Here is a 56281-nt window from a genome sequence, read left to right on the forward strand (position 1 = left end):
ACTCAGGTGGTGGCGCTGAAACAGGCCAACAACCTGCGCGGCAATACCATTCGCATTGGTCAGACCCTGCTGGTGCCGTCTGCCACCACGGCCCCGGCCCGGGACGAGAGCGCAGGCGGCACCTATCGCGTGCAGGCCGGAGACTCGCTGTCGGCCATCGCCAGCCGTTTCAGCGTAACCATCTCGGATCTGTTGCGCTGGAACCAGCTGACCGACAAGCACATGCTGCGCACCGGCCAGCAGCTGATCGTGGCCGCCAACGCCGGCTGATGCTTTGCCCGTTCAATGCAAAAGGGAGCCAGAAAGGCTCCCTTTTTTGTGTTATCCCGCCATTTATTGCCCCGGCACGCTAAACACCGCCTTCAGCGGGCTGTGATCCGAGGCGTCAGACGCCATGCTTTCCGCCCGCTCCAGGTTCAGGCCACGGTAATAAATGCCATCGAGGGGATAGCCCCAGAACCGGGTACGCAGATCCGGCTCGGGCTGCGCCTCCTGCAGGCCATGACGGCTGGCCCAGGCGCTCAGCAGGCGCTGACGGCGGGCATTCCAGCGGTTGAAGTCTCCCGCCACTATCACCGGGCCGCCATGGCCGGCCATGGCCTCGCTTATCATGTCGAGCTGAGCCTGGTAGGTGCGGCCGCGCAGGGAAAAGTTGACCGCATGCAGGTTGATCACCAACAACTGCTCGGCCGCCCCCTGCAGCGAATAGCGACTGGCCAGCAACGACTTGGGAATGCGGGTGGCGGGCTCGGTGATACGCTGGCCACAGGCCTGGGCCGCCTGCCCGGTACTGGCGGTAAGCACACCGGTGGGCAGCCGTTGCCAGTTAAAGGCGGCCACCTGAAACCAGTGCAGTTGCTGCTCATTGAGCCAGCGGTACAGCCCTTCCCGGCCACTGGCCTCCTGCAACAGCAGCAGATCGGCCTGCGCACTCCAGCGGGTCAGCTCCGGACGCCAGTCACCCTGCTGCTTGTAAATGTTCCAGCTCAGCAGCGAAAAGGTGGCGGGCAGCGGCGAGCTGCCGGCCAGTGAGGGATGAAGGCAATCGCTGCCGGGGGCAAACTGGTCGCTGAGCAGCAACCGCTCGGGCACCTCCAGGCAGCCCGCCAGGGCCAGGGTGGTGCCCAGCAACAGTGCCCTAGTCGCGCCCTTTAACTTCACGGGGACGTCCGTTCTCGTCAATGGCCACATACACGAACTCGGCCCCGGCCACCGGATAACGGGGACCACTCTCCGGCGTCAGCACCGGCTTGACCCAGACTTCCACCTTGATGGTGATGGAGGTGCGGCCCACTTTCACCAGCTCGCCATAGCAGCAGATAACGTCACCCACCTGAACCGGACGGGCAAACACCATTTTGTCCACGGCCACGGTACACACTCGGCCAAAGGCGATCTCATTGGCCAGCAGGCTGCCGCCCAGATCCATCTGCGACATGATCCAACCGCCGAAAATATCGCCGTTGGCATTGGTGTCGGCCGGCATGGCCATGGTGCGCAGCAGCAGATCGCCCCGTGGGTCTTGTGGTTCGCTCATGATAGAAGTACTCATCGTTCAGACTGAAACCGGCATCATAATCCCCCGAACAGCCCCCCGCAATTTTCATGGCGTGGACGCGGCTCAGTCTACCCGCGGCGCGCCGCCAGCCACTGAAACCAGTCGGTCACCGAATAGTCCATGTTCAGCCAGCGGCACAGGCCGCTGCCGTCTATGGTCTTGCCTTCGCCGCCACCGCCAAACTCCGGGGGCGGCAAGCCCTGCAGCCGGGCCGCTTCTCCGTAGAAATCACGGCGCGCAGGGTGATGGGGAGCGCTGACGTTGACCACCGCAGGCCAGTCGCTGCGCGCCAGCAGGGCGGGAATAAAGCGCAGCAGATCCTCCAGTGCCACCAGGTTGACCGGCTCGTCTCCGCCGTCAAAGCGCTTGCCCGACAAAAACCGCCCCGGCTCCCGGCTACCGCCCACCAGCCCGGACAGCCGCAACACCAGCACCTGGGCGGCGGAATAGGCCTGCACCGCCCGCTCGGCGGCCAGCATACGCTCGCCCCGAGGACCATCGGGGGCGGCGTCGGCCTCGGTTTTAATGCCGGTGCCGCCATACACCGAGGTGGCGCTGGTGAAGATCACGCGCTGCACGCCGCCGGCCACCGCCAGCCGGGCCAGGGCGCCCAGGGTATGCGGGTAGTCATCTACCTTGCCCGGTGGCACGCACAGCACCAGGGTGTGGGCCCTTAGCCGCTCGGGCCAGCGAGCCGGCATGGCGGCGCTGAAGTCCCAGCACAAGGTGACAATGCCGGCATCGTTCAGCCGCGCCGCCTTTTCCTCGTCGCGGGTGGTGCCGGCCACCTGCCAGCCCTGTGTCAGCAGGGTGCGGGCCAGGGGCTCGCCCAGCCAGCCCAGCCCAAGAATGGCCACACTCTGTTCAGTAGACATAATTCAGCTCCAGCGGGGTCAGAAAGCGTTTTTGCTGACCCAGTTTATCCTGATAAATCACCGAATAAGCCAGCACGTTCTGCACATAGCCCCGAGTTTCCCGGTAGGGTATGTTTTCCACCCATACATCCAGCGGACGGCTGCCGCTGTTGGCCAGCCAGCGATTGATGCGGCCAGGGCCGGCGTTGTAGGCGGCAATGGCGGCCACCCGGTTGCCCTGATAACGCTGCAGCAACTCCTTGAAGTAATGGGCACCCAATTGCACGTTGACCTCGGGCCGATACACATCGGCGGCCCCTTGATAATCACGGATGCCATACTTGCGCGCGGTTTCCCGGGCGGTTGCCGGCATCAGTTGCATCAGGCCGCCGGCGCCCACCGGGGAGCGGGCCTGCTCATAGAAGGCGCTTTCCTGGCGGGCAATGGCAAAGAGGGTCGACTCTTCCACGGCCAGACGACGGGCCTGGCTGCGAAAGATGTCGCGATAGACCACTGGAAAGCGCAGATCCAGCTGATCCCAGGCCTTGGCACTGATGCTGGCCAGCACCGACTTGTCATGCCAGCCTCGCCGCAATGCCAGGGCGCCCAGAGCCAGCTGGTCGTCCTTGCCGAGCTTGCCCATCAGGTGATACCACTCGCTGCGGGCCGAGGCCTTGTTGCCCAAGGCCAGCCACTCTTCCACCCGGGCCAGCGCCGGCCAACGGCCAACGGCCAGGCGCCATTCCGGGGCTGGTGGCGGCGCCTGAAAGTTCAGGGCATAGGGGCGCTGGCTACGCTGGGCGGCGAGAAAGCCATAATAGTCCCGCTCGCCGGCCGCCTTTGCCCAGGCGGCATCGGCCGCACCGGCCTTGCCTGCTTCGGCCAGGGCCCTGCCCCGCCAGTATTGCCAGCGGCTGTTGCCCTGCTCATCGGCGGGCAGACGGTCCAGCCAGTCGTTCAGGTGGTCCCAGTCCTGCTCCCAGATGGCAAGCCGGGCTCGCAGCTCAAACAGGGCATCGGAGCCCACTTCCGGCAGGCGCCGGTCCAGCCAGCTGCGGTATTCATGAGTGCGGTTATACATCAGCCGGCGGGCCAGGCTGCGCTCCACCTCGGCCACTTGCAACGAGCTCAGCCCGGGTTGACGCTGGTAACGGGGGTAGAGTTCCATGGCCAGTTGCGGGTTGCTGTCCGCCAGCCGCGCCAGCGCCACCGCCATGGCCGCGCGATGGCGCTTATCGGCGTGTTCAAAACGGGCGGTGTCGGCAAGCAGACCCGGATCCTTGTCCAGCGCCAACAGCAGCTCGCCGGCGGCACGAGATGACGGCGCCAGCATATCCGACAGGTATTTGATCAGGCCGCTCTGGCCGGTTTCATAGGCCAGCAGCATGCGCTGCCACACGTGCTCGTTGCTGCGTCCGCCCACGGTCTGCCAGGCATCAAACAGGGGGTCGCAGGCATTGGGCCGGGAATGACCCGACAGCCACAGCTGCTCGGCGCCCTTGATCGCCACCGCCCGGTCACCCAAGGCCCACTTGGCCCGGTAATGGGCGCACTTCAGTTCGGTGCTGTTGGGCAGCTCGGGATAGAGGGACAGAAATTCGCGCCAGCGCTGCTCCCGGGCCAGCCGGAACAGGTACAGCCGTTCCAGCCGATCGGCCAGCTGGGAGTCGGGATAGCGGCTCATAAAGCCACGCACGTCCTGAGTACCGATGTGGTTGAGGCGGTCGGCCAGGTAACGATAATCCAGGTAGGGCACCAGCGGGTAGGCATCCAGCCCCGAGCGCAGCTGCCGGTATTCATTCACCTTGCCCTGCTCCAGAGCCTGCTCCGCCTGCCGGTATTGATCCCGCAGCGGTGACGCCTGGGCACACCATCCCAGGCCCAGCAATAACACTCCCAATCCAAGCCGTCTGAACACCTTTGCTTCTCCCACGCCAAGTTAATGCAGCTATCCTAAGAAATGGCGGCTGGGCTGCCAATGGGGCGCCGCAAATTCTTTGTGCCGGCAAGACAAACAAAGTCGCCAGACGTCATTTTTACGCCTCGCTCACATTTCCTATTGGCACCCATGGTCATGCCGTCATTAATTGACCTGGCTCACAAAACGAATTTGCAAAGGGCGTAATCTGAAACCGTACAGTCACACAGAGCAACCAGGGGGTTCCTTATGTCCATTGCGATTACCAGCCATGTTATCGACATCACTCCCGCCATTCGTGAACGGATTGAAAGTCGTTTCGAGAAGCTCAACCGGCGCCAGATCGCGCTGATTACCCCCCATGTCGTCATTCAGAAGGAAGGCCTCAATTACCTGGTGGAAGCCAGTGCCGGGGTACCCGGTGAAACCCTGTTCGCCCAGGCGGAAGACGAAAACCTCTATGCCGCCATCAAGGATCTGGGCCTGAAGCTTGAGCGTCAGCTGAGCCGCTATGCCGACAAGCCCCTGGCCCAGCGCGCCCACGGCACACAACCCGAAGTCCAGGAAGGCTAAACCCGATTCCGTTCATTCCCATTTTCAAGCGGCGGTTTCGCCGCTTTTTTTGCGCCAAAGGATAAAAAGCCGGGAAAAGGCTTGCCAGCGCCGCCGCTTTTCAGTATTCCTATGGGTTCTAATGTTCAAGAGTTTGTAATGTGATGTCCGTTCAGCCGTTTTTCTTTCGCTTCTTTTTTGCATCCTGACTTCGGGAGGCAGCGGTCTGGCGAGAAACAAGCGAAAGACGAACAGCCAAGCCTCCCACCGGGAGGCTTTTTTTATTCTTTAACTCAAGCGCAGTCTGGCGAGGAAGGAAGCCCTATTCATGAACCTGGACGAGATAAGAAGCAATATCAGTCGCCTGGACAGCGAGCTGCTCAGCCTGCTGGCCCAACGCAAGGCCCTGAGTCTGGACGTGGCTCGCTCCAAACTGGAAAACCCCCGCCCCATTCGGGATCAGGAGCGGGAACAGGCGCTGCTGGTGGAGCTGGTCAGCCAGGGACGCAAACTGGGTCTGGACGCCCATTATGTTACCCGTATTTTTCAGACCATTATTGAGGACTCGGTACTGTCCCAGCAGGCGTTGCTGCAGGATCTGCTTAATCCTCAGGACAGCGTGCCCGCCATCAGCGTGGCCTTTCTCGGGCTCAAGGGCTCCTACTCCAACATGGCGGCGCGCAAGTATCTCGCGCGTTTTCAGGCGCCGCTGGTGGAGCACAACTGCGAAAGCTTTCAGCAAATCCTTGAGACCGTGGAGTCCGGGCAGGCTCAGTACGGCATTCTGCCCATCGAGAACACCAGCTCCGGCTCCATCAACGAGGTGTTTGACCTGATGCAGCACACCAGCCTGTCCATTGTCGGTGAGCTGACCCAGCCCATTGAGCACTGCCTGCTGGTGGCCACCGATACCCAGGTTGAGCAGATCAAGACCCTCTACACCCACTCCCAGCCCTACCAGCAGTGCTCCCAGTATCTGAGCCGGCTGGGCGAGCTGGACGTAAAGTTCTGCGCCGCTTCCTCCAATGCCATGGAGCAGGTGGCCAGGCTGAAGCGTCACGACGTGGCGGCACTGGGCAGTGCCGATGGTGGCGAACTGCATGGCCTGACACCCCTGGTGGAAGGCCTGGCCAACCAGAAGCAGAACATGACCCGCTTTATCGTGGTGGCCCGCAAGCCCATCGAAGTGGCGGAGCAGATCCCGGCCAAGACCAGCTTTATCATGTCTACCGGCCAACAGAGCGGTGCCCTGGTGGAAGCCCTGCTGGTGCTGCGCGGCCACGGCATCACCATGACCCGACTGGAATCCCGCCCCATTATCGGCAACCCCTGGGAAGAGATGTTTTATGTGGACGTGGCCGGCAACCTCAACAGTGAAGCCATGCAGGTGGCACTGAAGGAGCTGGGCCGAATTACCCGCTTTATCAAGGTAATGGGCTGCTACCCCAGCGCCGAGGTGGCTCCCACCCGCATTCCACCCCGGCTGCTGAGCAAGCCAAACACCGGTGAGCGGGCCGAGCCGGTGCGCCCCAGCCGCCATTATCAGGCCGACAATACTCAGGTACAGGTGGGCCCCTATGTGCTTGGCGGTGATGATCCCTTGCTGATTGCCGAGCTGAACGGCTTTCCCGACGAGGCCCGGCTGCAGGAAACCGCCCGCCGGGTCAAGGAGCAGGGCGCCCAGGTGCTGGCGGCGGACTGCTTTGACGGCGTCGATACCGAGCGGGGCATGGCCCGGCTTCGGCAACTGCGCGCCACCGCCGCCCGCTTTGATCTCGCTGCCATGACGCGAGTGACCAGTGCCGAGCAGGTACAACGGGCCGCCGAGTCGGTGGAGCTGCTGTTGCTGGAGGCGTCCGCGGTACGCAACGACGAGCTGATCGGCGCCGCAGGCCGCTGCACCCGTCCGCTGCTGCTGGAGCTGGCCGACGAGCCCGAGCAAAGCCTGAGCCTGGCCCAGCACATTTTGCAGCAGGGCAACCAGCAGCTGGCATTGCTGGACACCCAGGCGCTGCCCCTGGCCCGATTGCTCGATCTAAACAGCCAGACCCACCTGCCCCTGGTGAGCCGGCTGAGCGGCGATGCCGCCGCCCTGCCCCGCCTGGGTGAGGCTCTTAACGCCGCCGGCGTCAGCGGCTTCTGCCTCGCCGTTAACGGCGACGACGGCGCCCTTGAGCAGCTGGCCCACAGCCTGTATCGCGATTAAGTCACGCCTGACCAAGACATAAAAAGCCCGGCCTATTGGCCGGGCTTTTTTGTAATCACGTTAATGCGCCGCTCAAGCGGGGCCAGTGCGCCCCATTAATCCGTGTGATGGCGGCTGTCGTTGGCCTGGGCCAGCAGTAAGCGGCTTTCCTTGAGGAAGGTATCGGCATAATCGCCGAAAAACTCGCTGACGCTCTCAAACTGGCGAACAAAAGCCGCACGCTCACCGCTTTCCAGCTGATCCAGCAGTTCGCCAAAACGGCGATGATAGCGACGGATCATTGCCAGGTTGCGCGGGGACGACAGTATGATGTCGGCATAGAGCGCCGGATCCTGGGCAAACAGCCGCCCTACCATGGCCAGCTCCAGCCGGTAGATGGGCGAACTCAGCCGCAGCAACTTGGCCAGGTCGGCGCCCTCGGCACAGAGGTGGGCACCGTAGGCGAAGCTGGTAAAGTGGCGCAGGGCCTGCACCAGGCTCATGGCCTCGTCGTGCTCTTCCGCCGGCACCGGCTGCAGCCGGGCACCCCAGATGCGGATTTGTGCCAGCAGCCATTCATACTGCTCGGCGCCACGGCCGTCGCAATGAATGATCACCTGCTTGGCCAGGCTCGACACATCGGGGCCGAACATGGGGTGCAGCCCCAGCACCGGGCCGGTGTGCGCCTTGAGCATGGCCGCCACCGGCTCACTCTTGACGCTGGTCAGATCCACCAGCAGGCAGTCTGCGGGCAGGGTCGGCAACCGCTCGATCACCGCCACCGTCTGATCGATGGGCACGGCGATCATCACCAGGCCGGCATCGGCCAGCAGGGTGTCGGCACGGCTCCAGTCATCCTTTTCCAGCACAACGACCTGATAGCCGGACAGGGTCAGCAGGTGGGCAAACAGGCCGCCGAGCTGACCGCCGCCGCCGATCACCACCGCCTTGCCGAGCGTTGGGTTCACGCACTTGAAGCCGGTGTCCTTTTCACTGGCGTACGACTCCCGCATAAAGCGGCGCAGCACGTCTTCAATCAGATCCGGCGGCACCCCCTGCGCTTGTGCCTCGGCCCGCCGCCGCGCCAGCATGGCGGCTTCCCGGTCGGGGGCGTAAATAGGCAGCCCATGGCGGCTTTTGACTTCGCCCACGCCGGCCACCAGCTTCAGCCGTTTGGCAAACAGCTCCACCAGCTGCTGATCGACTTCATCGATTTGATCCCGCAGGACCTTGAGTTCATCTACCATTGATTCCATCCCAGAATTAAGGCGCCGGACCACTGAAGGTCCGGCGCCTTTGCATTATGCCTGTTCAAGGCCCGGCGTGACAATTGCGGGTCAGGCCACCCGTTCCTTCAGGGCCGTCGCCAGCTGCTGATGACAGCGCTTGAGCAGCTCGACCGTGGTGTCCCAGCCAATGCAGGCGTCGGTGATGGACACACCGTACTGCATGTCACACACCGGCTGTTCGCTGGACTGGTTGCCCGCAAACAGGTGGGACTCAAGCATAATGCCCAGAATGGAGCGGTTGCCTTCCTGAATCTGGTGCACCACGTTCTCGGTAACCAGGGGCTGCAGGCTGTAGTCCTTGTTGGAGTTGCCATGGCTGCAGTCCACCACCAGTCTCGGATCCAGGCCGGCGGCGTTCATGGCCTTTTCCGCCAGGGCAATGTTGACCGAGTCGTAGTTGGGCTGCTTGCCGCCCCGCAGGATCACATGGCCATCGGGGTTACCCTGAGTGACCAGTAGCGCCACCTGGCCTTCCTGGTTGATACCCATAAAGGCATGGGGCTCGGCCGCCGCCTTCATGGCATTGATGGCGGTGCCCAGGTTACCGTCGGTGCCATTCTTGAAGCCGACCGGCATCGACAGGCCAGACGCCATTTCCCGGTGAGTCTGGGACTCGGTGGTGCGGGCACCGATGGCCGACCAGGAGAACAGCTCAGCCAAGTATTGCGGGCTGATGGGATCCAGCGCTTCGGTGGCCAGGGGCAGCTCCAGCTCGGCCAGCCAGCACAGCAGCTCGCGGGCCTTGTGCAGGCCGAGTTCAATGTCAAAGCTGCCATCCAGGTGAGGATCGTTGATAAAGCCTTTCCATCCCACCGTGGTGCGCGGCTTCTCAAAATAGACGCGCATCACGATATAAAGGCTGTCACTATATTCATCATGCAGTTTCTTGAGGCGGGTTGCGTATTCCTTGGCTGCATCGATGTCGTGAATGGAACAGGGTCCGCAGATCACCAGCAGACGGTGATCCTTGCGGTGAACAATATCGGAGATGGTCTGGCGGGCCTGGCCGATGTAATCCAGCGCCTGTTGGGAAATCGGCAGCTTGGCCTTGAGTTCCGCCGGGGTGATCATCACCTTTTCGGATTGAATATGAATATTGTTCAGTGTGTCTTTCTGCATGATGACATCCTCACCTGTAAACTTATAATGACAACCAAGTAAAAAGAAAAGACAGCCTTTGGTTTGACTTATCATTATTTCTCTTTTACGCAACCACCTTCACCTTACCAAGGCTGACCGGCCTTGCAAAGCTCAAGATGAAGCAAAACCCCGGTTATTTTGAGTTGAGCCGGTCAACTGTGCAGAAAAGAGCCGCAGGCGGGTCAATCTATACTGAACAGAACCAAGGAGCCTGGATGCAAATGAACGAGCATGAATACCGGGAGCTGGTTATCGCCCTGGGGCGCATACTGGATCATTATGGCGTGGATTACCGGCAAAGCACGCCGTCCTATGACTACAACACCCTGTACGATCACCAGTGCCGCATTATTCTGCAGGAGGTGGCGCTGACCTGGCAGCAGCACTACGGCTACCGGCCCAGCGCCCTGCCCCTGCACAAGGCCCTGTTCGCCGCCGAGCATCAGCGCAGGTTCAGCCCGCCCTGGTATCGGCGCTGGTGGCACTGGCTGTGTCGAAGAAGACACGACCGGAGCTGACCACGACACACCAAATGCCGCTGTGCTTTACGGCAGAATCTGCCATGATGTGGCTCCTTGTTTCGGAGCCGCAATGATGCAACGACTGATCCGCTTTTTCTTTCAAGGCCTGCTGATCCTGCTGCCGGTGGTGCTCACCGTGTATCTGGTCTACCTTATTTTCACCCTGCTCAACCAGACCCTGTTTTCCGCGCTGGGCGGCCTGCTGGGCATGGTGTTTCCGGCCCTGGAAGCGGGCTGGCTGGCGGATCTGGCCGGCGGCCTGATCACCCTGGTGCTGATCATTCTGACCGGCATGTTTGCCTCCTTCTACCTGGGCCAGGCCCTGCTGTCGCTGTTTCACCGGCTGCTGACCCGCATTCCCCTGGTCAAATTGCTGTATAACTCACTGCAGGATCTGTTCAACGCCCTGCTGGGCGACAACCGTCGGTTCGATCAGCCGGTGACGGTCAGCCTGATGGGAGGCGAGGTCATGGTGATGGGATTTGTCACGCGCCAGGACATGGCGGCCTTTGGCCTGCCGGGCAAGGTGGCGGTATACCTGCCCCAGTCCTACAACTTCGCCGGCAACCTGTTGCTGGTGGAACGGGAACAGGTTAGGGCACTGGATGCGCCCGCCGGTACCGTCACCACCTTTATCGTCAGCGGCGGCGTCAGCGGTAAACCGCCCAAAAAGGAGCAGGGGCAAGCGTAATGAGGGAGTCGACTTGCTCTCCCCTCCCCGCCTTATCGCGCCTGACTGGATCAGCCGTCGATCTCTTCCATAAAGGCTTCCAGCTCCTCTTCCGAAGCGGGCTCGAATTCCTTGCCGATCTTGGTGTCCTGATACTGCAGGTAGAGATCCTTGGTCAGACCATAAGGATCGAGGGAATTGTCGATAATGGCTTCCCGCTCAATCAGCTCGCTGCGCTGGTAGAGGCCATCCATTACCCACTTGCCGGTGCGCATGGCAAAGGTCATGACATCATAGGGAAAATACAGGCTGTCGACCATATCGCCGGACAGCTGACGCAGCGTGGTAGGACCATAGAACGGCACCATCAGGAAGGGGCCGTCACCCACGCCAATCTGACCCAACACCTGACTGAAATCCTTGGGTTGAGGCTCAAATGACAGCTTTTGCGCCACATCGAAATAGCCAAGCACGCCCACGGTGCTGTTAACACCGAAGCGGACCAGGTTATTGCCGGCACCGGGCAGATCGCCGGTTACCAGATGGTTGACGAAGCTGGCCGGCTCTTCCAGGTTAAGCACCACGTTCTGAATGCCAACCCGCACCGGACGCGACACATAGTCGGCGTAGGCGTGGGCCGCCGGACGCACTACAAAGGGATCAACCACATCGTAGTTGATCACCCAGCTGGCCCGGTTTACCGGTTCAAAGGGGTCGCGGGGATCGGCCGCGGTGGATTTGGCGTAGTCCGCCGGAACGGCCGGCGAGAAGGGGTCATTGACCCGCTCCTGCTCCACGCCCTGGTGTGCCGCGCAGCCGGTCAACACAATACCGGCGGCGGGCATCAGCACTCGATGCCACATGATGAGTCGCTCATTTCTTGTTGTTATGAAAGATTAAAGTCTACCGGCGGCCGGCCGTCACGGCCAGCCGCAATTTACAGCGGTGTGTCGATCAGTACGCTGAGCTGGCTGTCCTCGTCGGTGTCCAGCACACCACTGCGGCCTTCCCAGGCGTCGGTGGCATCGGTGACATTGCCACTGGGGGCGATGCGGGCCTTGATAACCACCGCCTCACGGCTGCTCAGGTTATTGTCGGGCACCATGGCATCGGCATTGCTCAGGGTAATGGTCATGGGAAAGGACGGCCGTTCAATGCGCCGGGCCACCAACGGCATTTCTCCTCCAGCCGCATCCACCGCAAACACGAACAGCACCGCTCCCGGATGATAGGGCACCGAGCTTGCGGTATTGACCTCCACCTGGTAGCGCGGCCCGGTGACCGGCGATTGCTCACTGCCCGCTTGCTGCTCGGCAAAGGCAATGGAGCGCTGCACCATGGCATAGCGTGGATGATCGGCGGGCATGATCTCAAGCATTTGCTGCCAGCGGGCAATGGCCTGGCCGAAGTCATTCTGCTGCAACGCCATAAAGGCAAATACCGACCATGCCTCCAGGTTGCCGGGCTGACGCGTGAGCACGCCGCGCACCAGCTGCTCGGCCCGCAGGGTTTCGCCTGTCATGGCCAGGGCTTCGGCATAGGGCACACGCACCGCGTCGGGCTCATCGGTCAGCTTGAGGGCTTTATCCAGCGCATCCCGTGCGGTTTCTCCGTCCCGCAGCTCCAGCGCCAGCCGGCCCAGCAGCAGCCAGCCCCGGTAGTCATCGCCATCCTGATGCAGCCGAGTGCGCAGCGCCAGCATAAGTTCGCGCACGTCCTGGTCGGTCACCGTTTCATCGGGCTGGATCAGCACATGACGGGACAGCGCGGGCAGTTCGGCGGACACCCGCTGCCATTCCGCCACCTGACGATGGGCGCCAAGTTGCCAGTACACCCCGTAGCTCACCAGCACCACCAGTACCAGGGCAGAGATCAGCACCAGCGGGCTGCGGCCACGACGCGCGGCGGGCTCATCACCGACCACATCGTCCAGCAGGCTCTTCTGCAGCTCCTGCTGCAGGGCGGCGTCATCTTCCAGCAGGCCCTGCTCGCTCTCCTGTTTCAGCTCCTGCAGGCGCTGGCGATAAAGGCGGGTATTGAGCTCGTTGCGGCTTTCGCTCGACTCGGCGCGGCCCCGCATCAGGGGCAGAATAATCACCAGTGCCAGCAGCACCGTCAGCGCGGCACTGAGGATCCAGAATACGGTCATGTCAGCTCTCTTTGTTCTTGTTCAGCAGGCGGTCGAGGCGTTGTTTTTCCTCGGCGCTGAGGGCCTCGTCGTTGGCGGTGGCCGATTTTTTGCGGGTCCGTACCAGCACCACCAGGGCACCGATCACCAGCACCAGTACCGGGCCGGCCCAGAGGATAAGGGTGGATGCCATAAAGGGCGGCTTGTAGAGAATGAAGTTGCCGTAGCGGGCCACCATGTAATCGATGACTTCCTGCTTGCTGCTCCCCTGCTGCAGCATCTGATAGGTCTTGTCCCGCAGATCCTTGGCCAGTTCGGCATTGGAGTCGGCAATGTCCTGATTCTGACACTTGGGACAGCGCAACTCCCGCAGCAACTCGCGAAATACCTCTTCGCGGGCAGAATCCTCAAATTCGTACACGTCGATGGCCCCTTGGGCCAGGGGCAGCCACAACAGGGCGGCCAGGGTCAGCACGCGCATCCACATTTTCATCCACATGGGGGTTTACTCCATTCGTTCAAAAATGGGCTTGAGGGTCTGTTGCCATACCCTGTCGTTCACGTCACCCACATGGCGGTAGCGAATGACCCCATTGCTGTCGATAAGAAAGGTCTCGGGAGCGCCGTAGACGCCCAGATCCAGTCCCAGCATGCCGCGCGGATCATACAGGTCGATGGCATAAGGATTGCCCAGGTTGTCCAGCCAGCGCAGGGCTTTTTCCCGTTCGTCCTTGTAATTCATGCCGATGATGTAAATGCCCTCTTTCGCCTTCAACTCATTGAGGTATTCATGCTCGGCATAACAGGTCGGGCACCAGGTGGCCCACACATTGAGCAACATGGGCTGACCGGTAAAGATGCCCTTGTCGTGCTGCTTGTCGAGATCATGCAGGTCCTGCAGGGTGAACTCGGGAATCGGCTGATCGATCAGCACCGACTCCAGCTCGGTGGGATCGGAAAACAACCCCTTGTACAGGAACACACTGGCCCCGAGAAACAGCAGCAGCGGAATGGACAGGATCAGAATGCGCCGGTTCATGAAGCCTCCAGGGTCTGTTTGCGGCCAAAACGATAACGCTTGTCGAGCATGGCGATCACGCCACCAATGCCCATCAACACGGCGCCAAACCAGATCCAGCGCACAAAGGGCTTGTAGTAAAGCCGCACCGCCCAGGCGCCGTCGTCCAGCTCCTCACCCAGGGCGGCATAGAGATCCCGAGTAAAGCCGGCATCAATGGCGGCCTCGGTCATCGACATGCGCTGCACCAGGTACATGCGCTTTTCCGCCTTGAGCTCGGTCAGCGGCCGGCCGTTCTTGGCCACGCTGATCACGCCCTTGTAGCCGTCGTAGTTGGGGCCATCGGCCTCACGAATGCCCTCAAAGGTAAAGGTGTAATCGGCAAAGGTGACGGTATCGCCCTCGGTCATGCGCACGTCCCGCTCAATGCTGTAAAGCTGGGTGCAGCTGATGCCGACTATGGTCACCGCCAGACCGATGTGGCCCAGGATCATGGCCCAGTGGCTGTTACCCAGCTTGCGCACCCCGGTCATAAAGGTATGGCGATGGGTAGCCCGGGTCCAGGTTTCCTGCAGGCTGGTAATGGTGATAAACACCCCAAGGCCAATGCCCAGGGCAGCCCAGGGCTCAAAATGGTCGGAGAACCACCAGGGCAGGCTGACGCCCAGCACCACGCTCAGTACCAGCGCCAGCAGCAGCTTGCCGTTCACTTCCTGCATCGGCTGACGGCGCCAGCGGAACAGGGGGCCGGCCCCCAGCAGCAGGGCAAAGGGAATGATCAGCCAGGCATACAGGCTGTTGAAGAAGGGCGCCCCTATGCTGATGCTGCCCATGCCCAGTTCTTTGTGTACCAGGGGCAACAGGGTACCAATCAGCACCACCACCAGGCCGGCCATCAGAATGATGTTGTTACCCAGCAGCAGGCTTTCTCGGCTGGCCAGCTCATGTTTGCCGTGGCTGCGCACCTCGGCGCCGCGAATGGCATACAGCAGCAGGGACGAGCCCACCACCAGCAGCAGGAACACCAGAATAAACAGGCCCCGAGTGGGATCGGACGCAAAGGCGTGCACCGACACCAGTACCCCGGAGCGCACCAGGAAGGTACCCAGCAGGCTTAAGGAAAACGCCATTATTGCCAGCAGCACGGTCCAGGCCTTGAAGGTAGCGCGCTTCTCGGTCACCGCCAGGGAGTGGATCAACGCCGTGCCCGCCAGCCAGGGCATAAAGGAGGCATTTTCAACTGGGTCCCAGAACCACCAGCCACCCCAGCCCAGCTCGTAATACGCCCACCAGGAGCCCAGCGCAATACCAAGGGTCAGGAAGATCCAGGCGGCCATGGTCCAGGGCCGGGACCAGCGGGCCCAGGCTGCATCCAGCTTGCCGCTCATCAGTGAGGCAATGGCAAAGGCAAAGGCCACCGAAAAGCCCACATAGCCCATATAGAGCATGGGCGGGTGGAAAATCAGCCCCGGATCCTGCAACAGCGGGTTCAGGTCCCGACCATCCACCGGAAAATACGGCAGCGTACGTTCAAAGGGGTTGGAGGTGAACAGCACAAACAGCAAAAAGCCGATGGCGATCATGCCCATCACACTCAGTACCCGGGCCACCGCACCCAGCGGCAGCGCCCGGCTGAAGCGGGCCACGGCGGCGGTCCAGCCAGCCAGGATCAGCACCCACAGCAGCAGCGAGCCTTCGTGGGCGCCCCATACTGCCGAAATACGGTAGGCCAGCGGCAGCAGGCTGTTGGAATTGGACGCCACGTAAAGCACGGTAAAGTCGTGCTCCACAAAGGCCCAGGTCAGGCACAGAAAGGAAATCAGCAGAAAGCCAAACTGGGCATAGGCCAAGGGCCGGGCCAACAGCATCATGCCGGTGTTGCCACGGGTTGCTCCCAGCAGCGGATAAATACTCAGCACCAGGGCACTGGCCAGGGCCAGCACCAGGGTGAATTGACCTAACTCAGGAATCATAGGGAGCTACCCTTCAGCTGCGCCTCCGTGTACTCGGGTTTCAAGTGCTCCATTCCCTTGAGCGCTTCCGCCACCTCGGGTGGCATGTATTCTTCATCGTGCTTGGCCAGCACCTCAAAGGCATCCACGGTGCGGGCGTCGGCCAGGGTCCCCTGTGCCACTATGCCCTGTCCTTCACGAAACAGATCGGGCAATATGCCGTCAAACCGCACGGTCACCTGCTCTCCACCGGCGTCCACCAGTCCAAAGCTGACCTTGAGGCTCTGCTGATCCCGCACTACTGTGCCCGGTACCACCAGACCACCGATACGTAGGCGTTGACCCACTTCCGGCTTGATTTGCTCCTTGCCCTTACCCTGCACCAGCTCGGTGGGGGTATAAAACAGGTCGATGTTCTGCTGCAGGGCATAGAGCACCAGGCCGGTCATTACCGACAGCCCGGCCACCACGGCCAACAGCAGGGTCATTCGCTTTTTACGTCTGGGGTTCATAGGGTGTTCTCCAACTTGCGGGCGGCCTCGCGTCGGGCGGCCCGGGCCTGTTTTTGGCTGACCTGGCGCAGCAAGCGTTTTCTCGTTGTTATGGTGGCCACCACCAGCCCCAGCAGGGCCAGCAGGGTGACGGCAAAAGACAACCACACGAAGAAGCCGTAGCCGCCCATGGCAAGAAAGGCTGACCAGCTATCAAATTTCATGGTGTTCCTCCGCCAGTTTCAGCACCCAGGGACGGTGGGATTCGCGACGAATCAGCTCGTTGCGTAACCGCATCAGGGTCAGCGCCCCCAGAAAACAGATAAAGGCAAATATCATGATAAGCAGCGGCCAGAGCATGTCATTGGAGATGGATGGCCGGTCAAACTTGGTGATGGTGGCGCCCTGGTGCAGGGTGTTCCACCATTCCACCGAGTAGTGAATGATGGGCAGGTTGATCACCCCCACCAGCGCCAGGATGCCGGCGGCGCGACCGGCCAGCACCTTGTCGGAAATGGCATTGTACAGGGCGATAACGCCAAGATAGAGGAACAGCAGAATCAGCTCGGAGGTGAGGCGAGCGTCCCACACCCACCAGGTGCCCCACATGGGCTTGCCCCAGGCGGCACCGGTAAACAAGGCGATAAAGGTGAACACGGCGCCCACCGGGGCGATGGCCGACACCGCCATGTCGGCAGTTTTTATCTGCCACACCAGGCCGATAAAGGCGGCCACCGCCATGGAAGAATAGGCCCCCATCGACATGATGGCCGCAGGCACGTGAATGTAGATGATGCGAAAGGCGTCACCCTGCTGATAATCGGCGGGCGCAAACGCCAGTCCCCAGACCAGCCCCACAATAAAGGAGACCAGGCTGAACACGGCGAACCAGGGCAGCCACAGGCCGGCAATTCGGTAGGCCTCTTCCGGCTTGGCGTAAGGGTGTAACCATTTCCACATCTTGCTCACAGACCTTTTTTGTACTAATCATTTTTTGGGCGGGCTTAAGATACCCCAAATTTGCTCGCTTTAGAAATCTTTGCCCGCCAAACCGCTTGAAATAAAACTAATTTACACTTACCCGCAGCGCCGCCGCGATGGCAAAGGGCGCCAGGGTCACACTGCCCGCCAGCATGGCGCCGAGAATGGCCAGCTGGCCACTGTAGGGCAGCCCCAGGCCGGCGGTCTCAATGGCCGAGGTGGCAAAAATCAGCACCGGAATATACAGCGGCAGGGTCAGCAGGCTGAGCAGCACCCCGCCCTTGCCGATGCCCACGGTCAGCGCCACACCAATGGCCCCCAGCAGGCTGAGGATGGGCGTGCCCAGCAACAACGTCCAGAACATCCCCTGAAAGCCGGCCATGTCCATGCTCAGCAACACCGCCACCAGCGGTGACAGCAGCAGCAACGGCAGCCCGGTAAGCAACCAGTGCGACAATACCTTGGCCAGCACCACCACCCCTAAAGGACAGGGCATCAGCATCATTTGTTCCAGGGTGCCGTCAATATAGTCGTCCCGAAACAGCCGCTCCAGCGCCAGCAGCGACGACAACAGTGCCGCCACCCAGACGATGCCCGGGGCAATGCGCGCCAGCAATGCCGGCTCCGGCCCCACTCCCAGCGGAAACAGGGTAATGACGATCACAAAAAACCACAGCGGATTAAGAATGTCGGCGCGCCGGCGCAGGGCGCCGACCAGCTCCCGGCGCACCACGCCGGTAAAGGTGTGCATCATGCGTCGTCCTCCCGGGACGGAGCCAGGTGAAGAATACGCGCCCGATCGGCGCAGAGGTGAAGATCCTGGTGGGTGGTGATCAGCACCATGCCGCCGGCGTCGGTATGATCGATAAGCAGCCGCTCCAGTACCTTGACGCCGTGCTTGTCGATGGCGGTAAAGGGCTCATCGAGGATCCACAGGCGAGGGCCGCCCAGCCACAGCCGGGCCAGTGCCACGCGACGTTTCTGGCCGGCGGACAACTGGCCTGCGTACTGCTCTTCCAGACCGGCCAGGCCCACCCGCGCCAGCACCTCCCACAGATTGGCCCGGCTGCCCTGGTGATGCATGCGGCGAAAGAAGGCCAGGTTTTCATAGGCGGTGAGCTCGTGTTTGATGCCGGCTTGATGGCCCAGGTAAAACAGCTCCTGGTGATAACCGTCGCGGCAGTGCTCGATGTTTTCTCCCTGCCAGCACACTTCCCCCTCATAAGGGCGGGACAGGCCGGCCAGCAACCGCAGCAGGCTGGTCTTGCCGGCACCGTTGGGGCCGGCGATCTGCACCAGCTCACCGGGAGACACCGACAGCGACAATTCGCTGAACAGGGTGCGTTCCTCACGAACACAGGTCAGGGCGTGGGCTTCAAGCATAGGTAAGCATTCAGAACGTTCAAAAAGGAGCGCCAGTTTAACACAAGGTGGCAGCACAGACCTGCCCATCGGCTCATTGGGCCGTATGACCGGGCGTTTATTACGGAACAAACTTCGGTGGCAGGAGAAGAAGTAGGTTGGCGATGAGCGCAGCGAATCCCAACATTTTGCAGCCGCCTGCGTGTTGGAATTCGCTGCGCTCATTCGCAACCTACGCCTAATGCAGGCTGGCAGCCTGCGCTCCTGTCACTTAGCGCTGGCGGTGCAGTGACAGCAGCAGTTCGGCCTCGGCGCGGGGCATTTCACATTCGGCCATGATCTCTTCCACGTCTGCCCCCAACTGCACCATGCGGGCGGCCCGGCTGTAGAGCTTGCTCTGGGGATCCTTGAGCGCCAGCTCCTGTTGCTGCTCCTGCAAACCGCCGAGCTGGCGGCCCAGATCGGCCAGTTTCTTGCCCATGCCGATATTGGCCGTCTGCAGCTCTTCGAGCTGTTTGCGATAGCTGTCGCGACTGCGTGACAATTCCCGCATCAACGTGCTCATGGCGTCCAGCTTGCGCTGGCTGCGGCGCCACATCTGCCAGGCAATCATGATGGCAGCCAGCGCCAACAACAGCGCCAGGGCCGCCAGGATAAGTGCGGTTTCGCCTATCATCAAAGCTGACTCAACTCATCCCATTCGTCGTCGGAAAGCAGCTTGTCGAGATCCACCAGGATCAGCAGCTCATTCTCCCGGTTGCACACCCCCTGAATAAAGCGCGCGCTTTCGCTGGTGCCAACATTGGGCGCGCTTTCAATCTCCGAGGACTTGAGATAAACCACCTCGGCCACGCTGTCCACCAATATGCCGATAACCTGCTTTTCCGCCTCGATAATGACGATGCGGGTACTGTCGCTGATTTCCGCCGGTGGCAGGCCAAAGCGCAGCCGGGTGTCGAGCACAGTCACCACATTGCCGCGCAGGTTGATGATGCCCAGCACGTAGTCGGGGGCGCCCGGTACCGGTGCGATGTCACTGTAACGCAACACCTCCTGTACCTGCATCACGTTGATGCCATAGGTTTCGTTGTCCAGGCGAAAGGTCACCCACTGCAACACTTCGTCTTCGGCCAGATTTTCCGCTAAATTGCGATGATTGCTCATACCTTTAACTCCCGAGTCACTCAAACCCGCTTTCCGTCAATATTCTTGCCCTGCTCCAGCAATGCAATCAATGCATCCACGTGCAGCAGGGCACACATTTTTTCCTTTACCATGCCCGCCAGCCAGGGCCGGGAGCCGGGCACGGCGCGCCACTTGACCTGCTCCCGCGTGAGCAGGGCGGTGCCTTTCAGCTGGTGACAGGCCAGCCCCCAGTTGCTTTCACCCAGGGTCACCAGATACTGGTATTCCTCCTCCTGACGGTGGCCGGGCATGGCCCAGCGGGCCGTGTCCACCACGCTGAGCTGACGTTCCCGCTCGGTCATGATGCCGGCAAACCAGGCCGGCTTGCCAAACAGGCTGGTCAGTTTGGACACCTGATAGATGCCCCCCAGATGCGTCAGGGGCACAGCAAAGGTCATGCCCGCCACCTCAAAAAACAGTGCCTGAAAGCGAGGCTCGGTGTCCATGTTGCGCCAGGCCGGCGCGTCCGGCTCGCGTTGCATCGCCGGTTCCGGCGCCGGGGCGGGTGTCGGCGGTTCGGGCACCACCACCGGCTCGACTTTCGAGGGAACCCCGGGCTCGACCTCGATGGCCGGCGCCTCAACAGACGCTTCTGGCAGGACGATGCCCGCCTCTTCTTCCTTCAGCTCGGCGACCCGGGCAAGCAACGACTCCAGCGAACGGCGTCGCGCTTCTTCCTGCGGATCCGCGGCGGCAACTGGCCTTGATTCAGGCTCGGCTTCGACCGCCACTTTGGGTTGCGGCTCGGGGCCCTCTTCCAGCAGGGCATCGAAATAGTCGTCGAGGGCGGAAAACTGACGTTGATTCATAATGGCTCATCCCCTCCGTCGAGACGCCACAAATGGCGCAGCAGGGTCTGGTAGGCATATACGCCCCGGCTGCCCTTGGCGAAATAGGATGGCGGCTCATGACGCAGGCTGGCGTCACGAAACTTGGTGTCGACCGGAATCACCGCCGGCCACACCCGGTCGCCGTATTGCTCTTTCAGGCTTTCCAGGCTCTGCACCGAGGCACGAGTGCGCTGATCATACATGGTCGGCACCACGGTGTAATTAAATCCGTCCCGGCGCGCCTTGTGCATCAACCGAAAGGTGCTGACCATGCGCTCCAGCCCCTTGAGTGCCAGAAATTCGGTCTGCACCGGCACCAGAATACGATCACAGGCAGCCAGGGCGTTCACCATCATTACGCCGAGCACGGGGGGGCAGTCGATCAGGACCACATCATAGTCCTGCTGCACCTCGGCCAGCAGCCGCTTGAGCACCAGTCCCATGCCTTCCCGACCGCTGGAGTTGCGTTCCAGGGTCGCCAGGGAAATGGACGCAGGCAGCAGGCTGATGCCGTCAAAACGGGTTTGCAACGCCACCCGCTGCAAATCCTCCCGCCCCGCTCCCGGGGTCAGAAACAGATCAAACAAGGTGTGGCTCAGGCCGTCCTGATTGTAATCCAGGTAGGTCGTGAGCGAGCCATGGGGATCGGTGTCGATCAGCAACACCCGCTTGTTGCGCTGGGCCAGCAGGCCCGCCAGCGCCACCACTGAGGTGGTTTTGCCCACGCCGCCCTTCTGATTTGCTACTGTCCAGACTATCACGGGCTCACCCTGTCGTTGGTAATGCGAATGCCGCCTCCCGGCAGCTCATAAACCTGAATGCCGCCCTGCTCCTCGGGGCTCAGCGGACGCGCCGGTGGCGGTGGCTCAGGGGGCGCCCAGCGCCGGCTGGAGACCGCGATTTCCACCCGTCGGTTGGGTGCCCGGCCGGCCTCGCCCCGCCCCTCGGCCCGAGGCCGGTTGCGGCCATAGGCTTCCAGCACCAGCCTCGCCGGCGCCACTCCGTCCTGCTCCAAGCGCTCCAGCACTGCCCGCGCCCGCTCCGCCGACAACTGCCAGTTGGAGGCATAGAGCTCATTGCTGACCGCCACATTGTCGGTAAAACCACGCACGCGCAGGTAGTTCAAATGCTGATTGAGCAGTGGGCTCAGGGCCGAAAACAACGCCTCGCTGTTGGGCCCGAGCAGGGCGCTGCCCTGGGAAAACAACAGGCTGCCGTCCAGGGTAAGCACCAGCTCCTGCTCACCCAACTCAACGCTGGCCAGCTCCTTGTCGAGCAAAGGGGCCAGCCGCTCGCCCAAGCCCACACTAAGCCGATGCAGGCTGTTGGCGGAAGACGTGGCCGCCGGCAGCTCGCTCACCGGCAGGGCCGGCTGTCCCTGCAGCGTCATGGCCCCTTCCCGAGTGGGATGAGCGCCCAGTTGTCCCAGTGCCTGCTGCACCCCTTCCACCACCGGCTGGCGCAGCTCGCTGCGGCTGGCATGCACCGCATACAGCATCACAAACAGGGCAAAGGCCAGGGTCATGTAGTCGGCGTAGGACACCAGCCAGCGTTCGGTATGCTGATCCTGGTGCGCCGGCAACAACGAACGGCGTTTCATTGACGGCCGCCCTGATACTGACTGAGCTGACGACTCACCGACAGGCTGCCTTCGCCCCGGGCAATGGCCAGCAGGCCGATGGCGGTCAGCTCCCGATAACGCAGCTCCAGCCGGTAGATGGCCCGGAGCCGGTTGGCCAGCGGCAACAGCAGCAGGTTGGCCAGCCCCACCCCGTAGAGGGTGGCGACAAAGGCCACGGCAATGCCGCTGCCCAGCCGGGCCGGATCGTCCAGGTGCGACATGGCCTGGATCAGCCCCAGCACGGCGCCGATAATGCCGATGGTCGGGCTGTAGCCACCCATGGCCTCAAACACGCGGGCTTCCAGCTCCTTTTGCTCCTCGATACGGGTCAGCTCGTTGTCGAGCAGTTGCTCCATCATGGCCGGCTCGGTGCCGTCCACCAGCCACTGCAGGCCCTGGCGGGTAAAGTCGTCTAAGCGGTCGGAATGCAGCCGGTTTTCCAGCACCAGAAAGCCCGACTGGCGCGCCTCGTGAGACCAACGCAGCAGCCGGGCGCTCTGATCGCCAAAGGGCCAGACCGGCCTAACAAAGACCGCGCCCAACGCTACCAGGGCGGAACGCAGCTGAAACCAGGGGGTCTGCAGCCAGACCGCCCCCAGGCTGCCGCCCAGCACGATCAGCAGGGCCGGGCCGTCGAGTAGCACCGACAGATCCCCCCCATGAGACCACTGGGCCAGAGCGATGCAGGCAAGGGCGAGTAACAGGCCGGCGAGCGCCATGGGTCAGCCCGCCATCTCGTTGACAATGGCCTCACCAATGATCGGCAGCGGCAGCGACTCGGTGGCGATGCCGGCCCGGGCCACCGCCTGGGGCATGCCATATACCACGCAGGTATCCTCGTCCTGAGCCCAGATACTGGCGCCCTGGTCCTTGAGCAGGCGGGCACCGTCGCGGCCGTCGGCGCCCATGCCGGTCAGCACCACCGCCAGCACCCGGCCGCCATAGGTCTTGGCGGCAGAGGCAAAGGTAATGTCGACACTGGGCTTGTAATTGACCTTGTCGTTACCGTCCATGATGCGCAGTCGCGCAGAGCCCGGCCGGCCTTCAAACAGCATCTGCCGGCCGCCGGGGGCCAGGTAGGCATGGCCAGGGCGCAGGGCATCGCCATCTTCCGCTTCCTTGACCCGAATCTGGCACAGGCCGTCGAGCCGGGCGGCAAAGGCACTGGTAAAGGTGCCAGGCATGTGCTGCACCAGCACGATGGGATGGGGAAAGTTCGCCGGCAGTCGGGTCAGCACCGTCTGCAGCGCCACCGGGCCACCGGTGGAGGTGCCGATGGCCAACAGTTGGTAACTCTTGCCGCTGCGCCGGGGCAGGCTGCGCCGCTCGGTGGCCGCCGCCGGGGCCTCGGTGCGACCGGGGCGGAGCGGAGCCGGTGAGACCGGACGGGGTGGCGGGGCCGAAGCCGGTCGCGAAGCAAGCCGCGGACGGCGACGGGCAATGGCCTTCACCCGTTGCTGCAACTGTAAAATGGCTTCTTCCTTGCTGCGGGCGATGTCTTCAAAGCGCTTGGGCAGAAAGTCCATAGCGCCGGCCTCCAGCGCTTCCAGGGTGGCCCGGGCGCCTTCGTGGGTGAGGGAAGAAAACATCAGCACCGGCGTGGGCGTATCCTTCATGATTTCACGCACCGCACTGATGCCGTCCATCACCGGCATTTCTATGTCCATGGTGATCACATCCGGCCGCAGCATTTTGGCCTTGTTAATGGCTTCTCTGCCATCGGCGGCGGTGTCGATCACCTCAATCAGCGGATCCTGTGCCAGGATCTCGCTTACCCGTCGGCGAAAGAAACCGGAGTCATCCACCACCAGAACCCGAATAGTCATTATCGTTGTCGTGCTCCCTGTTATGGCGTCAGGCGTAGCGACGCGCGTAGGCCTTGATCAGGCCGGCAATGTCCAGGATCAGGGCGATGCCACCGTCACTGGTAATGGTGGCGCCGGCCATGCCGGGGGTACCGTGCAGCAGCTGATCCAGTGGTTTGATCACCACCTCTTCCTGGCCGATAAGGCCGTCCACCACAAAACCCACCTGCTGGTTGCCGATCATCACGATCACCACGTGTCCCTTTTGCTTGCGCTCGCGCCGAGCGCCCCGCAGCAGCCAGTCCTGCAGATAAAACAGTGGAATGGCCTTGTTGCGCACCACCACGGTGAGCTGGCCGTCCACCATGCTGGTTTTGGTCAGATCCAGGTGGAAGATTTCATTGACGTTGGTCAGCGGCAGGGCAAAGGTCTGACTGCCCACCACCACCATCAGGGTCGGCAGAATCGCCAGGGTCAGCGGCACCTTAATCTGCAGCCGGGTACCCTTGCCTTTTTCCGAGTCGATAAAGATGGAGCCGTTGACCGAGGTAATGCCGGTCTTGACCACGTCCATGCCCACGCCCCGGCCGGACACATCGGTGATTTCACTCTTGGTGGAAAAACCCGGGGCAAAAATCAGGTTGTAGGCCTCGTTGTCGCTCATGCGGGCGGCGCCGTCGGCGTCGAGAATGCCCCGCTGCATGGCGATGCCTTTGAGCTTTTCCGGATCCATGCCGGCACCGTCGTCTTCAATGCCGAGCAGAATATGATCGCCTTCCTGGGATGCGGTCAGGCGAATGATGCCCTTGCGCGGCTTGCCGGCGGCTTCTCGTTGTTCGGGCGCTTCAATGCCGTGATCGCAGGAATTGCGCACCAAATGCACCAGGGGATCGGCCAGGGCCTCGACCAGGTTCTTGTCGAGATCGGTCTCTTCGCCGGACATTTCCAGCTCGATCTCCTTGTTCAGGCTGCGGGCCAGATCCCGTACCACTCGCGGAAAACGGCCAAACACCTTCTTGATGGGCTGCATGCGGGTCTTCATCACCGCCCCCTGCAGATCTCCGGTGACCGCATCCAGATTGGTAACCGCCTTGGTGATATCCTCGTTTTCGTGACCCGACTGCAGGCTGAGCAGACGGTTACGCACCAGCACCAGCTCACCCACCATGTTCATGATGCTGTCCAGGGTTCTGGTATCGACCCGCACCGTGGTGTCGGCGGGAGGCGGTTGATGGGCCGCGGCCTTGGGAGCCGGCTCCGGCCGCGCCGCCGGGGCGGCTGGGGCGACGGCAGGTTCGCCCCCGGCCGCCCCGGTCGGGCCCTTGCCGGCCCCGTGCAGTTGATCGAGCAGGGCCTCGAATTCGCCGTCGTCGATCAGATCGTCGTCCTGTCCAAGGGGTCCGGCCGCCTCGGTATGAGCCGGTTCGTCCTCGGCCGCCGGCGGCGTTTGAGGCAGGCCACCGTGTTTGCCGGCCCCATGCAGTTGATCGAGCAGGGCTTCAAACTCGTCATCGGTAATGTCGTCATGGTCGGCCTCGCTCTGGGGCTGGCTCAGCTCGTCCAGCATGCGCTGATATTCCTGCTCACCGAGGCCGTCGATGCCTTTCGCCACCGGTGCCGGCTCGGCTGTGTTGGACTGAGGTGGGGTTTCGCCCGGCTGTTCGGGCCCGCAATAAAACTCCAGCTCCTCAAGCAGGACCGGATTCGCCGGGGTCGGCTCCTGGCGGCTCTGAATTTCGCTGAACATGCCGTTGACCGTATCCAGCGCCCGCAGAATCACATCCATCAGCTCCGAGGTAACACGGCGCTGGCCGGTTCGCAGAATGTCGAACACGTTTTCGGCCTTGTGGCAGGTATCCACCAGGGCGGTCAGCGACAGAAAACCGGCGCCTCCCTTGACGGTGTGAAAGCCGCGAAAAATGGCGTTGAGCAGATCCTTGTCGTCGGGCCGACGCTCCAGAGTCACCAGCTGCTCCGACAACTGCTCAAGGATCTCCGATGCTTCCACCAGAAAGTCCTGCAGAATATCCTCGTCTACCTCAAAGCCCATGCTTGCTCCTTAAAATCCCAGGCTGGACAGCAGATCATCCACTTCGTCCTGATCCGAGACCACGTCATTGCGCTGCTCTTTATTGATGATGGGGCCTTCCGCCTCAATGGCCGAGGCGCTGCCGGTGACGGTGGCGGGCTCGACACCGGGCAGGCGACCAAACACCGACAAAATTTCCACCAGCTTGGCTTCCACTTCCTGCACCAGCTTGATCACTCGGCGAATCACCTGACCGGTGAGATCCTGGTAATCCTGGGCCATCAGGATCTCGGTAAGCAACTGGCGCAGCCTGTCGGCATCCTGCTCGGAATCCTGGAGAAAGTCGTCCAGTTGATGGCAAAGTTCCTTGAACTTGTTGAGTTCCAACTGCCGTTGCATCAGCCCGCGCCAGCCCGGCATCACCTGCTGAATACGATCGTTAAGCCGGTCTGCAATGGGCAGACTGGCCTCAACCGCATCCATGGTACGATTGGCCGCCTTGTCGGTCATGTCGATGACATAGTTGAGCCGTTCCCGAGCATCGGGAATATCGGTCTGCGCCAGCTCCGGCAACCGAGGATCGGTACGAAACTCCTTCAGGGCGTCGTGCAGCTGACGGGTCAGCTGGCCCACCTGGTCCAGCAGCGCATCTGCGTGCGGCATGCAGACATCGGTCATCAGCCGGTCGGCGCCGGCCTGATCGCCCCGCTCCAGCAGCGCCACCAGCTCTCTGGCCTGCTCCAGACTGATGAGTCCTTGTTGTTGTGTCATGGCAATGCCCTTATCCGATGCGCTCAAAAACCTTCTCGAGTTTTTCCTTGAGAGTGGCGGCGGTAAAGGGCTTGACTACGTAACCGTTCACGCCGGCCTGCGCGGCGGTGATGATTTGCTCGCGCTTGGCTTCGGCGGTCACCATCAGCACCGGCAGGTGTCTGAGCTTGTCGTCGGCGCGAATGGCCCTGAGCAGATCAATGCCCTGCATGCCGGGCATGTTCCAGTCGGTCACCACAAAGTCAAAATCCCCACTCTTGAGCATGGGCAAGGCCGTGGTGCCGTCGTCCGCCTCGTGGGTATTGTTAAAGCCCAGATCCCTGAGCAAATTTTTTATAATCCTGCGCATGGTGGAAAAATCATCCACGATGAGGATTTTCATGTTTTTGTCCAACCGATTCCTCCTGTCCGCTGAGCCAATCAGCGCTGACCATGAAAACGTGCCACCGGGTTAAATCGGCAGCCGCGCCGGCTTCTTGAGCCGAATATCAGGTTTTTACGCCGAAAGCCGCGAAAAATGTCATTGTTGCCAATCTTTTAAACGGGAACGAAGCCGCAGCATGGCCTGACTGTGGATCTGGCTCACCCTCGACTCGGAAACCGACAGGATCTCCCCGATTTCCCGCAAGTTCAGTTCTTCATCGTAATAAAGCGACAGCACCAGGGCTTCCCGCTCCGGCAGTGTTTTAATGCCGTCGGCGAGGGCCCGCTGAAACCGGTCTCTGGCCATACCGGCAAAGGGGCTGCCGGTATGTACGGCCGGATCGGCCTGGTATTCCACTCCCTGCTCAAATTCATCCATTTCCAGCAGCTTGCCGTGATTAACGTCGGCCAGCATGGTGTGATACTGGGTCAGCGACACCCCCAGCTCGTCGGCGACTTCCCGATCCTGGGCCGGGCGGCCCTCACGGCGCTGAATGGCATGCATGGCCTCGGCAATCTGGCGACCGTTGCGGTGCACCGAACGCGGCACCCAGTCGCCCCGGCGAATTTCATCCAGCATGGCGCCACGAATGCGAATGCCGGCAAAGGTCTCAAAACTGGCGCCCTTGGACGCATCAAAGCTTTTCGCCGCCTCCAGCAGCCCCACCATACCCGACTGCACCAGATCGTCGAGCTGAACGCTGTCGGGCAGGCGCGCCAGCAAATGCTGGGCAATGCGCCGCACCAAGGCAGCGTGCCGCTCCACCAGGCCCTGGCTGTTGTGCCGGGCGTAGGCCTGCGCCTTAATCACCACGGGCATCCTGCTCAGCCACCGGATTGGCGAGCAGTCTCTCTACAAAAAATTGCAGGTGTCCCTGGGCCCGGTGCGGTGTGGGCCAGGTCAGGGCCTTGGTGGCCAGGGCACGAATGGCAATGGACGACGGCGCCTTGGGGTACTGATTCACCACCAGGGTCTGGCGCCGCACCGCCATGCGCAGGTTACCGTCAAAGGGAATGCAGGACACCAGTTCCAGGGAGGCGTCGAGAAACTTGTCGGTAACCCGGGTCAGCTTGGCGAACAGCTCCATGCCTTCTCGCTGGCTGCGCACCATGTTGGCCACAATCTTGAAACGGAAGACACCGTGCTCCCGGGACAGCAGCTTGATCAGCGCATAGGCGTCGGTGATCGAGGTGGGCTCGTCGCACACCACCACCAGCACTTCCTGGGACGCCCGGGAAAAACTGAGCACCATGTCGGAAATGCCGGCGGCGGTGTCCACCAGCAGCACATCCACCGGGGTGCGCATCTCGCTGAAGGCCCGAATCAGGCTGACATGCTCCAGGGGTGACAGCTCGGTCATCGACTGGTTGCCGGAGGTGGCGGGAATAATGCGAATGCCCTGTGGGCCTTCCACCATGATGTCGTCGAGGCTGCACTCTCCCCGCAACACATGGGACAGGTTGCGCCGCACGCGAATGCCCAGCAGCACATCCACGTTGGCCAGCCCCAGATCCGCATCCAGCACCATTACCCGCTTGCCCTGTGCCGCCATGGCCGAGGCCAGATTGAGGGTGATATTGGTCTTGCCCACCCCGCCCTTGCCCCCGGTGACGGCGATCACCTGCACTCTGTTCATTTTGCTCATAAGCCGCAGTCCGCTTGCCTGGTCCTGAAACCAATTAGTCATAGAAACGCGCATCCTCATCGTCTGCGTCGGAAGCGGCCCAGTAGTAGGGCTCTTCCTGCTGCTGTTCCACTCGGCCCAGGGCCTGGCGAACCAGCTCCTCGGCCTTGGCCAGACGCAGGTCTTCCGGCACCCGCTGACCGTCGGTGACATAACTGATGGGCAGGCTGTTCTGAATGCTGATGTCGAGCACGTCGCCCAGCGACAGGCTTTCGTCCAGCTTGGTCATAATGCAGCCGGCCAGGGGAATGCGGCGAAAATGCTCCACCGCCTCCTGCAGCACCCGGCGCTGGGCGGTGGCCGGCAGCACCAGGTAATTACGAATACGAATCTGGCGATCCCCCACCAGGGTGTCGAGTTGCTCGTTGAGGCGCATGTCCCGCTGGCCCATGCCGGCGGTGTCAATCAGCACTAGACGGCGATGACGCAGCTGATACAGGGCCTGAGCCAACTCTTCGTAGGTGCGCGCCTGCTTGACCGCCACACCCATGATTCGGCCATAGGTCTGCAGCTGCTCATGGGCGCCGATGCGATAGTGATCCGTGGTGATCAACGCCAGCTGATCGGCACCGTGACGGGCGGCAAACCGCGCCGCCAGTTTGGCGATGGTGGTGGTTTTGCCCACCCCGGTGGGACCGAGCAGGGCCACGGCACCGCCCTGGCGCATGATTTCGTCTTCGCCGGTCACCAGCAGCTCGTTAAGCGCCGCTTCAATCTGGGTCCAGGCCTCGTGGGGGGCGGCACTTTCGTGTACCCGCATGGCCAGCATGTCGGCAAAGCCGTCGCTGAAGCCCAGCTGCCTGAGCTGCTTGATCACCATGGCCCGCACCGGCTCGCGCCGCTCCACTTCCTGCCACATCAGCCCCGACACCTGGTGCTCCAGCAGCCGGCGAATGCTGGCAATTTCCTGGCGCATGGCGTTCAGTTCCTTGTCTTTGGAACTTTCCTTTTGCCGGCTGTCACGGCTGCCCTTGCCGCCGCCGGCAAACAGTGACGACGGCTGGTTGAGCACCGGCTCCCGGCGCTTCTCGGGCTGGCCCCAGTCCACCTGCTCGGCCAGGGTTTTGGGGGAAGGGTCGCGTTTGCCCCGGCTGAGCAGGGCCTGCAGGGAGTCGGCCTGCTGCTGACCACTGAGCGGCGGTACAAACTGACGGGCCTGCGACGAAATTCTGACATTGTCGTCGGACAAGGCGCGGGGGGAGCTGTCCACCGGCGCTCCGTCGTCGTCATCCACGGCGGCGACGATTTCAATGCCGCCCGAGACCTTCTTGTTGGACATGATCACCGCATCGGGCCCGAGCACTTCCTTGACTTCGGCCAGGGCGGCCCGCATGTCCTTGGCAAAAAACCGTTTAATCTTCATTCAGTCTCCCCCCGCTACTGCTGTCCGACCGAGGCTACGATGCGGATCTGACGATCGTCCGGCACTTCCTGATAAGACAGCACCCGCAGACTGGGAATGGTATGTTTCACAAAGCGCGCCAGGGTGGTACGCAACATGCCCGAGGTCAGCAATATCGCCGGCTGACCTTCCAGCTCCTGATTGGTGGCGGCCTGGGACAGGGACTGCTGCATGCGCTCCGCCAGTCCCGGCTCTATGCCGCTCCCTTGCGCGCCACCGGCCTGCAAAGAGTTCTGCAAAATTTGTTCCAACTCTGGCGCCAGGGTGATGACCGGCAGCTCCCGCTCGGTGCCGGCAATCTCCTGCACCAGGAACCGCCGCAGGGCGATTCGGCAGGCGGCGGTCAGCACTTCCGGATCCTGACTCTTGGGGGCGTACTCGGTCAGGGTCTGCAGTATGGTGCGCATGTCACGAATGGACACGCCTTCGTTCAGCAGGCTCTGCAGCACCTTGGTGACCAGGGCCAGGCTCAGGGTATTGGGCACCAGGCCTTCCACCAGCTTGGGCTGACTGCGGCCTATCTGATCGATCAGGTTCTGCACTTCTTCATGACCCAGCAGCACGGCGGCGCTGTTGGTGAGTAGCTGGCTGAGATGGGTCGCCACCACGGTCGCGGCATCCACCACGGTGTAACCCAGGCTCTGGGCGTGCTCTATCTGATCCCGGGCAATCCAGGTGGCTTCCAGGCCAAAGGCCGGATCCCGAGTATCAATGCCCTGTAGAGGGCCGAACACCTGGCCCGGGTTGATGGCCAGCTCCCGCTCGGGATAGATGTCGGCGAGCCCCGAGCTGACCCCCATCAGGGTGATCTGATACTGGTTGGGGCCCAGCTCCAGGTTGTCGCGAATGTGCACGGCGGGAATGAGAAAGCCCAACTCCTGGGACAACTTCTTGCGTACCCCCTTGATACGACTGAGCAGCTCGCCGCCCTGGGACACATCCACCAGGCTGATCAGCCGGTAGCCCACTTCCAGGCCGATGGTATCCACCTGCACCACGTCGTCCCAGCTCAACTCGCGGCTTTCGCTGCCGCCGGCCACCGCCGGCGGCTGGGCCGCGGCTTCCTGCTGTTGCTGTGCACGCTCGCCCTGGCGCTTGTGCATCCACCAGGCACCAAAGGCAGACAACCCACCCAGCAATAAGAAGGCAAAATGGGGCATGCCCGGCACCAGCCCCATGGCGATCAGAATGCCGGCGGCGATGGCAAGGGAGCGCGGGTTGTCAAAAAGCTGACCCAGCATGGCCTGGCCCATGTCTTCCCGCGTGTTTTGCCGCGTCACGATAATGGCGGCGGCAATGGACAACAGCAACGAGGGGATCTGCGCCACCAGGCCATCACCTATGGTGAGCAGGGTATAAACCCGGGCGGCATCGCCAAAGGACAGCTGGTGCTGGGCCATGCCGATAATGAAACCGCCGATGATATTGATAAAGAGGATCATGATGCCGGCAATGGCATCCCCCTTAACGAATTTTGACGCACCGTCCATGGAGCCGTAGAAGTCCGCTTCTCGCGTGACCTCTTCCCGGCGGGTACGGGCTTCATCCTGATTGATCAGGCCGGCGTTGAGATCGGCATCGATGGCCATCTGTTTGCCGGGCATGGCATCCAGGGTAAAACGGGCACTCACTTCGGAAATACGTCCGGCGCCCTTGGTCACCACCGCGAAGTTGATGATCATCAGGATCAGAAAGACGATAAGGCCGACCGCATAGTTGCCGCCGATCACCACGGAGCCAAAGGCCTCGATCACGTTACCGGCGGCATTGCCGCCCTGGTGACCTTCCAGCAGCACCACGCGAGTGGACGCCACGTTCAGTGCCAGCCTGAGCAGGGTGGCCACCAGCAGCACGGTGGGAAAGGCGGCAAAGTCGAGGGGACGCTGGGTGTAAACCGCCACCAGCAGTACCACCAGGGCCAGGGAGATATTGAAGGAAAACAGCACATCCAGCATCAGGGCCGGAATGGGCAACACCACCATGGCGAGCGCCGCCAGCACCAGCAGCGGCGTACCCATGCCCTTGTTGACCCACTTGGACCACTGTTTTGCCTGTGAAAGCCTCGCCCTTAACTCCATGACACTCGCTGACGTTCAAAAATCATGGTGGTTGACATGCAAAAAACAAACCAACTTAAATCAACAGCCAGAGGGGGAGATGTCATGGACTGAAGCCACAGGTGGCTTGCTCCTTTATAGCTTCAGCCTTGCGGTGCTTTATACCCGGTACTCATCGGGGATGGGCAAATCGTCCTTGAGCGGTACCGGCTTGTTGCCCTGCCCCTTGCGCCAAGCGTTAAGCTGGAACACATAGGCCAGGATCTGGGCCACGGCCACAAACAGGCCATCGGGAATTTCCCGGTCAAGCTTGGTGGAGAAGTACACCGCTCGGGCCAGGGCCGGCGACGAAATCACCGGCACCTGATACTCCCGGGCCACTTCCCGAATCTTGAGGGCGACTTCATCCAGCCCCTTGGCCACCACCACGGGGGCCGCACCGGGCTTGTCCTTGTCATAACGCAGGGCCACCGAGAAATGGGTCGGGTTGACCACCACCACGTCGGCGGTGGGCACTTCGGCCATCATGCGGCGATTGGCCATTTCCTGCTGCAGCCGGCGAATACGGCTTTTCACCTCGGGTTTGCCCTCGGTGTTCTTGTATTCGTCCTTGACCTCCTGCAGCGTCATTTTCAGCTGACGAGTGTGGTTCCACACCTGAAAGGGCACATCGATGGCGACGATGGGCAACAACGCCAGGCACAGTGCCAGTCCCATCCACAGCAACAGCTCCAGGGCGTCCTTCATGGCCAGGTTCAGGGTTTCACCGCTGAGGCGCAGAATATGGTCGAACTGGCTCCACAGCAGCCAGATCGCGATGGTGGCAATAAACACCACCTTGGCAATGGACTTCAGCAGCTCGACCAGCGCCTGCACGCCAAACATGCGCTTGAGGCCGTTCACCGGGCTGAGACGACTGAATTTTGGCATCATTGCCTGGGTGCTGAAGTTAAAGCCCCCCAGCAGGCTGTTGCCCACCAGGGCCGCCACCAGCACCACGGCAAACATGCCCAGTAACGGCCACATCAGCCCGCCAATGGCCTCGGCCAGCGCCGGCATCATGGTAGCCGGATCGAAAATGGCCGCTCGTTCCAGCCGAAAACTCTGCTCAAACACCATGGACAACGCCTCCCCGAGCGCATCCCCCAGCATCAGCAGGGCAGCGGCGGCACTGAGCAGCACCGCCGCCGTGCCCAGCTCCTTGGAACGGGGAATCTGGCCTTTTTCCCGCGCCTGCCGAAGGCGCTGCTCCGTGGGCTGTTCCGTTCTTTCCTGGCCGTCCGACTCTGCCATGTCAGCCTCCCTCGCAGGTCAGTCTCAGGGTGTCACACATCACCTGCTGCATGCGCAGCCATTGATTTTCGAAATGATCCATAAAACCGCCCAGGGTCAGCCACATGATAAACAGGCCGCATACCATGCTGATGGCAAAGCCCACGCTGAAGATATTGAGCTGGGGGGCGGCCCGGGTCATGACCCCGAAACTGAAGTTGATCAGCAGCATGGCCACGATGGCCGACAGCGACATGGCCACCGCCGCCTGAAACAACAGTGTCAGCAAACCGGCGAGGTTCTGCCAGTCGCCGACCGTCAGCCCACTGACGGCCACCGGCACTGAGGTAAAGCTGAGCACAATGGCCTCGATCATCACCAGGTGGCCATCAAGGCCGAGAAACAGCAGGGTGCCCAGCATCAGGTAAAGCTGACCCACCACCGGCGCCGACTGACCATTCAGGGGATCGACCATAGAGGCAAACCCCAGGCTGGTCTGCATGGCAATAATCTGGCCGGCGGTGACGAAGGTCTGCAGCAAGAACTGGGACAGCAGGCCAATAACGGCGCCGATCAGCACCTGCTGAACGGTGATCAGAAAGCCTGCCATCGAAAACAGCTCCACCGCCGGCATCGGCGGCAGCACCGGCGCCACCGCCAGGGTCATGGCCACCGCCAGCAGCAGCCGGGTATAAACCGGCGTAAGGTTGGCACCAAACATCACCATGGTCATCATCAACCCGGCAATGCGGCACAAGGGCCAGAGGTAGGAGGCCAACCATTGCATCAGCTCGGCGGTGGTATAACTCAAACATTCACTCCTGCAAAACAAGCTGTAAGCAGCCCGAGCGAGTGGGTGGCAAGACTTCAGTTACAACCTTATTTGTGAGGCAAACTCGGTTCCCGCAAACAATTGGGGTTGTCTTCTAGCTTTCGTCTTAAAGCTTCCAGTGATGTCTTACCCGATAACCTGAGGGATCTGGCCGACCAGCTCGTGAAAATAATCAATCAGCATGCCAAACCCCCAATGGGCGCCCACGGCCAGGGCGCCCAGGGTCACCAGCAGGCGGGGCAGAAAACTCAGGGTCTGCTCGTTGATGGAGGTGGCGGCCTGAAAGATGGACACCAGCAGCCCCACCGCCAAGCTCGGAAAAATGACCGCCGACACCAGTACCGTGACCAGCCAGAGGGCGCTGCGGAACAGATCGACGAAGGTTTCCGGGCTCATTACGGGGCTCCCAGTCCAAAGCTGGTGGCGAGGGTGCCCATGATCAGGTTCCAGCCGTCCACCAGCACAAACAGCATCAGCTTGAACGGCAGCGAGATCAGCATGGGCGACAGCATCATCATGCCCATCGCCATCAGTATGCTGGCCACCACCAAATCAATCACCAGAAACGGCAAAAACAACATGAAGCCTATCTGAAAGGCGGTTTTCAGCTCGCTGGTAACAAAGGCCGGAATCAGCACGCGCAGCGGCACCTCGGCCTCGCTGTCCACCTGCACATCGGCAATATTGAGAAAGGTGTCCAGATCCTTGACCCGGGTCTGGGCCAGCATAAAGTCGCGCATGGGCTGCTCGGCCCGGGCCAGGGCTTCTTTCGAGCCGATCTCTTCCGCCAGATAGGGCTGCAGGGCCTCGTTGTTGACCCTATCCAGCACCGGCGACATGATGAAAAACGACAAAAACAGGCTGATGCCGATCAGCACCTGATTGGACGGACTCTGCTGCAGCCCCAGGGCCTGACGCAAAATCGACAGCACCACAATAATGCGGGTAAAGGACGTCATCATGATGACCACCGCCGGCAGAAACGACAGCGCCGTCATCAGCGCCAGCACCTGCAGGGTCAGGCTGTATTCCTGGCTGCCGTCCGGGTTGGTGGTCACCGTTACCGCCGACATGCCCTGCTGGGCCAGGGCGGGGGTGGCACACAGCAACAACAGCGGCAGCCAGCGGTTAATGCGGCTCATGCTGCCCACCCGTCAATTTCCTGCCGGCCTGGGGCTCCGCCAGTGGGTGCTCCAGCTTGCCCAACCGGTTGATGTTCTGGGGGGTGATGCCCAGCAGCCACTGCTCCTCGCCCACCTGCACCACCACCAGTTTCTCCTTGTGGCCCAGGGCCAGGCTGGTTACCACCCTGAGCTGGCGATTGCCGCCCAGCGCCGGTAATTTAAGCCGCCGCACCGCCCAGCCCAAAACCAGCAGCAGGCCAATGACCAGCGCCGACGACAGCGCCCATGAAGTCCACTGAATGTCGGGGCCGCCCTGAGCGTAAAGAGGGGCACTGGTGGCCAGCAGCAGGTAAACCGGTAACTGCCTCATTTGAGCTTTTTGATCCTTTCGGTCTGGCTGATCACGTCGGTCAGGCGAATGCCAAACTTGTCGTTCACCACCACCACCTCGCCGTGGGCGATCAAGGTGCCGTTGACCATGACGTCAAGGGGTTCCCCCGCCAACCGGTCCAGCTCCACCACTGAGCCCTGATTGAGCTGCAGCAGGTTGCGAATGCTGATCTGGCTGCGACCCACTTCCATGGAAATGGTCACCGGAATATCCAGTATGGTGTCTAACTTGCGCCGCTCCTCCTGAGTGATGGGGGCCTGGCCATCATTGCTGAAGTCGTCCAGCTCGGCCTTTTTCACCTCCCCGTCCTGCTCCGCCATGGCGTCGCCCCAGATATCATCCAGCTCATTTTGATCGTTCTGCTCGTCGCTCATTATGCGTCCTCAATGGTTCTTTCCAGTTCTTCCAGCTCGGCCTCGCCGTCAATGCGCACCCCACGGCGGGTGACTTCATGCAGTTCGGTCTTGACGGTTTCGGGGCGTTTTATCTTTTCGGTAATGCGAATCGCCATTTTTTCCTGAGAACGGCCCAGCTGGGCGCGAAAGGTGGGCAGGTCTTCCACCGACACCAGCAGGTGTTCGGGCATGTTGATGGGAATAATATCGCCGGCCTTCCAGTCCATGATGTCGCGCAGGCTCACCTGCTTTTCCAGCAGGCGGGTCGCCATGTCCACTTCCACATCGAGAATTTCATCCCGCAGGGCCTTGCCCCAGCGCAGATCGTTTTCTCCCTTGTCGCTCTGCACCCCGGCGTCGAGCAGCTCGCGAATGGGCTCCAGCATGCCGTAAGGCAGGGTCACATGAAAGTCACCGCCGCCGCCGTCAAGGTCGATATGAAAGGAACTCACCACCACCACCTCGGTAGGGCTGACGATATTGGCCATGGTGGGGTTCACCTCGGAGTCCAGGTACTCGAACCCCACGTCCATCACCGGCGCCCAGGCTTCTTTATAGTCTTCAAACACCAGCTTCAACAGCAACTGAATCACTCGGCGCTCGGTGGGGGTGAACTCCCGCCCTTCGATCTTGGCGTGGCGGCCATCGCCGCCGAAGAAGTTGTCCACCAGAATAAACACCAGCCGGGCTTCCATGGTGACCAGGCCAATGCCCTTGAGCGGTCGAAAGCGCACCATGTTCAGGCTGGTGGGCAAAAACAGCGAATGCACATATTCGCCATACTTGATCACCTGCACACCATTGATGGATACCTCGGCGGTGCGCCGCATCATGTTGAACAAACTGATGCGCATATGGCGGGCAAAGCGCTCGTTCACCATTTCCAGGGTCGGCATGCGCCCGCGCACAATGCGATCCTGGGACGAGAAGTCAAAGGACGCCACGCCCCCTTCGGAGCCGACTTCCTCTTCTTCGACGTCGTCTACCCCGTGCAGCAGGGCATCGATTTCATCCTGAGATAACAGATCGCTCACAAGTCACCTATTGCATCACTATGCTGGTAAACAACACTCGCTCGAACAGCCGCTTTTCCAGCACCTCGGCGGTGGCGTGGTTCAGCTCGTCGAGCGCCTCTTTTCGCAATGCCTGCTTGCTGGCCGCGGTAAGGTAATTGTCGGCGCTCTGACGGCTGAACACGTCAAGCAGGGTGCTTTCCAGCAGGGGCAAATGTTGTTTGGCCAGCTCGGCGTTGGCCATGCCCCTGACCATCAGCTGGGCTTCAACCTGTACCAGCCGATCCCGAGTGCCACCGGGTACACTGAATACAAAGGGCTGGGTCAGACTCACATACATGGCCTGATTGGCGGCAGGATCCGGCTCGGTACTGGCGACCGGCTCGGCCGGCGTCATCAGCAGCCAGGCCGCGGCCCCGCCACCGCCGGCCAGTACCACCAGCAGCACTATCCAGATCAGCTTGCGTTTATACCATGCCACCTTGGGAATGGTGAGGTTTTCTGCCATGCTCTGCCCTTATATATAAACCATTGATATCATGCAAAAAAATCAATTCTGCCATCGTTGAAAAAGGTGTTCGCCCCGCGGGAGCCATAGGCCGCCTGGTCTTCACTCGGCCCCTGCTCAAACGGGGATGGATTATGCCCCCTTTCCGGACCGGTTGCATCCTGCCCTGAGGCCCCGTTCTGGGCGCCGCCCTGCTGGCCGGCAAAACCGCCCACCTGCCCCTGGCCAAGCTGAATACCCTGCTGGCCCAGCATGTCTCTGAGCCTCGGCATGGCCTGCTCCAGCAGTTCCCGGGCCTGAGGATGCTGCGCCTGGATATGCATGCTGAGCTCGCCCTGCTCAAACCTGAGCTGAATGCGCATGCCGCCCAGCTCGGACGGATTCAGACGAATGTCTGCCTGTTGCAAATCCTGACTCACCATCACCTGCACCTGTTGGCTCAGCTGGCGGGCATTCTGCTCCGGTGAGGCCTGGTGCAGGTTGAGCATGCGTTCCCCCAGGGGCTGAGGCACGCGCTCTGGTGCCGGGGCGGCGTCCCGTGTGGCTGCCGTCGTCGTCACCAACTGTGGATCGCTGACGCCGGCGGCCGACCGGGTCACGGCATCACCGGCTGTTCCCTGAGCAACCAGAGAAGCACTGGCCGATCGCTCGCTGAGCGGCAGTTCCTCGCCACCCTCGGAACCCTCTATTGTCCCGGCGCTGAGATCAATGGCCGCCTGCTCGTCGCCGTCATTCGATTTGAGGGCAATCTCGGCATCCCCCTTGACGCCGGGCTCCGTCGCCTGGCCTTGTTGGGTCTGCTGCCAGCGACGACCGTGCTCGATCTGGGCCAGCCAGTCGGGCGTGGCCGTCCTTTCCTGCCGAACCGAAGCAACATCCTGCCTGGGCGCAATCGCCGGCTCTGCCTCCGTCTCCCCCGTCATGTCCGGCCCCTCGCCGGCCACGGTATTCACCGGGACGGGCGAAGAAGCTCGCGCAGTTTCAGCCTGCTCCGGTGCTAACGGGGAGGCGCGGCCGGCCTGTTCAGCCGCCGGTGGCTGAGCACCTGAATGACGGATGTCTGAAGGCTGTTTCGGTAATGCCTCTGCCCCGGCGTCGTCGGCCCCAACCGGGGGCGCCACCTGAGCAGGCTGGTCACCGGCCTTGCCGCTGGAAGAAATCGTGGTAGTAGCGCGTTCGCTTCCACCGGTCATACCGGCATGAAGGGCGGCAGCGGGAATTCCTTTGTCGCCCGGCCCCGCCGTTTCCGCCTTGGCGGCCACAGGGGGCGGATTACCACTCGGCGGCTCTTCGGGCTGCGCCTGGGTGGAATGCTGCCCTGGAGAGGAGGCCTTTACTGCAGCCTGTTGAGCCGTTACAAAGGATTCGTTTGCCGCCGAGCTGCCGGTTTTTGCCGGTTTCATATCCGGTTCGGCGCTATCTGCCGAGGCGTGATCGTCCTGCCAGACGGCCTGAGCAACCGGCTGAGCGGGCTCCCTGCGGCCCTGGAGCAGTGGTTCGGCATGCGCTTCCGGCAGGTCGGCGGCTGCCGTTGCCGCCTCCGGCAGCGGCTTGCCGCCCACTGCCGCCGCGGTGGAAGGGATCTCCTCGGCCGGCACCGCGGAAACGGCATCGCCAGCCGCGAAGCCTTCCTTGGTATCGCCCGGACTTGAGTCGGTCTCGTCACTCTCGGCCGCTTCGTTGGTTGTTGCATCGACCGTTGACAATTTATTGGCGCCGGACTCAGTGGATTCAGCCATAACCCGCTCTTCGCCACTGTCCGCCCCCGGAACGGCCGGCATGCCCTTGTCGCCGGTTTCGGCGCCGGCCTTGCTCAGCAGTTCGGAAAAACCGGATGGCTTTCCCGCCTCGCCCGGCTGCAAAGCGGCCCTTGACGAATTCATGCCGCCGAACAGGGCGGGAATGACTGTGGTCATGCTGATCCCCTGATTGTCGCTGTGGCCGGTGCGGCCTCGATACTGTTACTTCAAAAAAAAGCAATTTATGTACCAACTTTATAACGCGTAAGCGAGGGCGTGAGTATGATCACTAGAGCGGCTTGCGGTGAAAGCGGTAAATGGCGAGGTTGTCGAGCATTTTCTGCTCCTGGCGGGCGGCTTCCTGCTGCTTGCGTTCGGCCTCACGAGCCAGCAACTTTTCAATGGCCTGCTTGCGGGTACGTACCGCCAGCCAGGCATTGCGGCTTTGTTCCAGCTCGTCCCGGGCTTGTTGCAGGCCCTGCTGCTGCTGCTGCTGGGCGATTTCCAGCTTGTCGATAAAACCGCGAAAGTGGCCAAACTGATGGGCTTCCAGGCCGCTTCGGCCCCGTTGCTGAAAGGTCTGTACATACTGACGCTGATACTGGCTCAGGGTCTGCAGCTGCTGCTCCATGCGTTGCAGTTGCAGCTGGGCGACGTTCATCTCGGCCGCCGCCTTGCGCTCTTCGCCGTCGAGCTGTTCAAGCAGCAGGTTCAGGGCCCGGCTCATCAGCCGGCCCTCAGCAGCGGCATGGTCACCACTTCCAGCTCTTTCAGGCAGTCATCAAGGCCAATGACGTCTGTCATGCCCTGGGTCAGAAAGCGGTCGAGCCGGGGCCGAATGGTGATGGCCATGTCAAGCCGGGGATCGGCGCCACTCTTGTAGGCACCGAGGTTGATCAGGTCGTGATTCTGCTGATAGAGGGCGTAGGCCTGTTTCAGTGCCCGGGCCTGTTGCTGGTGCTCAGGAGTGGTGACCGCCGTCATTACCCGACTGATGGACTTTTCAATGTCGATGGCGGGGTAATGGCCGCTGTCGGCCAGCTGCCGCGACAGCACAATATGGCCGTCGAGAATGGCCCGGGCCGCATCGGCGATGGGATCCTGCAGATCATCCCCTTCCGTCAGCACGGTAAAAAAGGCGGTGATACTGCCCTGCCCCTCGGCACCGTTGCCGGCCCGCTCCACCAGCGCCGGCAATTTGGCAAACACCGACGGCGGATAGCCCTTGCTGGCCGGCGGCTCGCCCACCGCCAGGGCAATCTCCCGCTGAGCCTGGGCATAGCGGGTCAGGGAGTCCATCAGCAGCAACACATTCAGCCCCTGATCCCGATAATATTCCGCCAGGGTCAGGGCGGTCTCGCAGCCCTTGAGCCGCATCAGCGGCGAGGCGTCGGCGGGGGCCGCCACCACCACGGCCCGGGCCCGGCCCTCATTCCCCAGAATGACGTCGATAAATTCCTTCACCTCCCGGCCCCGCTCACCGATAAGCCCCACCACCACCACGTCGGCCCGGGCTCCCCGGGTCATCATGCCGAGCAGCACGCTCTTGCCCACGCCGGAGCCGGCAAACAGCCCCATGCGCTGGCCCTGCCCCACGGTCAGCACCGAGTTGATGGCACGAACCCCCACATCCATGGGCGCATCGATGGGTTTGCGCGCCATGGGATTGAGGGGGCGGGAGACAAAGTCGGCGGTGGTGGAAGTATGTATCGGCCCCTGTCCGTCCAGGGGCTGGCCCACGCCGTCGATCACCCGGCCCAGCAGTGCCATGCCCACCGGAACACCCGCGCCGTCACCTGCCGGCGTGACCCGGGCTCCGGGGATCACTCCCTTTAGGGACTCACTCGGCATCAGGTAGAGCTTGTCATCGGCGAACCCGACCACTTCCGCATCCATCTCGCCAAACTGGGTCTGCACTCGGCACTGGCTGCCCACGGCGGCGGTGCACCCCACCGCTTCCAGGGTCAGCCCCACCACTCGGGTCAACTTGCCGCTGGCGGCCAGGGGCGGCGCCAGACCGGCGCACTGATAAGCGGTCAGACGCTCAGCCAGCGTCATGGAAACGGCTCCAGTTGGCCTTGATGAAATTGGCCATGAGCGCATCAATGCGTTGTGCCAGGTTTACATCCAGCTGCGACAGGGGGGTGATAATTTTCAGCTCGCCCCGAGCCAGGCCCGGCTCGGCAATAAATTCCCAGCCCCGTTTTGCCCGGGCGTCCTGATCGTAATGGGCCTCCAGCATCACCAGATCTTCGGCATGCAGGTAAAAGGTCAGCGGGCCATTCTGGGCCGGCAACGCCTTCAAGGCCTCCTGTACCGTGGCTAGCAGCAACTGCGGGGACGCACTGGCCTCGGCCTTTAGCAGGTTGCGGGCGAGCTCCATGGCCAGGGTCACCAGGCTTTGCTCCACGGTGTGATCAATTTTCGACAGGGGGGCCTGCAGCTGCTCCACCAGGCAGCTCCAGTGTTCCAGCTGCTGCGCCACCTGTTTTCGGCCTTCGGCCAGTCCCTGCTCCAGCCCCTGTTGCAGGCCGGCCTGAAGGCCTTCCTCCATGCCCTGCAGACGCCCCTCTTCCCGGCCTTCGGCAACCCCCTGAGCCTTGCCTTCGGCATGGCCTTCCTCAAAGGCAGCCTGACGAATGCTTTCCAGGGCCTCTGCGGTAAGGGGTTCGGGTGCCGGCTGCTCGGGGGCAGCCGGCACGGCCTCCCTGGGCTCGGGCTCGGCCCGCAGCCGCAGGGCGGCGCTGCGCATCTGCTGACGCTTGCGCTCAATCTCAAGCTCCGGCCACTGCCAGGCACTGTTGTCCTGGGCGTCGGCCTGAGTGCGATCTTCGGTGTGCTCCGGGTTACTCATACGTAATCATCCCCGCCGCCCTTGGACAACATCAGCTCGCCGCTGTCGGACAGCCGGCGGGCGATGGCGAGGATCTCGCGTTGGGCGGTTTCCACATCGCTGACCCGTACCGGCCCCATGGCTTCCAGATCTTCCTGCAGCATGTCGGCCGCCCGTTTGGACATGTTGCCCAGAAACTTTTCCTTGAGCTGATCGTCGGCGCCCTTGAGCGCCCGTTGCAGCAGATCGGCATCCACTTCCCGCAACAATACCTGAATGCCCCTGTCGTCCACGTCGATCAGGTTTTCGAACACGAACATCAGATCCTGAATCTTCATGCTCATTTCCTCGTCCTGCTCGCGAATGGAGTCCATCAGCGCGCCTTCCACCGAGGTGTCGAGGTAGTTCATGATGTCGGCCGCGGTCTTCAGGCCACCCATCTTGGCCGCCTTGGCGTTGCTCTTGCCGACAAATTGTTTTTCCATGATGTCGTTAAGCTCCTGCAGCGCCGCCGGCTGCACTTCTTCCAGCTCGGCAATACGCATGACCAGATCCAGCCGCATGGGCTCGGGAAACTGTTGCAGAATGGCCGCCGCCTGATCCGCGTCCAGATACGACAGCACTATGGTCTGAATTTGCGGGTGTTCATTATGAATAATGCCGGCCACCTGTCGGGCATCCATCCATTTGAGTGAGTCGAGGCCACGGGAGCCGGCGCCGGCGGCGATCTGGTTAACCAACCGGCCCGCCTTGTCTTCACCCAGGGCCGCCACCAGGGCGTTGCGCACAAAGTCCTGGCTGCCCACGCCTATCTTGGTAAAGCGCTGAATGTCTTCAATAAACAAGCGGTGCACGGCGTTGACCCGATCGGGGCTGAAATCTCCCAGGGCAGCCATTTTCATGCCGAGGCGCTGCACCTGCTTGGGATCCAGGTGGCGAAAGATCTGTGCCGCGTCTTCTTCACGCAGGCTCAGCATCAGCAGGGCCGCCCTTTCGGTGCCCGTCATGCGGGACAGCAGCTGGCGCTGCTCGTCGGTAATTACCAGCCCATCATCACTCATCGCTCTGCACCCAGTCTTTGATTACCTGCGCCGCCAGATCCGGCTCGTTACCCACCAGGGCGCGCACCGCCGCCAGCAGATCTTCGTCCTTATTGAGGTTGGGCAGCTTGAGCTGGCCGTCCTTGATGCCAAACATGCCATCTTCCAGCTCAGCCTGTTGCGACAGCAGGCTGAGCTCATCGCTGCCGGCTAGGGCACTCTGGCTGTCGAGATCCACCTCTTCGCCTTTCTCATCCATATTGAGCAGCCGTTTCACCATGGGCCGCACCAGCGCCAACAGCAACACCACCAGCACCAGCACGGCACCAACAATGCGAGCCAGTCGCCAGAACCAGGACTGCTCATAGAAGGGCACTCCGGCCACCGCCTCCAGGTCGGGGCGGTTGAAGGACATGCTTACCACCTCAATGGCATCCCCCCGGCTAACGTCAAAACCCAGGCCGCCTTTAAGCAGTCGCTCGATACGGGCCAGCTCGGGAGCCTCAAGGGGTACCCGCTCCAGGCTGCCGTCGGCCTGGGTCACCGTTTTGTAGTCCACCGCCACGGACACCGTCAGCCGGCGAATATCGCCCACGGCGTTCTCGGTGTGGCGAATGGTGGTGTCCAGCTCAAAATTACGGGTGGCCTCACGACGGTTGCGCTCGGTGGCGCTCTGCTCTGCGGCCTGGCCGGCTTCCTCGGGTATATCCGCATCCATCGGCGGCTGGTTGGTCAGGGCACCGGGAATGCCGATGGCGCCACGGCCACTGGTGTTATCTTCCATCACCATTTCCGAGCGAACCGCGGGCATGTCGGGGTTGTAGGTCTTGACCGTTTGCTGCTGCCGACGAAAGTCCAGTCGCAGATCTACCTCCGCCGTGTAGTTGCCAAGCCCCAGCACCGGGCTGAGAATGGCGTCAATCTTCTGGCGGTATTCCGCTTCCTGCTTTTGCTGCAGCTCAAACTCACGCCGTGTGCGGGCAGACATGGGATCCTGGGAGCCGGAATTGAGCAGGCGGCCGTTCTGATCGGTGACCGTGACCCGGCCCGGGGTAAGATCCGGCACCGCCGATGCCACGGTATCCACAATGGCGTCCACTTCTTCCTGGCGCAGGGCACCGCCCCGGCGCAGGTTGAGTACCACGGTGGCGCTGGGTTTGCGCTTGTCGCGCACGAAAACGTTTTCTCTGGGAATGGCCAGCAACACCTGAGCCGAGGACACACTGTTATATTGCTCGATCACCCGGGCCAGCTGACGCTCTCGGCTGAGATTGAGACGCTCCCGCTCCAGCCGTTGACTGATGCCAAAGCCGGGATCGGAAAGCAGTATGCTGTCGCCTTCGGGAGGCGCCTGGGTCAGGCCGGAACGACGCAGTCCCAGTTGAATGTCGGCGTATTGATCCGCGCGCACCAAGACGCTGTTGCCGTCAATCGCGTATTCCACCTTCTGGGCGTCCAGGTAATCGAGGGTTTCGATCAGTTCCTGGTTGCCGTATACCCCCAGCGGCCGCATTTCGGGCTCCTTGCCCCACAGCAGCACAAACACCGCCATGGCCAGGCAGATGGCCAGGGCCAGCACAATCACGATCTGGCGCAGCACGTCGGTGTTGCCCAGCAAGGCAAAGGGCGTACTCTTACGCTCTTCCGCCTCCATGGAGGCCCCCTCGGTATTGGCCGGAAGCGTGTTTTTGTCGGTTTCCGCCAGCGGATTGTCAGCCACCCGTCAGCTCCTTACACCGGCATGTTCATAATGGTTTTGTAAGCATCCACCAGTTTGTTGCGCACCTGCACGGTGGCCTCAAAGGCAATGCTCGACTTTTGGGCCGAGATCATCACCTGCTCCAGCCCCACGGCAGAGTCACCCAGCTCAAAGCGGGTGCGCAAATCACTGGTGGTCTGCTGCAGGCCATTGACCTTGTTCACGGCCTGCCCGAGCAATTCGGCAAAATCCTGTTGAGGGACGGCACCCTGAACCGGGGTCAGGTTTCTGGCCTCCCCCTGCATTGATTGCATTTCGGCCAACAGCGCAGCGGCTTTGATATCCATGACGTTTGGCTCCTCAATCAGTAAATGTCTGGCATTCACGCATACTAATGCAAAGCTCGGGCCAGTTCATCTTTTCGGCGTCAGGCGGGTACGTGAATACCCGCTTCCCGCATGCGTGCCAACTTGTAACGCAGGGTGCGCGGGCTGATGCCCAACTGCTCGGCGACCTCGCGCCGACTGCCACCGCTGCTGTGCAGCGCCTGAAGAATAATGCGGTGCTCCTGACACTCCAGCTCTTCGCCCAGCTCCTGGGGACCGACCTGGGGCGCCGGTGAAATTCGCGTTGCCATTTCGTCCAACAAAATGTCGCCATCGCCTATATCCTGGCCGACACACAGGATCAGCGCCCGCTGAATAACGTTGTCGAGCTCGCGTACGTTGCCAGGCCAGTGCCAGCCCCGCAGCCGAGTTTCCGCTTCGCGTGACAACCTGACGCCATGCCGCCCCTGCCGTTCGGCATGACGGCCCAACAGAAAACGGGCCAGCGGCAGAATGTCGGCGGGGCGCTCGGCCAGGGCCGGCAGCGTGAGCGGAAAGACATTGAGCCGATAGTAGAGATCTTCACGAAAGCGCCCCTCGCTTACGGCGGCCCGCAGGTCCCGGTTGCTGGTGGCCAGTACCCTGACATTAAGACACAGTGACTTGCGTCCGCCCAGGCGCTCCACTTCCTGCTCCTGCAGCACCCGCAACAGCTTGGCCTGCAGCGCTACGTCCATTTCGGTGATCTCGTCCAGCAGCAGGGTGCCCTCATTGGCCAGCTCAAATTTGCCCGGGCAGGCCTGCACCGCCCCGGTGAAGGCCCCCTTTTCATAGCCAAACAGGGTGGCTTCCAGCATGTTGTCGGGAATGGCGGCACAATTGATGGCCACAAAGGGGCCCTCGGCACGCCGGGAATGGCGATGGATAAAGCGCGCCAGCACTTCCTTGCCGGTCCCGCTGGGCCCTGTGATCATCACGCTGGCATCGGTGCTCGCCACGCGGGCAGCCAATTGCAGCAACTGACGGCTGACGGCGTCTTCCGCGACCGGATCCTGCTCACCGCTCTCGACCGGGCGCACAAAGCGCTGAACACGCTCCAGCAAGGCCGCCGGCGTAAAGGGCTTGGCCAGGTAATCCACCGCACCGGCACGCATGGCCGCCACTGCCCCCGACACCTGAGCATGGGCGGTGATCACCAGCACCGGCAACCCGGGCAGGCGCTCGTTTATCCAGTTGAGCAGAGACAGGCCATCCATGCCCGTCATCTGCACATCGGTGATCACCATTCGTACCGGTGCCTGCTGCAGACACAGGATGGCGTCTTCGGCACTGTCCACACAGCGACAATCAAGACCGGCCAGTTCCAGGGTGTCCTGCAGCGCCTGCTGCAGGCCGGTATCGTCTTCCACAATCAGAATATCGGTGTTCATCATGCCTCCTTTTGCTGCGCCAAAGGCAGCCACAGGCTGAAACAGCTGCCCAGCCCCGGTGCGGAGCTGACCTCCACACTGCCCTGGTGGGCGCGCACAACCGACGCCACCGCCGCCAGTCCCAGGCCGGTGCCCTGACTGCGGGTGGTGAAAAAGGGTGTGAAAATTTGCTGTTGCAGTGCGTCATCCATGCCCTTGCCATTGTCGGCAAGCCGAATAAAGGCCAGATCGCCTTGTTGCCCGACCGTCAGCGTCAGCACATCGGCGCCCGCTTCCAGCGCATTTTCAAGCAGGTTGAGCACAATACCCTGCAGGCTGTTGGCGTTACCCAGAATCACCGGCTGTTCCTCAGCCTTGCACTCAAGCCCGGCCTTGCCCTGCAACAGTGGTCCTGCCGCCTCGGCGATCGTATTCAACAGCTGAGCAAGGCTAAGTGGTGTTGCCAGGGCCGCCTGATCGGGCCGGGCGTACAGCAAAATGTCGTTTATTTGACGCTCAATGTCGGTCAACCGATCCATCAGCCGCTGCTGAAACCGCGCCCGCTGGGCCGAATTGAGCTCCGGACTCGCCAGGTTGGCGCCATAGAGCATGGCCGCCGACAACGGGGTACGAACCTGATGGGCCAGAGTGGCGGCCATGCGCCCGAGTGCCGCCAAGCGCTCGGCGTGGCCCTGCTGTGCGGCCCAGGCCCGGGTTGGCGTGAGATCGGTCAGCTGCACCAGCTGCCCCGGCAGCCCCTGTAAATGGGAAATGGCCAGCTGCACCCGGCGGCCGTTTTTCAGTGACACCTGCAGGCCGTCGTCGGGCCGGGGCGCAAAAGCCCGAGCGATCACCTCAAGCCAGGGAGTATTGAGCAGGGGATCTCCCAGCAGCTCACGGGCGGCGGTGTTGGCCCGGCTAACCACGCCCTGGCCGTTGACCCACAGCAAACCGCCGGGCATGGTGTGCAGAATTTCGTCAAGCCGCTCCGGCCCCAGCAGGCTGAGCCAGCGGGCATCGGCAGTAGTTGAAATGGAAGTTGGAAGCGTCATGGCCTGCATTATTCAAGATGTGTGCCAGATACAACGCCCTGCCGCAGCCCCAATGGGCCTCATTCTCGCCCGATACCGTATTTTTTTATTTTTTCCACCAGGGTGGTGCGGCGCATGCCCAGATGCTCCGCGGCCCTGGCCACCACGCCGTCGCTGGCGTCCAGGGCGCGACCGATCATCTCGACCTCGATACCCGCCAGCATTTCCTTGAGGTTAATGCCTTCATCGCCCAGCTCAGGCATGTGAGCGTCTCCGTTGACGCCCGCGGGCACCTGCGCCTGCATTTCCATATCAAAGAAGCTGGCGACTTCATGGTCGACATCAACGCCGTCACCACTGAAGATGGATGCCAGCGCGGCCTGCTCATCCATGTCATCAAAGGACTCAGGCACATGATCACCCCGGTATTTTTCCGGCAGATCCATGGGCTCCACCTGCTTGTCCGGACACAGGATCATCATGCGTTCCACCAGATTTGACAGCTCGCGCACGTTGCCTGGCCAGTGATAACCCTGCAGGGCATGAACCGCCGCCGGCGTGAACCCCAGGTCCACATGATGCACAGCCCGGTGGCGCTCAATCAGCTCGGTCAGCAACAACGACAGATCGTCCCGTCGCTCCCGCAGGGGGGGCGCGGTAATGGGAAACACATTCAACCGGTAATAGAGATCTTCCCGAAAGCGCTGTTCCCGAATCATGGATTCCAGATCACGGTGAGTGGCGGCAATGATGCGCACATTGGCCTTGATGGGCCGGGTGCCTCCCACCCGCTCAAAGGTACGCTCCTGTAGTACCCGCAGCAGTTTCACCTGCATGGGCAATGGCATATCGCCAATCTCGTCAAGAAACAGGGTGCCGCCATTGGCCAGCTCGAAACGCCCCTTGCGGGCCGACACGGCACCGGTAAAGGCCCCCTTCTCATGGCCGAACAGTTCGCTTTCCAGCAATTCCGCCGGAATGGCGCCACAGTTGATGGGCACAAAAGGCCCCTCGGCCTGTTGCGACAACGAATGAATCGCCTGGGCTATTACCTCCTTGCCGGTGCCGGACTCTCCCAGCAGCAACACATTGGCCTGCTTGCCTGCTACCTGACGGATCAGCCCCTTAACGGCCTGCATGGAGGGACTTTCACCCACCAGCAGCTCCTTCAGGCACTGCTCCTGCTTATGGCTTTGTGCCACCGGACGCCAGTGCTCGGCCTGGCCCAGCAAACGAGTCAGTTCGTCATAAGTGAGATCATTCAAGGTACCCAGCAGGTTGGCCGCCGTTACACGAAGGGGCTCAAGGGTAATAAACACATGCTGGGCATGCTCTTGCAGCAGTTCTTCGGGTAGAGAATCCGTTTCCCCCAGCAATACCGTCATGGTGTGTGGTTGCTCCCGCAAACACGCCAAATCGTTGGCGCGACTGCCACTGCGCCACTCGACCTGCATAAAGGAAAGGATAGCTTCCAGTCTTGACCGCCGTTCCTGGTTATGATCCATGATCAAGACACAGCCGTTAAAGCCCATAAAGTAAATATCCTTTACATTCAGTTAGTTATTAGGTTTTTATTGCGAACGCCATCCCTGACCCAGGTACCAGCTTAACACCTTGACGGCATCAAAATGAACCATATGAGTCGTAATTCTGACACAGGCGTCAAAACAACTCGACAAAGATAGGCGCAAAAAGTGGATCTGAATTGATCTGGATCAAATATTACAGGGCAAAGATGTTTTTTTGACTACAACAATGGGGCTGAATGGCAGGAACCACATAAAAATGACGACAAACCAGCCCCATACAACATTCCGGGGCTGGCTAAGGGATCAGGCAGGAACTTGCTGCTGCTCCATGGGAATGGCGTCCCAACTTTCCTTGATATCACGCAGCAGGCCACTGATGGCTTCCAGCCGCTCTACGCTGTTCTCGCTGTTGGCCAACACGAGTTCACCCATGATGAACTCATACAGGTTGTCGAGATTGGCGGCTATCTCGGCGCCTTCCTCATGGTTCAGTGCGGCACGCAATTCGGCCACGATGGCCATGGTCGCTCCCAACAACTCCCCCTGTTCGGCAGGTTTGCCTTGCTCCATGGCAGAACGAGCACGGGCCAGGCGCTCCAGTGCGCCCGAAAGCAGCATCTGCACCACCTTGTAGGGAGAAGCTAGGGTTTTCTGGCTGTCCAGGGCCACGGACTTATAGGCTTTCATTGAGCCGCGCATAGGCACTTACTCCTAAATAATGTCTAACTGCGTTTAACGGTTTGATAGGCCTGCACCGAACGCCGGCCTTTGTGCATGGCTTTGAGCTTTTCGCCCAGCTTACGCTGGGTCTGTTCGGCTGCTTCCTTGAGCTGGCGAGAGCGTTTAATCAGCTCGGCGGACTCGCTTTTTGAGACATCACCCAATTCGATGACGTCTTGCAACAACCGTGCCCGGGTTGCAAGTTGCTCGGCAACGCCGTTTTCATCCAGCTCTTCCGGATTGGCCAGCATCCTCAGCAACTGCTCATCCAGCTTCTGCAACTGCTCGAGGGGCGTCATGACTGTCCGCCACTGATGTCAGGCATATTATCAAAGGCGGCGATGACCGAATTCAGCTGCTGGTTAAGCTGAGCCACCATTATGTCCATGCCGGAGAACTGCTTATAGATACGCTCTTCATACTTTTCCATGTAAAGCTCAAAGTCCGCCCGTTCATTATCCAGCTTCTTCATTTGCTCATTGAGTGAGGTGTCTCGCTTGGTCAGAATGCCCTCGGTGCCGACAAAGCTTTCCAGCATTTCATCCAGCTTGTTGGATACCCCCTTTTCGGACGCAAACAACTGGCCGATTTTGGCGAAGTTCTCATCCACCTGCTTTTTCAGCAGGTCTTCGTCCAGCTCTATTTTTCCGTCTTTCTTGGTGGTGATGCCCAGATCGGTGAGGGATTGTATCGGTGGACTGGCTCCTTCCACCGGTTCACTGAGCATGCGGCGAATTTGCGAAGTCAGGTTTCGGGCCGTGCCGTCACCATTAAGCGGACCGGCTTTTTCGGTTTCCGGATCATAGGAAGTCAGCTGATTGATGGTGGCCATCACGGTGTTAAAGGACTTAACGAACTCCTGCAGATTTTTTTCCACCGTGCCCTTGTCGTAGCCAATGGTCAGTTTGGTGTCTGGCTTTTCACCATCGGGGGCGTCATTGACCTTTTTCAGGTCCAGGGTCACGCCCTGGATGGCATTTTCAATTTCATTGCTCTGGCTGGTGATCAGGGCGCCATCTATGGTGAGCTGCGCATCCTTTGCGGCCTGAATTTCGGTGGTTACACCCAGTACATCCAGGCTGGCGCCGCCGTCACCGTCGGCATTGCCGGACGCGGAGACACTGATTTGACTCTCGGTACCGGTCTTATCGGCAAAAAATACCAGGCGTGAACCGGTGTCGTCGGTGACCACGGTCGCGCGCACGCCCTTGTTGTCTTCGGCATTGTTGACCGCATCGGCCACTTCGGCCAGTGAGCTTTTGTCTTTCGCGATGGACACACTAAAGGACTCAGATCCGACATTCAGCGTTAGAGTACCTGAACCCAGCTTTTTCTCGGCGTCGGCCTTTGGCACTGCGGAGGTGCCAATTTTATGGGCCTCGGCCAACTGCTTTACCGACAGGGTATAGCTGCCGGCCACGGCGGTTTTATCGGCCGTAGCGCTGGCAAAACCACTGTTGGTAAAGCTGGTGGAACGCTTTTCAAAGGCTTCTTCTTCACCCAGCTTGCCCAGGGCCGTTTTGAATTCGTCCAGCACCCCCTTGAGCGTGCCGTAGGATGAAAGTTGAACACCAATGTCGTTGGCACGGCGGGAGAACATTTTATCCTTGGGTGCCCGCTCACCGGCCACGGTGGCATCCACAAAACTCTGAATGGGAAAGCCCGAGCCCACGCCCGGCAGTTTGAGATCGGCCACGCTGTTTCTCCTATGCTCTTTGCTCCAAGGCTTATGCTTTGGTGTCTATCAGGCCGCCGCTGGCCTCGGCCAGACGGTTGATCACCTGAAGCAGCTCCTCGGTGGGTATCTGGCGAATGATATCACCGCTGTCGGTATCCACCACAGTCACCACATTACGACCGGAGTTTTCATCTACCCTGAATTGCAGCCCCCGGTTAAAAGTGCCGATAAAGGTTTCCATCTGCTCCGCCATTTTCTCCAGCTGTTCACCGGAAGGCGTGGCTCCTTGCGCCTTGTCGGCCGCCTGAACTGCTCGGGCGGTTTGCGTCAGCTCACTGCCAGCGGGAGCAGGAACGGAAGCCGGTGACTTGTGGCTGGTATCGGCCGCCGAAGCGGTGGGGCGTTGATTAAGGGAAAGCGAGTCCATGTTTTAAATCCTCATCACCAGGGTGAAAACGCCATTCAGCTTAGTGAACAACAGGCTGTACCACTAAGCTCAAGGGCGAAAAACCGGGGGTTGCCCCCCGGTTGAGGTTGGCTTAACCCAGCAGGGACAGGGCCGCCTGCGGGATTTGCTTGGCTTGCGCCAGGATGGAGGTACCGGCCTGCTGCAGGATCTGCTGCTTGGTCAGGTTCACGGTTTCCTGAGCAAAGTCCACGTCCTTGATACGGGACATACCGGCAGCCGCGTTTTCACGGGTGTTGGCCAGGTTGTTGATGGTGCTGTTCAGACGGTTCTGCATGGCGCCCAAGTCTGAACGCTGAGCGTCAATCATGCCGATGGCGCCGTCGAGAACGGAGATGGCCGACTGGGCACCACCTTGAGTGGAAAGATCCAGCTCAGAAACTGCGCTCAGGACAGAGAATTCAGCGGTATTAGTCAAGTCAACAGTGGCATTAGTCGTGCCTACGGACAGAGCAAACGAGTCGTTGGAGTTAGTGCGGATGGAACCAGCCACTATGGTGCTGTCGGAACCACCGGTAGCCAGAGCAACAGCGTCACCGGCATCGTTGCCATCGATATCCTTACCCTGCAAGGTGGCATTGGCACCAGTGAAGTTTTCGATGTTGATGTCCTCACCGTTGTCATTAACGATAGTCAACTCACCGCCGTCTACCGTTGCTTTGACACCAGTCTCGGAAGACTTGGCGTTAATAGCATCGGCCAGGGTGGACAGATCGTTGGTGTCAGCCACGTTGGCGGATACCGCTGTGCCATTCAACTCAAAGCTGATTTGACCCTGAGCACTCAGGCCGGAAATAACCGCTTCGGTGCGGGCTTCGGCGGTTACACCGGTTTTGGCACTCTCGGAATTAATTTTGGAAGCAATGGACTTTGCAGAATCACCGGCAGCAATGGCCACAGTGGCGGTCTCGGCACCATTGATGGTCATGGTCGCTGCGGTAATGCCATTGGTAGTGGAAGTGGTAATAGCGGCTACAGCGGCAATCCCCCCCCCCAGACCTGCTGTTGCTGTAGTTGCTGCCGCAAGGGTTACACGATTAGAGCCGATGGCATTCGCCGCCACACTCTTCAGGCTCAGGTCGATGGTTTCGTTGGAGTTCGCGCCTACCTGCAGGGTACGACTGCCGAAGGTGCCGTCGATCAGGTTCTGGCCACCGAAAGAGGTAGTTTCGGCGATACGGGTCAGCTCGCTTTGCAATGCAGACACTTCTTTCTGAATCGCCTTACGATCTTCGGCGGAGTTGGTGCCGTTAGCGGATTGCAGGGCCAAGTCACGCATACGCTGCAGGATATTGGTAGATTCATTCATGGCGCCTTCGGCGGTTTGCGCAATGGAGATACCATCACTGGCATTCTTCATGGCCACACCCAGACCACGTACCTGGGAGTTCAATCGGTTGGAGATTTGCAAACCAGCCGCATCGTCCTTGGCGGAATTGATACGGCTACCGGTAGCCAGACGCTCCATGGAAGTGGCCAAAGCATTGCTGGACTGGTTCAGGTTACGTTGTGCGGTCATGCCGGTGACGTTGGTGTTGACTGTAATCGCCATAATAAGCTCTCCGTTGAGGGTGCCGGCACACTGCCGGTCAGGTCGTGTTACTCAGGATATCGGCTGTGAAAAAAGCGACTTTAGAAAATTTTTCGCTATCCTCTCGATGCCCTTGGTTACTTCGAGGGTTACTTCGAGTATCGGCCTCATTCCAGCCAACTTTAGGACTCATTTACAACCAACCCATCTGACTCGACCAAGCTAGACCATTAACGGCTTCTGGTTGTATCCTCTTTTGTTCTTTGACACGAGTCATATCATCACGACTTTGGGGCTGCCTCATGACGCAGAGTAAAAACGACAAAGAACAAACGACCCAGTTTGCAGAGCAAACCCGCCCAACTTTGGAAAAGGCCCTACAACTCCTGCGCTCATCACAGTCCAAACAAGCCCTGGATCTATTACAACAGGCACTGACGAACACCCCAGACCAAATATCCACTCTGTTGCTCAAAGGAAAGATCCACCGGGAGAGAGGCGAAACAGAGCATGCGGTTCGTGATTTTCAGCACATTTTATCTCTGGCCCCGGCTCACCATGAAGCCAACCTGGAACTGGCCAAGCTGTACCACAATGCCAACGAAAACCGAGTGGCACTTCATCACATTGAACTCGCCGAAAAAAACCAGCCCAAACACCAACAAACCCTTGAATACAAAAGCATGATTCTCGGCGGGCTGCACCGATACAATGAAGCCGCCGCCATCCTTGAGCATATCATCGAGCACGGCAAGCCCCACCATTTCAACTGGAACAACCTGGCCAACATATACAAAGGCTTAGGTATGTTTGAGAAAGCCGAACGCTACTATCTGACCGCTATCGAGCTGTCCGGCGACAATGACATCGCTTACAATAACTACCTGAGTTTTTGTCATTATATTCCGCACTACCCGAAAGAAAAAATCCTAACACTCTACAAGGAGTGGGAAGAACGTTACGCGAAAAACATCAGCAAAATGCCGCTTCCGGCAACGGCGTTAAACCCGGATAAAACACTGCGTATCGGCATGATTTCCGATGGATTTCGTACTCACCCCGTGGGACAAATGATCACCTCCGCCCTGGAGGAAATTCCCGCCCATGAAATAGAAATCTATGCGTACAGCACCAATCTTTCCGAAGATACCGTGACGCAACGTATAAAGAACCTATCGGCGAAATGGATGACGGTAGTGCACTTGGGCGAGCAGGATCTGGCTCACCAGCTGATTGAAGATAACATCGATATTCTGTTCGATCTGTGCGGTCACAACAGCGGTAGCCACATGCGCACCATGGCGATGAAGCCCGCACCCATTCTGGTCAAATGGGTGGGGGGCCTGATTAACACCACAGGGCTCAGCACCATGGATTATCTGCTGAGCGATCAGATTGAAACGCCCGAGGGAGAAGACGAATTTTATACCGAGAAGCTTATTCGCCTGCCGGATGATTACATCTGTTACAACTCCCCCATCTATACGCCCGATATTCACGCTCCCCCGGCCAAATATAATGGCTACATCACCCTGGGCTGCTTCAATAACCCGACCAAGCTCAACCCGTATTTGCTGGAGAAATGGGCCGGCATCATGCATGCACTGCCCCACTCTCGCCTGCTGTTGAAAGGATTTCAGTTCAGCAGCGACACCCTAAGAAACAACGTCAGGGCACAATTCGGCCGGCTGAATATCGAGGCCGACCGGATTTTGTTTGAGGGGCCATCCCCCCATGCCGAACTATTGCAAACCTACAACAAGGTAGATATTGCCCTGGATCCCTGGCCCTATTCCGGCGGTCTCACCACCTGCGAAGCCATGTACATGGGCGTCCCCGTGGTTACCCTGCCCGGCCCCACCTTTGCCGGGCGCCATTCCGCCACCCACTTGACCAATGTCGGGCTGGGGCAACTGGTGGCCGAGAACTGGCAGCAATACCACGACATAGTGGTGAGTCTGGCCGGTGATCTGGACAACCTGTCAAGTATCCGCGCCCATCTGAGGGCCGCGCTACTGGAATCCCCCCTATGTGACGCCCCCCGTTTCGCCCGCCACTTCAGCAACGCCATGCGCGCCATCTGGCAACGCCATTGCGAACATAAGGCCCCCGCCGCCCTGACACTGGATACCAACGGACATGCCCGGTTTGAAGGCGAAGCCGAACCGGTTCAACTGCAATTGCCGGCAGACCCCCTGGTGATTGAAGAGGATGAATTCCGCTTTCGCTTCAACGGCAAGATAGTAGTGCTGGATAATGGCGGCATTCTTGCCAGCTCGCATCGCTTCAGCATGTTCCATAAGCTGAATGTGTTCAGT

At 60.8% G+C, this 56281-nt stretch carries 58 protein-coding genes, 1 pseudogene and 1 other annotated feature (2 of these 60 cut by a window edge); of the genes and pseudogenes, 6 read left to right on the plus strand and 53 right to left on the minus strand.

The window, feature by feature from the left end:
* Positions 1-270, plus strand: the 3' portion of a protein-coding gene (locus B6S08_RS06875) for a LysM peptidoglycan-binding domain-containing protein (protein WP_245849822.1). Its footprint begins 972 nt before the window's first position; only the last 270 of its 1242 coding nucleotides appear in the window; the start codon falls outside the window, past its left edge; it ends in the stop codon at positions 268-270.
* A gap of 63 nt (positions 271-333) precedes the next feature.
* Here the strand turns inward: B6S08_RS06875 and B6S08_RS06880 are convergent, their stop codons facing one another.
* From B6S08_RS06880 to B6S08_RS06895, 4 genes are all read right to left on the minus strand, one after another.
* On the minus strand, positions 334-1161 hold the full coding sequence (locus B6S08_RS06880; RefSeq protein ID WP_169716370.1) for an endonuclease/exonuclease/phosphatase family protein: 828 nt from the start codon (positions 1159-1161) through the stop codon (positions 334-336).
* Positions 1139-1537: an acyl-CoA thioester hydrolase YciA gene (gene yciA, locus B6S08_RS06885; protein ID WP_094199987.1), complete on the minus strand. Its 399-nt coding sequence runs from the start codon at positions 1535-1537 to the stop codon at positions 1139-1141. The genes B6S08_RS06880 and yciA overlap by 23 nt, the downstream gene beginning before the upstream one ends.
* An 89-nt stretch (positions 1538-1626) precedes the next feature.
* A complete protein-coding gene (locus B6S08_RS06890) occupies positions 1627-2433 on the minus strand; it encodes an NAD(P)-binding domain-containing protein (RefSeq protein ID WP_094199988.1) in 807 nt (268 codons plus the stop codon).
* Entirely contained in the window at positions 2423-4330 is a 1908-nt protein-coding gene (locus B6S08_RS06895) for a transglycosylase SLT domain-containing protein (protein ID WP_094199989.1), read from the minus strand. The genes B6S08_RS06890 and B6S08_RS06895 overlap by 11 nt, the downstream gene beginning before the upstream one ends.
* Positions 4331-4579: 249 nt before the next feature.
* Between B6S08_RS06895 and hpf the strand changes: the two genes are divergently transcribed.
* Positions 4580-4903 carry a ribosome hibernation-promoting factor, HPF/YfiA family gene (gene hpf / locus B6S08_RS06900; RefSeq protein WP_094199990.1) on the plus strand — a complete coding sequence of 108 codons (324 nt, stop codon included), beginning with the start codon at positions 4580-4582 and terminating at the stop codon, positions 4901-4903.
* Positions 4904-5045: 142 nt separating this feature from the next.
* Positions 5046-5167, plus strand: a sequence feature (Phe leader region).
* A 43-nt stretch (positions 5168-5210) separates the two neighbouring features.
* Positions 5211-6371, plus strand: a pseudogene (locus B6S08_RS18565) (chorismate mutase); the annotation flags it as partial.
* 812 nt (positions 6372-7183) lie between these two features.
* Here the strand turns inward: B6S08_RS18565 and tyrA are convergent.
* On the minus strand, positions 7184-8314 hold the full coding sequence (tyrA, locus tag B6S08_RS06910) for a bifunctional chorismate mutase/prephenate dehydrogenase (RefSeq protein WP_094199992.1): 1131 nt from the start codon (positions 8312-8314) through the stop codon (positions 7184-7186).
* Positions 8315-8404: 90 nt separating this feature from the next.
* On the minus strand, positions 8405-9475 hold the full coding sequence (locus B6S08_RS06915) for a 3-deoxy-7-phosphoheptulonate synthase (RefSeq protein ID WP_094199993.1): 1071 nt from the start codon (positions 9473-9475) through the stop codon (positions 8405-8407).
* Positions 9476-9717: 242 nt separating this feature from the next.
* Here B6S08_RS06915 and B6S08_RS06920 point away from each other — a divergent pair, with 242 nt between their 5' ends.
* Positions 9718-10014: a hypothetical protein gene (locus B6S08_RS06920; RefSeq protein WP_094200572.1), complete on the plus strand. Its 297-nt coding sequence runs from the start codon at positions 9718-9720 to the stop codon at positions 10012-10014.
* A 73-nt stretch (positions 10015-10087) separates the two neighbouring features.
* Positions 10088-10708, plus strand: coding sequence for a DUF502 domain-containing protein (locus B6S08_RS06925; RefSeq protein ID WP_211284169.1), 621 nt, complete (start codon positions 10088-10090; stop codon positions 10706-10708).
* A 50-nt stretch (positions 10709-10758) separates the two neighbouring features.
* On the opposite strand, the gene B6S08_RS06930 is transcribed toward B6S08_RS06925, so the two are convergent.
* The 47 genes from B6S08_RS06930 to B6S08_RS07160 form a co-directional block, all read right to left on the minus strand.
* Positions 10759-11550: an MlaA family lipoprotein gene (locus B6S08_RS06930; RefSeq protein WP_094199994.1), complete on the minus strand. Its 792-nt coding sequence runs from the start codon at positions 11548-11550 to the stop codon at positions 10759-10761.
* Positions 11551-11624: 74 nt separating this feature from the next.
* On the minus strand, positions 11625-12836 hold the full coding sequence (gene ccmI / locus B6S08_RS06935) for a c-type cytochrome biogenesis protein CcmI (RefSeq protein WP_094199995.1): 1212 nt from the start codon (positions 12834-12836) through the stop codon (positions 11625-11627).
* A gap of 1 nt (position 12837) precedes the next feature.
* A complete protein-coding gene (locus B6S08_RS06940; protein ID WP_240919671.1) occupies positions 12838-13296 on the minus strand; it encodes a cytochrome c-type biogenesis protein in 459 nt (152 codons plus the stop codon).
* A 24-nt stretch (positions 13297-13320) separates the two neighbouring features.
* The gene (locus B6S08_RS06945) at positions 13321-13854 is read right to left on the minus strand and encodes a DsbE family thiol:disulfide interchange protein (RefSeq protein ID WP_094199997.1); all 534 of its coding nucleotides are present in this window, start codon (positions 13852-13854) and stop codon (positions 13321-13323) included.
* The gene (locus B6S08_RS06950) at positions 13851-15806 is read right to left on the minus strand and encodes a heme lyase CcmF/NrfE family subunit (RefSeq protein WP_094199998.1); all 1956 of its coding nucleotides are present in this window, start codon (positions 15804-15806) and stop codon (positions 13851-13853) included. The genes B6S08_RS06945 and B6S08_RS06950 overlap by 4 nt, the downstream gene beginning before the upstream one ends.
* Positions 15803-16297, minus strand: coding sequence for a cytochrome c maturation protein CcmE (gene ccmE, locus B6S08_RS06955; RefSeq protein WP_094199999.1), 495 nt, complete (start codon positions 16295-16297; stop codon positions 15803-15805). The genes B6S08_RS06950 and ccmE overlap by 4 nt, the downstream gene beginning before the upstream one ends.
* On the minus strand, positions 16294-16500 hold the full coding sequence (ccmD, locus tag B6S08_RS06960) for a heme exporter protein CcmD (RefSeq protein WP_094200000.1): 207 nt from the start codon (positions 16498-16500) through the stop codon (positions 16294-16296). The genes ccmE and ccmD overlap by 4 nt, the downstream gene beginning before the upstream one ends.
* Positions 16490-17236: a heme ABC transporter permease gene (locus B6S08_RS06965; protein WP_094200001.1), complete on the minus strand. Its 747-nt coding sequence runs from the start codon at positions 17234-17236 to the stop codon at positions 16490-16492. Before B6S08_RS06965 ends, ccmD begins: the two co-directional genes overlap by 11 nt.
* 106 nt (positions 17237-17342) lie before the next feature.
* Positions 17343-18011, minus strand: a complete 669-nt coding sequence (gene ccmB / locus B6S08_RS06970) for a heme exporter protein CcmB (protein WP_094200002.1) — start codon at positions 18009-18011, stop codon at positions 17343-17345.
* Complete coding sequence (gene ccmA / locus B6S08_RS06975; RefSeq protein ID WP_094200003.1) at positions 18008-18640, minus strand: cytochrome c biogenesis heme-transporting ATPase CcmA; 633 nt, start codon at positions 18638-18640, stop codon at positions 18008-18010. Before ccmA ends, ccmB begins: the two co-directional genes overlap by 4 nt.
* 250 nt (positions 18641-18890) lie before the next feature.
* Positions 18891-19295 (minus strand): DUF2802 domain-containing protein, encoded by a 405-nt coding sequence (locus tag B6S08_RS06980; protein ID WP_094200004.1) that lies wholly within the window; start codon positions 19293-19295, stop codon positions 18891-18893.
* Positions 19295-19783, minus strand: a complete 489-nt coding sequence (locus B6S08_RS06985) for a chemotaxis protein CheW (RefSeq protein ID WP_094200005.1) — start codon at positions 19781-19783, stop codon at positions 19295-19297. The genes B6S08_RS06980 and B6S08_RS06985 overlap by 1 nt, the downstream gene beginning before the upstream one ends.
* Positions 19784-19803: 20 nt before the next feature.
* On the minus strand, positions 19804-20613 hold the full coding sequence (locus B6S08_RS06990; protein ID WP_094200006.1) for a chemotaxis protein CheW: 810 nt from the start codon (positions 20611-20613) through the stop codon (positions 19804-19806).
* Positions 20610-21395, minus strand: a complete 786-nt coding sequence (locus B6S08_RS06995) for a ParA family protein (RefSeq protein WP_094200007.1) — start codon at positions 21393-21395, stop codon at positions 20610-20612. The genes B6S08_RS06990 and B6S08_RS06995 overlap by 4 nt, the downstream gene beginning before the upstream one ends.
* Positions 21392-22234, minus strand: a complete 843-nt coding sequence (locus tag B6S08_RS07000) for an OmpA family protein (RefSeq protein WP_094200008.1) — start codon at positions 22232-22234, stop codon at positions 21392-21394. The genes B6S08_RS06995 and B6S08_RS07000 overlap by 4 nt, the downstream gene beginning before the upstream one ends.
* Complete coding sequence (locus B6S08_RS07005) at positions 22231-22974, minus strand: flagellar motor protein (protein ID WP_094200009.1); 744 nt, start codon at positions 22972-22974, stop codon at positions 22231-22233. The genes B6S08_RS07000 and B6S08_RS07005 overlap by 4 nt, the downstream gene beginning before the upstream one ends.
* Positions 22975-22977: 3 nt before the next feature.
* Positions 22978-24081 carry a protein-glutamate methylesterase/protein-glutamine glutaminase gene (locus B6S08_RS07010; protein WP_094200010.1) on the minus strand — a complete coding sequence of 368 codons (1104 nt, stop codon included), beginning with the start codon at positions 24079-24081 and terminating at the stop codon, positions 22978-22980.
* 28 nt (positions 24082-24109) lie between these two features.
* Complete coding sequence (locus B6S08_RS07015) at positions 24110-26110, minus strand: chemotaxis protein CheA (RefSeq protein ID WP_094200011.1); 2001 nt, start codon at positions 26108-26110, stop codon at positions 24110-24112.
* Between the two features lie 9 nt (positions 26111-26119).
* Positions 26120-26860 (minus strand): protein phosphatase CheZ, encoded by a 741-nt coding sequence (locus B6S08_RS07020; RefSeq protein WP_094200574.1) that lies wholly within the window; start codon positions 26858-26860, stop codon positions 26120-26122.
* 10 nt (positions 26861-26870) lie between these two features.
* The gene (cheY, locus tag B6S08_RS07025; RefSeq protein WP_425435323.1) at positions 26871-27242 is read right to left on the minus strand and encodes a chemotaxis response regulator CheY; all 372 of its coding nucleotides are present in this window, start codon (positions 27240-27242) and stop codon (positions 26871-26873) included.
* A 138-nt stretch (positions 27243-27380) separates the two neighbouring features.
* Positions 27381-28094 carry an RNA polymerase sigma factor FliA gene (locus B6S08_RS07030; protein ID WP_094200575.1) on the minus strand — a complete coding sequence of 238 codons (714 nt, stop codon included), beginning with the start codon at positions 28092-28094 and terminating at the stop codon, positions 27381-27383.
* Complete coding sequence (locus tag B6S08_RS07035; protein WP_094200013.1) at positions 28087-28971, minus strand: MinD/ParA family ATP-binding protein; 885 nt, start codon at positions 28969-28971, stop codon at positions 28087-28089. Before B6S08_RS07035 ends, B6S08_RS07030 begins: the two co-directional genes overlap by 8 nt.
* A complete protein-coding gene (gene flhF, locus B6S08_RS07040) occupies positions 28964-30331 on the minus strand; it encodes a flagellar biosynthesis GTPase FlhF (RefSeq protein ID WP_094200014.1) in 1368 nt (455 codons plus the stop codon). Before flhF ends, B6S08_RS07035 begins: the two co-directional genes overlap by 8 nt.
* 14 nt (positions 30332-30345) lie before the next feature.
* Entirely contained in the window at positions 30346-32448 is a 2103-nt protein-coding gene (gene flhA / locus B6S08_RS07045) for a flagellar biosynthesis protein FlhA (protein ID WP_094200015.1), read from the minus strand.
* A 138-nt stretch (positions 32449-32586) separates the two neighbouring features.
* Positions 32587-33720: a flagellar biosynthesis protein FlhB gene (flhB, locus tag B6S08_RS07050; protein ID WP_094200016.1), complete on the minus strand. Its 1134-nt coding sequence runs from the start codon at positions 33718-33720 to the stop codon at positions 32587-32589.
* Position 33721: 1 nt separating this feature from the next.
* Positions 33722-34510 (minus strand): flagellar biosynthetic protein FliR, encoded by a 789-nt coding sequence (fliR, locus tag B6S08_RS07055; protein ID WP_094200017.1) that lies wholly within the window; start codon positions 34508-34510, stop codon positions 33722-33724.
* A 147-nt stretch (positions 34511-34657) separates the two neighbouring features.
* Positions 34658-34927: a flagellar biosynthesis protein FliQ gene (fliQ, locus tag B6S08_RS07060; RefSeq protein ID WP_094200018.1), complete on the minus strand. Its 270-nt coding sequence runs from the start codon at positions 34925-34927 to the stop codon at positions 34658-34660.
* Entirely contained in the window at positions 34927-35673 is a 747-nt protein-coding gene (gene fliP / locus B6S08_RS07065) for a flagellar type III secretion system pore protein FliP (RefSeq protein ID WP_094200576.1), read from the minus strand. The genes fliQ and fliP overlap by 1 nt, the downstream gene beginning before the upstream one ends.
* Positions 35660-36025 carry a flagellar biosynthetic protein FliO gene (fliO, locus tag B6S08_RS07070; RefSeq protein ID WP_094200019.1) on the minus strand — a complete coding sequence of 122 codons (366 nt, stop codon included), beginning with the start codon at positions 36023-36025 and terminating at the stop codon, positions 35660-35662. The genes fliP and fliO overlap by 14 nt, the downstream gene beginning before the upstream one ends.
* Positions 36022-36420 carry a flagellar motor switch protein FliN gene (fliN, locus tag B6S08_RS07075; RefSeq protein ID WP_094200020.1) on the minus strand — a complete coding sequence of 133 codons (399 nt, stop codon included), beginning with the start codon at positions 36418-36420 and terminating at the stop codon, positions 36022-36024. The genes fliO and fliN overlap by 4 nt, the downstream gene beginning before the upstream one ends.
* Positions 36420-37475 carry a flagellar motor switch protein FliM gene (fliM, locus tag B6S08_RS07080; RefSeq protein ID WP_094200021.1) on the minus strand — a complete coding sequence of 352 codons (1056 nt, stop codon included), beginning with the start codon at positions 37473-37475 and terminating at the stop codon, positions 36420-36422. Before fliM ends, fliN begins: the two co-directional genes overlap by 1 nt.
* A gap of 7 nt (positions 37476-37482) precedes the next feature.
* A complete protein-coding gene (locus tag B6S08_RS07085) occupies positions 37483-37962 on the minus strand; it encodes a flagellar basal body-associated FliL family protein (RefSeq protein WP_094200022.1) in 480 nt (159 codons plus the stop codon).
* Positions 37963-37991: 29 nt separating this feature from the next.
* Positions 37992-39878, minus strand: coding sequence for a flagellar hook-length control protein FliK (locus tag B6S08_RS07090; protein WP_094200023.1), 1887 nt, complete (start codon positions 39876-39878; stop codon positions 37992-37994).
* A gap of 112 nt (positions 39879-39990) precedes the next feature.
* Positions 39991-40428, minus strand: a complete 438-nt coding sequence (gene fliJ / locus B6S08_RS07095) for a flagellar export protein FliJ (protein ID WP_094200024.1) — start codon at positions 40426-40428, stop codon at positions 39991-39993.
* Positions 40428-41759: a flagellar protein export ATPase FliI gene (gene fliI / locus B6S08_RS07100; RefSeq protein WP_169716371.1), complete on the minus strand. Its 1332-nt coding sequence runs from the start codon at positions 41757-41759 to the stop codon at positions 40428-40430. Before fliI ends, fliJ begins: the two co-directional genes overlap by 1 nt.
* Complete coding sequence (fliH, locus tag B6S08_RS07105; protein WP_094200026.1) at positions 41746-42555, minus strand: flagellar assembly protein FliH; 810 nt, start codon at positions 42553-42555, stop codon at positions 41746-41748. The genes fliI and fliH overlap by 14 nt, the downstream gene beginning before the upstream one ends.
* A complete protein-coding gene (fliG, locus tag B6S08_RS07110; protein WP_094200027.1) occupies positions 42552-43595 on the minus strand; it encodes a flagellar motor switch protein FliG in 1044 nt (347 codons plus the stop codon). Before fliG ends, fliH begins: the two co-directional genes overlap by 4 nt.
* Complete coding sequence (fliF, locus tag B6S08_RS07115; RefSeq protein ID WP_245849847.1) at positions 43588-45228, minus strand: flagellar basal-body MS-ring/collar protein FliF; 1641 nt, start codon at positions 45226-45228, stop codon at positions 43588-43590. The genes fliG and fliF overlap by 8 nt, the downstream gene beginning before the upstream one ends.
* A 77-nt stretch (positions 45229-45305) precedes the next feature.
* Positions 45306-45620, minus strand: a complete 315-nt coding sequence (gene fliE / locus B6S08_RS07120; RefSeq protein WP_094200029.1) for a flagellar hook-basal body complex protein FliE — start codon at positions 45618-45620, stop codon at positions 45306-45308.
* A gap of 80 nt (positions 45621-45700) precedes the next feature.
* A complete protein-coding gene (locus B6S08_RS07125; RefSeq protein WP_425435325.1) occupies positions 45701-47032 on the minus strand; it encodes a sigma-54-dependent transcriptional regulator in 1332 nt (443 codons plus the stop codon).
* Positions 47029-48060 carry a sensor histidine kinase gene (locus B6S08_RS07130; RefSeq protein WP_245849823.1) on the minus strand — a complete coding sequence of 344 codons (1032 nt, stop codon included), beginning with the start codon at positions 48058-48060 and terminating at the stop codon, positions 47029-47031. The genes B6S08_RS07125 and B6S08_RS07130 overlap by 4 nt, the downstream gene beginning before the upstream one ends.
* Positions 48061-48119: 59 nt before the next feature.
* A complete protein-coding gene (locus B6S08_RS07135) occupies positions 48120-49571 on the minus strand; it encodes a sigma-54 dependent transcriptional regulator (protein WP_094200032.1) in 1452 nt (483 codons plus the stop codon).
* Between the two features lie 300 nt (positions 49572-49871).
* Entirely contained in the window at positions 49872-50255 is a 384-nt protein-coding gene (gene fliS, locus B6S08_RS07140) for a flagellar export chaperone FliS (RefSeq protein WP_240919642.1), read from the minus strand.
* Positions 50256-50290: 35 nt separating this feature from the next.
* Entirely contained in the window at positions 50291-50587 is a 297-nt protein-coding gene (locus tag B6S08_RS07145; protein WP_094200034.1) for a hypothetical protein, read from the minus strand.
* On the minus strand, positions 50584-51984 hold the full coding sequence (gene fliD, locus B6S08_RS07150; RefSeq protein ID WP_094200035.1) for a flagellar filament capping protein FliD: 1401 nt from the start codon (positions 51982-51984) through the stop codon (positions 50584-50586). The genes B6S08_RS07145 and fliD overlap by 4 nt, the downstream gene beginning before the upstream one ends.
* A gap of 31 nt (positions 51985-52015) precedes the next feature.
* Positions 52016-52393, minus strand: coding sequence for a flagellar protein FlaG (locus B6S08_RS07155; RefSeq protein ID WP_094200036.1), 378 nt, complete (start codon positions 52391-52393; stop codon positions 52016-52018).
* Positions 52394-52505: 112 nt separating this feature from the next.
* Positions 52506-53984 carry a flagellin gene (locus B6S08_RS07160; RefSeq protein WP_094200037.1) on the minus strand — a complete coding sequence of 493 codons (1479 nt, stop codon included), beginning with the start codon at positions 53982-53984 and terminating at the stop codon, positions 52506-52508.
* A 281-nt stretch (positions 53985-54265) separates the two neighbouring features.
* On the opposite strand from B6S08_RS07160, the gene B6S08_RS07165 reads away from it, so the two are divergent.
* A protein-coding gene (locus B6S08_RS07165) for an O-linked N-acetylglucosamine transferase family protein (RefSeq protein ID WP_094200038.1) crosses the window boundary here: on the plus strand, positions 54266-56281 show its 5' end (the start). Its footprint extends 2181 nt past the window's final position; the window shows 2016 of its 4197 coding nt (coding positions 1-2016); the start codon lies at positions 54266-54268; its stop codon lies off the right edge, out of view.

The sequence above is a fragment of the Oceanimonas doudoroffii genome (assembly GCF_002242685.1).
In the GTDB taxonomy this organism is placed as follows: Bacteria; Pseudomonadota; Gammaproteobacteria; order Enterobacterales; family Aeromonadaceae; genus Oceanimonas; species Oceanimonas doudoroffii.

Excerpts from the sequence above, each read along its gene's own strand:
- yciA (WP_094199987.1), bottom strand. The coding sequence starts at position 1,537 with ATGAGCGAACCACAAGACCCACGGGGCGATCTGCTGCTGCGCACCATG.
- B6S08_RS06890 (WP_094199988.1), bottom strand. The coding sequence starts at position 2,433 with ATGTCTACTGAACAGAGTGTGGCCATTCTTGGGCTGGGCTGGCTGGGC.
- hpf (WP_094199990.1), top strand. The coding sequence starts at position 4,580 with ATGTCCATTGCGATTACCAGCCATGTTATCGACATCACTCCCGCCATT.
- tyrA (WP_094199992.1), bottom strand. The coding sequence starts at position 8,314 with ATGGTAGATGAACTCAAGGTCCTGCGGGATCAAATCGATGAAGTCGAT.
- B6S08_RS06915 (WP_094199993.1), bottom strand. The coding sequence starts at position 9,475 with ATGCAGAAAGACACACTGAACAATATTCATATTCAATCCGAAAAGGTG.
- B6S08_RS06920 (WP_094200572.1), top strand. The coding sequence starts at position 9,718 with ATGAACGAGCATGAATACCGGGAGCTGGTTATCGCCCTGGGGCGCATA.
- B6S08_RS06925 (WP_211284169.1), top strand. The coding sequence starts at position 10,088 with ATGATGCAACGACTGATCCGCTTTTTCTTTCAAGGCCTGCTGATCCTG.
- B6S08_RS06930 (WP_094199994.1), bottom strand. The coding sequence starts at position 11,550 with ATGTGGCATCGAGTGCTGATGCCCGCCGCCGGTATTGTGTTGACCGGC.
- ccmI (WP_094199995.1), bottom strand. The coding sequence starts at position 12,836 with ATGACCGTATTCTGGATCCTCAGTGCCGCGCTGACGGTGCTGCTGGCA.
- B6S08_RS06940 (WP_240919671.1), bottom strand. The coding sequence starts at position 13,296 with ATGCGCGTGCTGACCCTGGCCGCCCTGTTGTGGCTGCCCCTGGCCCAA.
- B6S08_RS06945 (WP_094199997.1), bottom strand. The coding sequence starts at position 13,854 with ATGAACCGGCGCATTCTGATCCTGTCCATTCCGCTGCTGCTGTTTCTC.
- B6S08_RS06950 (WP_094199998.1), bottom strand. The coding sequence starts at position 15,806 with ATGATTCCTGAGTTAGGTCAATTCACCCTGGTGCTGGCCCTGGCCAGT.
- ccmE (WP_094199999.1), bottom strand. The coding sequence starts at position 16,297 with ATGAACCCCAGACGTAAAAAGCGAATGACCCTGCTGTTGGCCGTGGTG.
- ccmD (WP_094200000.1), bottom strand. The coding sequence starts at position 16,500 with ATGAAATTTGATAGCTGGTCAGCCTTTCTTGCCATGGGCGGCTACGGC.
- B6S08_RS06965 (WP_094200001.1), bottom strand. The coding sequence starts at position 17,236 with ATGTGGAAATGGTTACACCCTTACGCCAAGCCGGAAGAGGCCTACCGA.
- ccmB (WP_094200002.1), bottom strand. The coding sequence starts at position 18,011 with ATGATGCACACCTTTACCGGCGTGGTGCGCCGGGAGCTGGTCGGCGCC.
- ccmA (WP_094200003.1), bottom strand. The coding sequence starts at position 18,640 with ATGCTTGAAGCCCACGCCCTGACCTGTGTTCGTGAGGAACGCACCCTG.
- B6S08_RS06980 (WP_094200004.1), bottom strand. The coding sequence starts at position 19,295 with ATGATAGGCGAAACCGCACTTATCCTGGCGGCCCTGGCGCTGTTGTTG.
- B6S08_RS06985 (WP_094200005.1), bottom strand. The coding sequence starts at position 19,783 with ATGAGCAATCATCGCAATTTAGCGGAAAATCTGGCCGAAGACGAAGTG.
- B6S08_RS06990 (WP_094200006.1), bottom strand. The coding sequence starts at position 20,613 with ATGAATCAACGTCAGTTTTCCGCCCTCGACGACTATTTCGATGCCCTG.
- B6S08_RS07000 (WP_094200008.1), bottom strand. The coding sequence starts at position 22,234 with ATGAAACGCCGTTCGTTGTTGCCGGCGCACCAGGATCAGCATACCGAA.
- B6S08_RS07005 (WP_094200009.1), bottom strand. The coding sequence starts at position 22,974 with ATGGCGCTCGCCGGCCTGTTACTCGCCCTTGCCTGCATCGCTCTGGCC.
- B6S08_RS07010 (WP_094200010.1), bottom strand. The coding sequence starts at position 24,081 with ATGACTATTCGGGTTCTGGTGGTGGATGACTCCGGTTTCTTTCGCCGA.
- B6S08_RS07015 (WP_094200011.1), bottom strand. The coding sequence starts at position 26,110 with ATGGGCTTTGAGGTAGACGAGGATATTCTGCAGGACTTTCTGGTGGAA.
- B6S08_RS07020 (WP_094200574.1), bottom strand. The coding sequence starts at position 26,860 with ATGACACAACAACAAGGACTCATCAGTCTGGAGCAGGCCAGAGAGCTG.
- cheY (WP_425435323.1), bottom strand. The coding sequence starts at position 27,242 with ATGAAAATCCTCATCGTGGATGATTTTTCCACCATGCGCAGGATTATA.
- B6S08_RS07035 (WP_094200013.1), bottom strand. The coding sequence starts at position 28,971 with ATGACTAATTGGTTTCAGGACCAGGCAAGCGGACTGCGGCTTATGAGC.
- flhF (WP_094200014.1), bottom strand. The coding sequence starts at position 30,331 with ATGAAGATTAAACGGTTTTTTGCCAAGGACATGCGGGCCGCCCTGGCC.
- flhA (WP_094200015.1), bottom strand. The coding sequence starts at position 32,448 with ATGGAGTTAAGGGCGAGGCTTTCACAGGCAAAACAGTGGTCCAAGTGG.
- flhB (WP_094200016.1), bottom strand. The coding sequence starts at position 33,720 with ATGGCAGAGTCGGACGGCCAGGAAAGAACGGAACAGCCCACGGAGCAG.
- fliQ (WP_094200018.1), bottom strand. The coding sequence starts at position 34,927 with ATGAGCCCGGAAACCTTCGTCGATCTGTTCCGCAGCGCCCTCTGGCTG.
- fliP (WP_094200576.1), bottom strand. The coding sequence starts at position 35,673 with ATGAGCCGCATTAACCGCTGGCTGCCGCTGTTGTTGCTGTGTGCCACC.
- fliO (WP_094200019.1), bottom strand. The coding sequence starts at position 36,025 with ATGAGGCAGTTACCGGTTTACCTGCTGCTGGCCACCAGTGCCCCTCTT.
- fliN (WP_094200020.1), bottom strand. The coding sequence starts at position 36,420 with ATGAGCGACGAGCAGAACGATCAAAATGAGCTGGATGATATCTGGGGC.
- B6S08_RS07085 (WP_094200022.1), bottom strand. The coding sequence starts at position 37,962 with ATGGCAGAAAACCTCACCATTCCCAAGGTGGCATGGTATAAACGCAAG.
- B6S08_RS07090 (WP_094200023.1), bottom strand. The coding sequence starts at position 39,878 with ATGACCACAGTCATTCCCGCCCTGTTCGGCGGCATGAATTCGTCAAGG.
- fliJ (WP_094200024.1), bottom strand. The coding sequence starts at position 40,428 with ATGAGCCGGGCCCTGAACCTGCTGCTTGAACAGCTCGACGGCGAAGAG.
- fliI (WP_169716371.1), bottom strand. The coding sequence starts at position 41,759 with ATGACGCTGGCTGAGCGTCTGACCGCTTATCAGTGCGCCGGTCTGGCG.
- fliH (WP_094200026.1), bottom strand. The coding sequence starts at position 42,555 with ATGAGTAACCCGGAGCACACCGAAGATCGCACTCAGGCCGACGCCCAG.
- fliG (WP_094200027.1), bottom strand. The coding sequence starts at position 43,595 with ATGAGTGATGATGGGCTGGTAATTACCGACGAGCAGCGCCAGCTGCTG.
- fliF (WP_245849847.1), bottom strand. The coding sequence starts at position 45,228 with ATGGAGGCGGAAGAGCGTAAGAGTACGCCCTTTGCCTTGCTGGGCAAC.
- fliE (WP_094200029.1), bottom strand. The coding sequence starts at position 45,620 with ATGGATATCAAAGCCGCTGCGCTGTTGGCCGAAATGCAATCAATGCAG.
- B6S08_RS07125 (WP_425435325.1), bottom strand. The coding sequence starts at position 47,032 with ATGATGAACACCGATATTCTGATTGTGGAAGACGATACCGGCCTGCAG.
- B6S08_RS07130 (WP_245849823.1), bottom strand. The coding sequence starts at position 48,060 with ATGACGCTTCCAACTTCCATTTCAACTACTGCCGATGCCCGCTGGCTC.
- B6S08_RS07135 (WP_094200032.1), bottom strand. The coding sequence starts at position 49,571 with ATGGGCTTTAACGGCTGTGTCTTGATCATGGATCATAACCAGGAACGG.
- fliS (WP_240919642.1), bottom strand. The coding sequence starts at position 50,255 with ATGAAAGCCTATAAGTCCGTGGCCCTGGACAGCCAGAAAACCCTAGCT.
- B6S08_RS07145 (WP_094200034.1), bottom strand. The coding sequence starts at position 50,587 with ATGACGCCCCTCGAGCAGTTGCAGAAGCTGGATGAGCAGTTGCTGAGG.
- B6S08_RS07155 (WP_094200036.1), bottom strand. The coding sequence starts at position 52,393 with ATGGACTCGCTTTCCCTTAATCAACGCCCCACCGCTTCGGCGGCCGAT.
- B6S08_RS07160 (WP_094200037.1), bottom strand. The coding sequence starts at position 53,984 with ATGGCGATTACAGTCAACACCAACGTCACCGGCATGACCGCACAACGT.